Here is a 51,034-nt window from a genome sequence, read left to right as displayed (position 1 = left end):
TGAGCACGTAGATCACTTCGTATCCGGCCGGTACATTCGGTGCGGTATCTTCTGACGCAATCAGTTCGGCTTCTCCGTCGAGGCAGTTGTCAGAATCTGCTATGAGGGTGCCTGCATTGGCCAGGCAGGCATCGCATCCCCCGAAGTTAAACTGTGTGCCTTCCACATTCAAAGAAGCACAAATGCTGCCATTACCTTGCAGCAGAAGGCTATTGACATCAAAACCGGTGGTTACGCCGATCTCCACAACACTCAAATCCAAAGTGGAAGGGTCATAAACCAAGGGGTGAATGCGGTAGTTTTTATCGGTGCTGACAATGAATTCAGGTGTCTCATTGACACCTTCGATAAGCAGGTCGTTCCCTGAGGTCAGGACATAGATGATCTCGAAGCCAGCAGGGATGACCGCATCGCCACTCGGAGCCGACTTAATTTCCGCCAGGTTGTTGTCAAAACAAACGCCAGCAGCATTTAGAGTTCCTGCTTCTGCATCGCATGGGCAGGCACCAATGTGAAAACCAGCGCCCTGAGTATCCAATGCGCCACAGAGTACGCCTCCACCTTGTTCAAAGAACAGCGCAAGTTCGGCCACCCGGAGATCGCCCAAACTGATATTGTTGGGATTGAAGGAAGAGGGGCGGTACACCAACGAATGAATGCTGTATTCTCCTGCTTCATTGATGGTAAATTGGGGTTGGTCATTGAGCGCAACAATGGTTCGATTGGCGCCACTGGCCAGCAGAAAGATTTGTTCAAAATGGTGCGGGATCACCGGTTCTGCAATTACCGTTGCCTCCAGGTCCAGTGACCCGGCAAAGCAACCAGTTTCTACGGCTTCCACCTGTGCCGCTTCGGCTGTGCAGTTGTTGGCGCTGTTTACGGATGGGGTAAGCTCCGAACCCAGCAAAGGGGTGGACAGCACACCCCAAAAAGCGAATAGCCAGAGCAGTAAGCTCCGGCTTAAGGCTTTGTTTGGGTTGAGAAAATGTAATGGGTTGTTCATAATGGATTGATTTGGTAAAAAATGGTTACAGCTCAGCAAGCTGAGTAGATACCGAATCAACTTTGGGGTGAGCAACTTGTTGGCGGATTGCCATTTATAATGAAAAAGTGACAAGGATTGGTCAAATCCGGGACCGGGTACCGGGTGCGGTTGGGTCGGATCATTTGAAAGCATTTTCAAACTTGAGCGCATGTTGTAGAAAGGTCTTCTATTGCCAATTTCCTGGGGCGCTCTACGGGGCTTTGGTATTCAATTTCCAGATCATTCTTATGCCCAGGCTACTATAGATTCACCCGCCCTCAAAACGCAGGAAACCCGCGCATCGGCTCCAGGCTCTCCGCACGGAACAGAAAAGGTGCCACATCCCGCGCCAGCTGCTCAAAATCAAGCAACCAAGCTGTCTACCTCACGCCAACTCATCAAAAAATGATCTCCAACCGGCTGAGTATCTTCACCCCCGTAAATAACAGTAGGCTTAAATAGGGGGACATCTGCGACCTTGCTAAACCAATCTAGCTGTTTAAAGTATTCATTACGAAAAGTCGTTCCGCTTTTTATTTCAATGGGCCGCAACTGCCCTCCAACATTCAACAACAGGTCAATTTCGTGCTGGGAGTTGTCTCTCCAGAAAAAAACAGGAGGGGTCAATCCATCATTGTAAAACGATTTGGACACTTCGTTGAAGATGAAGTTCTCGAAAATAGCCCCTCTTTGGTAGTAGGTAAGCAATTGCTCTGAGGTGTTGATGCCCAATAATGCACAAGCAAGGCCGGTGTCGCGGAAATAGAGTTTAGAAGATTTTACAAGGCGTTTTTTAAAATTGCGGAAATAGGGCTGTACGGTATACACTATGTGAGAGGTTCGGAGCACGGACAGCCAGGCATCCGCTGTTTGCCGGTCTATGCCTGCAGCAGAAGCTAAGGTGGACTTGTTGATGGTCTGCCCAATAAAGCCGGCACAAATACGAACAAAGCGAGTGAAAGCATCCAAATTGCTGAAATTGCTGGTTCAATATGCCGCTTTATCATACTCAAAAATAAGCATTTATCACATTTCTTACAAATTGATGAATACACTCATCAATTTGTAAGAAATATTTGTCTGAGCGTTATTTGGCCAAAGTATTGTTTACAACATCACCCGACCCCAAAACGCAGGAAACCCACGCACCATCTCCAGGCTCTCCCCCCGGAACAGAAAAGGTGCCACATCCCGCGCCAGCTGCTCAAAATCAAACCCGGCAATATGCTCCGCTACCCGGGACCGCAGCTCAGCTGGGCCGGTAATACCGAAACGGATGTCGAGATAGCCATAATCGGGCGTATGCCCCTGCGTGAGCAGCCAGGTCAGGTCGTAAAAGTCGCGGCCTTTGGGGCGTTTGCGGCCCAGCACGGCGGCGATTTTTTGGCTGACCAGCAGATCCGGTGGGGTTACGAAGATATCTGTATCCACGCCGAATTTTTGGATGCGCACCAGCTCCCGCTGATAGTTGTAGTCCTGTTTTTCCGTATCCAGCTTTATGAAAATCCGTGCTTCCTTGTGGCCGCTCAGCCCGTAATCGTAGAGAATGCCCGGAAAGGTCACTTTGCAGTGGAAGGCATCCTTGTGGCTGAATTTTATGGTGGTTTTGTAGCCCAGCAATTCCAGCCCTTTTTGTACAGCGCGGCCAGTTTCCTCGAAGTCGGCTGCTGACAGCCCTACGTTGTCGAAGTCGAGGTCTTCGGAGAAGCGTTCGGTGCCGTAAACCAAATGCAGGCAGGTGCCGCCCAAAAAGGTGTAGGCTGAGGCATGTTCGGACTCAAAAATGATTTTCAGGATTTCAAACTGAAGATATTCCCGAAGCATATCTTGCTTGAACCCCTGTTCCCTGATGTAGTCGGGAAAACATTTAACGATCTCACTCATCTCCATCATAAGCCATAGCATTTTTGTAAAGCAGCTATTTTTTTGCGCAGCGTTTTTGATTGTAAGATATCCAGGTAATGCTCCACAAGATCCCAGCGGTATTCTTCTTTTAGCACATCCTCGTCAAACCGCATTTCGTATAGCCAATCCTGATCAGAGAATAAGGGCTCGAAATAAGCTAAATCAATCATAGCTTTTTCACGATTTGCCACTTTATAGGGCTCTCCTGTCCACGTTACCCATTCATAACCGAAAAAGTAGGTGGGTTTGATTTGCTGATAGGTCATGCGCACCTTGTACTCAAAAGCAGCTGTCTTCTTTGTAGTTACAGAAGTGACTATCCTTACCACTTCAGGTATGACGTCCCAATATCGAAGTGCAGTGTAAGTAGATACGTAAGATGGATCATAAATGTGGTTTGCAATTACAAAGTAATCGACCAGACTACTTGGACTGACATCAGTTTTGCAGTACACCCCATTCCGCACCTTCTCCACCTTCCCCTGATCCACCCAGCGCCGGAAAATATTCGGGTCATACGAGCCATACTTCTTGCGCATGTAATCCGTGGTGATGAGCATCCGGTCTTTGGGCAGCTCGTATTTGGCCATTTCGTTTCTTTTTTTCAGGTAACGCCTGAAAAAAGGAAATGGTTCCGGAAGGAATGGAGGGCGGATGGATCAACGCGCGAGAGAAAGTAACCATCACTTATTTTCCATAGGTTTATAGCACTAGCCTTTTCGCCGCCATTTCAAATCCTGCCAATTGCGCAGCATCGTTTTACCTGCCAGCCGTTCCTCTTCGCCTTGATAAATCAGAGTAGTCTTGGTTGGCCGATCCCAATAGCTGGCTACCTTTTCCAGGGGTTTAGTCATTTCCGGACGGAAGCGTGCAGCTGCCTTAATTTCGTATAAACGAGCTTCGTCGCTCCGCTCGTAGAGCAAATCCACTTCACGCTGATCATTGTCACGGTAGTAGTAAAAATTGGGCGTGTGGCCCTGGTGCAGAAATGATTTGTGTGCATCGGCAATGACGAAGTTCTCAAAGATGGCCCCACGGTTTTGATTCAGGAGGTATTCCTCTGTATCAAATATTTCCAACAGGTAGCAAAGTAAGCCTGTATCGTAGAAGTAGATTTTAGGGCTTTTGATCAGGCGCTTACCAAAGTTTCTAAAAAAAGCAGGCAACCGGAAGATGATATAGCTTTGCTCCAAAATACCCAGCCAAGCCTGAATGGTCTTAAGGTTGACCCCGGTGGCATTAGCCATTTTACTGTAATTAGCAGTCTGCCCGGCGCAGGTCGCTACGATGCGCAAAAAACGCTGGAAGGTGTCCAGGTTGGACCAATTGATTAGTTCAGCTACATCACGCTCCACATAGCTTGCTAAATAACTGCTGTAAAAAGGTTCCGTATCTAATCCGCGATTCACTAAGTCAGGATATCCACCCCGTAAAATCGCTTCACTCACCTCTTCAGTTGACAATCCAGCCTCCTGGAGTTCTTCATTGTCGAGTGGCAATAACCGTACAATGCCCACTCTGCCCGCTAAAGACTGAGATATATTCTTTCGCAGCAAAAAATTTTGCGAGCCGGAAAGGATAAACCGGCCGGGGCGCCGGTCTTGGTCTATTATCGTTTGCAAGTAGGCAAACAAGTCTGGCCAGCGTTGCGCTTCGTCGAAAATGACCAAGTCATCGTATTCCGCTAAAAAATCATTCGGGCTACGTTTGGCAGATTGCCTGATATCAGGGTTCTCCAACGAGACGTAGCGATACTTAGGGTATAAATCCTTCAGCAAGGTAGTTTTGCCAGCCTGCCGGGGCCCTGTGAGGCTGACCACAGGGAACATCTTACTTATTGCAGTCAAATGCGACGTCAGCCGTCTGGGAATCAGTGTGTCCAAACTCCAAATTTGCAGAAAAATTCACAAAAACGTAGTACGCTACAAATATAGCGAAAAGTATGCAAATTTGGAGTATTGAGTAAAATTGCTATTTACTAAGCCGAAACTCGCAAGAGAACCTGGCCATCGGATATTTTCCACATGCCATAACCTGCTAAATTTAAAAGCAAATTTTAAATTTAGTAGGTTGCAGCATCCGTGATCTACCGGAGTATATCTCAAAAAGTATTGGAGGGTCTGACTTGGTCACCTGCAGTAGGCAGGGTTGCTGCACCACTTGCTCCGAATATACGACTATGAGCAGTTACTGGGCCACCCTGCTGTCGGAAACTCATGGGAGGTTTTCGTTATCGAACAAATCATTCGGGAAAGCACGGAGTTTTCTGACTTTTTCTTTTATCGAACGCGCTCCGGGGCAGAGATCGACTTACTGATACTCCGCCCTGACGGTAAGCGGTGGGGTGTTGAAATCAAATTTTCAAACGCTCCTAGGGTAAGCAAAGGCTTCTACTATAGTTTAAAGGACATTCAGGCGGATCGTGGCTTCATTATTACCCCTGGCAGTGAAACCTATCCACATAAAGGAGCGGAAGTCGGTAGTTTAGACTGGTTTTTACGTGAAGTACTGAAATGAACACTGTTTTCTGTTTGTTTCACACTACCACCCCAAATCCACCATCATCCGCACAAACACATTCCGGCCCGGGCTCACCGGCGCGCTGCCGGTGCCCCCGCTGTGCGCCCCGCCGCTCGCCGCGCCCTGTATGTTGGCCCGCCGCACGTCTAGCAGGTTGCGGGCACCCAGCGTCAGGTCGATGCGCTCTTTCCAGAAGGATTTGGTGAGGGTAAAGTCTGCCATCGTGAAGCCATCCTGTATGCGCTGACCGGCGATGGTGTTGCCCTCCGCATCTGTAGTAGGAAAGAAATTGACCTGCCGGTCATTGACACGCACGAAAAGAGAAGCACTCAGGCCCGCCTTCAGCCAGCGGTAGGTGGCGCTGCCGCTGTACTCCATAGCGTAGGTGAATTCATCCAGCTGCGGCAAGTCCTCGCTCGCCGGATTGTAGTAGCCGATGGTGGAGGCATTGGCAGACAGTTCCAGCCGGGGCGTGCTGTAGCTGAGCGAGAAGTTGATGCCTTGTGTCTTATACACCGCCTGATTAAAGTAAGCGAAGCGCAGGGTGGAGGTGTCAATTGCCGGAGCGATGCCTTCGTCGGTCTCGATGTACTCAAACAGCTCAATCTTGTCGCGGATGTCGTTGTAGAAGCCTTTGATTTTGCCCTTAAGGCGCCATTCGTCCCCGCGCTGCTCGTAGAACAGCCCCAACTGCAGGTTGTCCGAGCGCTCCGCCCGCAGATTGGGGTTGCCGAGGATGAAGTGGTTGATATCGATAAATTCGAAAAACAACTCCTTCAAGTCCGGGCTGCGGAAGCCTTGGCTGTAGGAGCCGCGAACTGCCCATTCCTGATTTAATCGGTATTTTAGGTGTAAGGAAGGCACGAGCGGGGCTTCGTAGCGGGTATTGTAAGCGTAGCGCAGCCCGGCTTCTGCGGTCAGCGCTTCCCAAGGCTCATAGCGCAGGCTGCCGAATGCTGCGTAGTCGCCAATTTGCGAAAAGCCCTCCCGGTTGCTCAGGCTGTCTTGTATGCGTTGGCCCGTGGCATCGTCGTAGCGCAGGTCTACGCCTACCTGAAAATTCAGGGGGCTGTCGGCGTACTGACTGGCGAAGGTGGCGCGCAGCATGGCGCCAGAGAAGCGGGCGGTGTCCTGCATGCCGGGTACTTCAAGCTGCTCGTTTTCCTCAAAATTAGTGCGCAGGGTACGCTTGTAGCGGCGGAATTGGTTGTAGCCGGTGGTGGCTTGCAGGTAGTAGTTTTTCCCGACTTGCCCTTCGTACGCCAGGCTGTGGTTGATGCGCCGGGTCAGGTAAAAGTCGTCAAAGGCGTAGGGTTTGAACTGCGGACGGCGGATGTTGCCGAGATTCTGCACTTCCTCATCGAAGAAACTGCCGGTGTAGAACAACTTGCGCTTATCGTCCAGCCGATAGCCAAGGTAAGCATCCGCAAACCACTGTTCCTTGGGGTTCCAAAGCACGGAGCGCAGGCTGTCGTTTTCACTAAAGCCGCCAAACACATCGTAGCCGCCATTGATGCGCAGGGTGAGATCATCGGTCAGGCGGGCACCGAAGGCGGCAGCGTATCGGTTCTCGCCCAGGGCTTCCACCTGACTCGTGAGGTTCAGGTCGTAGCGGTCAAGCTGCGATTTTTTGGTGATCAGGTTGATGACGCCACCCAGCGCATCTGTGCCGTAGCTGACCGACATCGGGCCTTCCACAATCTCCACCCGCTCGATGTTGTTGAGGTTGAGCTGACTGAGGTCGATATTGCCATCCTGCCGGCCGATCACCGGCACGCCGTCCACCATAATTTTGACGTTCTGCCCGTCGATGCCCAGCAGGCTCATGCTGCTGCCCAACACCATATCCTGACGGATGCGGATGTTGGCTTCCTGCAGCAGCAGCTGTTCCAAATTGGTAGCGCCCCGCTGCTCAATCACTTCCTCCCGTATGGTGATCACATCGTGCACGGCGTTGCGGCTGTCGGTGGGCGCGTACTGCGCCGTCACGATTACATCATGCAACTGCAGCGCCCAAAGCGATGAATCTGGCGGCAGCGAAGCTTGGCTATGCAGCGGGGTGCAAGTACCAATCGTAATGAAGAAACAACAAACAAAAAATATCGTCCTCATGTGCTCTTGTAGGTTACTTCGCGATTGCTTGACCATCGAATATTATCCATTTGCTCTTCTTTTCTTCAGGTAAGTGTGACACCTACGGCGTCAATTAAAAGATGAAAGCTGTTTTTACGAATAGTCGACCCATTGGGGTCGTGCATTAGTAACTCAAACTTAAATAGTGGCTTCGACTCCAGCGGAGTCGCACGTTTCATCAATAATCTCCCGCCAGCTTTCCAGCTCCGGAATGCCGGGCTTGCGCTTGCCAAAGAGGTACACGATGAGCTCACCCTGCGCATCGTACACTTCCAGGCCGGTAACGATGCCGTCCTTGGTCGGCTTTTTCACCACCCAGCTCTCCGCGATGCCCTCCAGGTTGAGGTGCAGATTGAAATCCGGGTCCATCACATTAAACCACTGCTCCATCGGGATCAGCTTTTTCACCGGCCCGGTGTGGATTTGGATGCAGCCGGGACTGTTGACGAAGACCATAATCGGCACTTCATTTTCTGCCGCCGCTTCCAGCACTTTAACCACCGCTTCGTTGGGCACCTTTTGGGTAAAGCCTTCCGGCGCCAGGCGCAGGGCCTGTGTCCGTTGCAGCTCGTGCTTTTTCAGCAGGGGGAAGAAATCATGCGTGTCCTGCAGATTGCGCCATTCCTCCTGAAAAGCGGCTACGTCGACCGCTTCATCCGGAACCACAGTTGGCGAAGCTTTCGGGCTGTGGTCTACGGTTGCAGGCGTACTTTGGTCTTCCGCCCGGTACTTGTTTACTAATGCATCGTAGGCGGCTTTGTCCGACTTGTTGGTCAGGTATATTTTGTGGACTGCCGCTCCGCGTTGATTGAAAAATTGCAGGCTGTGCAGCACTTTGCCCCGGCTCGGCACTTCCACCGCATAGCCGTATTCCCATTCCCACATGAACAGCCGCAGGTCGATGTCGGGATTTACCGCCACGCCCATTTTGCCGTCGTGCATAAAGGAGACGTTGTGGTATACGCCTTTACGTTCATGCACGACGTATTCATTGCGCGTAAGCGCCATCACATGGCCGAGACTTTCCACCTCCTGTAGCAGGCTCTGCCAGCCCCCGCTGAGGCGCGTAGCGGTGCTGCCCAGTTGTAGCTCGAGCAATTCCATTTCGCTTACGCCCAGCGCCTCTGCTGCATTGCGGATGCGCAGTTTGGGCCGTTCTGACTTCAGCGCTTCGTACCGCGCCTGTAATTCCGGATTAATGCTTGTTGTCTTCATGGTATAGCTGTTTCTTCATTTTGAAAAAGCCCGACTGCCGTTGGGCAGGTCAGGATGTGCGGATGCGCCTCGCCGGGCGGGTGCACCACCCGGGCTTTGACGCCAAACCCCTGTGCAATCCCCTCGGGGGTGAGCACCGTTTCGGGTGGGCCGCTTTTCAGCAAATGCCCGCCGCGCAGCAGCACGACCCGGTCGGCGTACTGCATCGCCAGGTTGAGGTCGTGGAGGATCGTGAGTATGCCAAGGCCTGCCTCATCCGCCAGCTTTCGCAAAAGGCTGAGCAGTTGCTGTTTCTGGGCGATGTCCTGGCTGGCGGTGGGCTCATCTAGCAGCAGGAACCGCTCCTGTGAAGGTTGATCCCGGTGCACTTGCGCCAGTACCCGTGCCAGCTGCGCCCGCTGTTGCTCCCCGCCGGAGAGTGTGCGGACGTCTCTTTCTTCGTAGCCCTGCAAGCCTACCTGTTGAAGGCAGTTCCGGGCGATGGCCTTCGTATGGGCAGCCGCCTCCTGCCCCTGATAGGGATAGCGGCCCATTTCCACCAAATCCAGCACCGGCATGGAGAAGGGCAGCTCGACGGATTGGCTCAGTACACCCCGCACCTGCGCTAAATCAGTGCCTGGCCACGCTGCCAGTGCCCGCCCGTTAATAGCTACGGCCCCTTCATCTGGCGTGATTTCTCCCGCCACAGCTTTCAGCAGGGTCGATTTGCCGGCCCCGTTGGCACCGATGAGCGCTATGAGTTCTCCGGCACGTACCTGTACCCCTGCTTTCCGCAAAATCCAGCGGCCGGACTTCCGAACGCCAATGTGGTTCGCTTCGATCATAAGCTGCGTTTGGTTTTGAGCAATAGCCAGATGAAAAATGGCGCACCGAGCAGAGCAGTCAGGATGCCAATTGGCAATTCAGCGGGTGCAATCAGCGTGCGGGCGGCGGTATCCGCCCAGACCATCAACAAACCGCCGAGCAGGGCCGAACCCAAGAGTAAGCTGTGATGGCGCGGCCCCTGTATCAACCGTACCAGGTGAGGGACAACCAGCGCCACAAAGGCAATCACCCCGCTCACCGCCACGCAGGCCCCTACAATCAGGGCAGCGCAGCCGATGACGATCCATTTGGTACGCTGCGTATTCACGCCGGTGTAGGCCGCCTCCCGTTCGCCCAGCAGCAGCAGGTCGAGTTGGCTCGACTGCCGCCAGAGGATAATAGCGGGCAGAAGCACCAGCGGCACCAGCAGCGCGAGCATCTGCCAGTTGGCACCGCCCAGGCTGCCCAGTGTCCAGAAGGTGATATCGCGCAGCTCGTCCTCGTCAGAGAAGTAGGTCATCAGCCCGGTAAGGGCACCGCCCAGGGCTGTGATGGCCACGCCCGCTAGCAGCATCGTCACTACGGAAGTATAGCCCTTGCTGCTCGCCAGCCAGTACACCAGGAAGGTGGTCAGCAGGCTGCCGGTGAACGCCATTACTGTTACCGTAGCGTAACCCAGCCAGCTGCCAATCACGCCCAAAACGGAGGCAGAAAACAGAATGCCTGCTACCGCAAACACCATCGCCCCGCTCGTCACGCCAATCAGCGCCGGGTCGGCCAGCGGATTGCGGAAGAGCCCCTGCACCGCTGCCCCGGCAATGGCGAGACCGCCGCCTACGAATACACTCAGCAGGATGCGAGGCAGGCGGATGTCCCAGACCAGATAGCTCAGGGTCTGTGGCAAGCCGGCTTCCAGACCCAGTAACTGTTCGCCCATCACCAGCCCGACCTGCTGTACCGGCAGGCTGTACGCCCCGATCAGCAGGGCGCAGAGCGCAGAAATGGCCAGCAACAGCGTCAGCATGGGAGGCGACAGCAAACGGGACAGCGAATGGTATTTAGGCCAGCTTTGTATCATGATTTCTTAATTCAGCGTGTAGGCATCCGGCAATGCTTGCAGGCGCCCGGATAAGTCCGCCGCTGCACGGGCAGCCCGTGGGGTGAAGCCCAGCAGGTACAAGCCATCCATACCAATGATGTGCCCCTGCTGCCCCGCCGGCGTCTGTGCCAGACCGGGGATTTGCAACAGGCCTTCCACGCCGCCCAGGCTCTGCAGCCCGCTGTCGAACAGCAGCAATACCTCGGGCTGTGCCTCTATCAGGCCTTCTGCGGAGAGTGCGCGGAAGCCCTCAAAGGACTGCACGGCATTCTGCCCGCCTGCCAGTTCAATCATGGCGGAGGCGGCGGTGTTTTTCCCAGCCACCATCAGGCTACCCTTGCCGCGGGCGTAGATGAAAAGCACTTTGGGGGTCTCTTCCATCGCCTGCCGGGCTTGCTGCAGCTTGGCTTTGTCGGCTTTGTAGGTTTTGCGCAGGCTTTCGAGTTCTTCGTTCAGCCCCAGCTTTTCACTGATCTGTTCGGCTTGCGCCAGGGGTTTGTCCAGCGTAAAGGAACCGTCGAGCCAGAGCACTTCCACCCCGGCGGCTTCCAGTTGTTGTAGGGCAGCGGAGGCTTCATCCGTCCGTTCCGCCAGTACCAGGTCGGGCTGCAGGCTGAGCAGCGCCTCCACGTTGAGCTGACGCACATGCCCCAGTTTGGGCAGTTCGGTTAACTGCTCTACGGGGTAAGTACTCGTCACGTCAACGCCTACGATTTTATCGCCCTGCTCCAGCTCGTACAGCAGTTCTGTGACGCTGCCGGAAAGAGAGACGAGGCGCTCATAGGCAGCTTCCTGTGTGGCTTGTTCGGCGGCGGACGGGGTGTTTTGACAAGCAATTAGGCTTAGCCCCAGGGCAAGCACGCCCAGAAAATGGATTGGAAACCGGTTCATGGGGCCACAATTAGAGGTTGGGAGATCGGCGCTGTGCCGGGCGTTTGTACCTGCAGCCAATAGGTGCCGGCGGGCAGGTGGCTGACCGGGAGGCTGACCGTTTGAAAACCGGCAGGCTCCTCACTCACTGCTGACCAAACGGACTGTCCGGTAGCATTGAACACATTCAGCTGTACCGGGGCGGCTTGTTTTAGCGTCAGTGCAATGGTAGCCCTCTCCCGGGCAGGGTTAGGGAAAACACTCAGGTCTTCAAACAGGGTATGGTCAACGGTATTAACGATGCCCATATTGGTTTCCTGAAAGACGATATTGCCGGTGCTCGACCCTTCAAAGTCGATGAATACAAGTTTCCAGACTTCACCGTTGACCGCTTTGACAAAGTAGACACGGTCGGCAGGCAGTGCCCAGGAAAAGGTGCCGAGGTCAAAGTTCTTCCAGTCATGGCCGATGATGTCGAGATCGGTGCTCAGGGAATCTTCGTACCCTTCGAAGGTAATGGTGGCAGGGTCAATGCCATCGACCTGAGCGACCTCCACGCCTGGCCCGGAAAGAGTGCCGGTGAGGAGATAGTTGAGGGTACTCCCTTCATTATCATCCAATGGGGTGGAGTAGCGGGTGAAAAGCAAGTCCCATTCGCCAGCCTTAGGGATAAAGTCCACCACAGCATTACTGCTGAATGACCAGTATATTAAATCGTTATCCGGAAAGTCTGCTTTGTTAAGGGTATGCGACTGTTCATCGCTGCCGTTCAGATTCGCATAGCGGAATTGGTAAGTGGTGCCGTCCAGACTGCTGATTTCCAGTTTTTTGAAAGTCTCATTGCGCAGTTTGAGCACAAAAAGGGCTTGTCCCTGCACAGACTGTGTGGCCGGATTGTATTGCCCCCAGCCATAGTCCAGCGGATTGCCGGGGTCGCGCATTTGGTTGAAAGCCCCCCCGCTGGTCCAGTTGGTTTCGTCATTGAGGAGCCGTTCGCCCAGCTGCGTGAGGTCGATATTGTCGGCGAATTCAGCACCGGGGATCAGGAATAGTTCCAGCTCCGTGCCATCCAGGCCGGCCGCTTCATTGAGGAAGATGCCCGCATCCTGCAGGCCCTGTGCGGTAAAGGCAATGTCCCAGGCATTGTGCTCAAGGCTGATGCTCTCTTCATTCCCAAATTTAAAATAAGTGGATAACGTATAATTCGGTCCACAGGTGACTTCCCGAAACTGCTGCGCATTAAGGCTTGATGCAACGGCGATCAGACCGAAGAGAAGTAAAGGTGTTCGCATGGCTTTTATTTAGACTAGATTTAAATAAATTGACTTTTGCAAAGTAAGTACATGGCCGGGAAGGGGGCAATACCGTTTGTTAGGCAAAATGTGGCATTTGTAAATTTAGGTATGGCTACCTAAAATCGGGTAATACACCGCTGCGCCTACTGAATTCCGGGTAGCAGGTATCCTACCTTGCAGCATGTGCGACCTCATTGCTGACGCAAATGGCATATACATAAACCAATAAAACCAAAGCTCTGAAGGTCAGCTCCAAGAAGAGCTGCGTTTCAAGAGTACTATTATTGATTCGAACGGACGATAAAAAATTGAAAATTTATGATCACTTTCTGAACCAAGCGAAAAGATGAATAGCCTATTTGATAGTTTTACTTTTACTAAAAAAAGCTAAACTAATTATTTATTATGAAGGACATGTTTTTCACTTTCGCTATGCTGCTCTGCAGCCTGTTTGTTGTTCAGGCACAAGACAACGCTCCCAAGACGCTCTTTGGTAGTGGAAGCGGTGAGACTGAAATCGGGTTTTACGTAGCGCCAGGCTATCAGCTCACGCAGGCTGCCGGTCAAACGGTGCACAGTTTTCAGGGCAGTGCCGGAGTGATTTTCAACAAGCGTTTTGCGCTGGGCGCAGCTTTCTATTCCACCCTCAATGAGTTTACCCCTGAGATGGAAATAGACGATCGCCTTTACCTCGACCTGCGCTACGGTGGCGTGCGCGCGGAGTACATTCTCAACCCTGACAACCTGGTACACTTTAGCTTTCCGCTGACGATTGGCGGTGGAGAAGCCTCTATGGACTACAAAGGAGACCTGAGTTCAGTAGGGGACCCCTTTGGCGAGGACTATTTTTTCTTTGTAGAGCCTGGCGTACAGGCTGAAGTTAATCTGATTAAAAATGCCCGCCTGTTTGCAGGTGCCTCCTACCGCTTCGTATCTGGGCTGGACTATGACTATGACAGTACGGTTAGCGAGCTGGTCAATATTCAAAGCAGCGACATTAACGGGTTGGCCCTGAACCTGGGCATCCGCTTCGGGCTGTTCTAAGATAGTGTATTTAGTGAATGACATAACCGCCGGGTGGCCTGATTTAGGCGCCCGGTTTTTTGATAGTAATACTATTTTATTTCTTTACTTTCTTACTAATCTGTCTTAGCATCCAGGGTTTTTCCCGGAAGTTTTTGGTAGTTTCCACCTCAGCAGCGAGCTCAAATATCTTGCTTAGGTCGCCGGGTATAAGGCCAAGCAACCGGCGGGTAAACTGAAGCAGCAGCAGATAGTGCTCCCTGTGATAGCCCACATCTTTATGCCGTTGCAGGTACACCCGCATACTTTCCAGCAGGCTGTCTACGGCATCCCACTCTTCCTGTTCGCAAAGTACCTTAAGTTGCAGGGTTTTGGTGCCCAGGTAAAGGAAAGGCTGGCGGGCCTCGATTTTTGCGCAGAGCTGCAGCACGCGGTCGGTATCCCCGAGTTCGTAAGCGAGTTTTGCAGAAGTATACCAGGGTAAAGACTCCCGGAAAGCCGGTTTTAGTTTGTCCGAATGATGACGGATAAACGCCTCTACCCATTCATAATACTCAAGTTTAAGGGCCAGGGATACCATATTGCTGAAGGTGGATTCGGGAAGGTAACCATCTTCGAGCAGGTAACCTTCCTTCAGGCTTTCCTTATAGAGCTGCAAGGCTTCCTGTGCAAAGGCGGTATCCCCAAAATTAAGGGCCCGGATGCAGTAGTTGATCGCCAGTAAATACAAATCCCGGATTTCCTGTCTGGGAAAGCCTTTTTTATATATCCTGATGTATTGCCGCAGCAACTGGAAACTACGCTGTGCGCCCGTTACCACTACGGCCTGGTAGCAGGCATGGTAGAGCAGTACTGCCGGATGCTCCAATAGGCTGGGCCGTTTTTCAATTTCTGCTTCAATAGCAGGGATCATGCTGATTTGGTAAGTCTCCTGGTTGATGACCGAGCGGGCATGTGCCAGGCAAGCTTGTCTCAGCTTCTCCGCAAAGTAGTAGGCATCGAGCAAATCAGTGGCCTGTTGCAAGTTGGTCGGCTTGCTACGGTCGTGGCTGTCGATAAAGTCGTACTGCTCCCGCTCCAGGTGGTAGGCGAAGTGCAGGCTGTCGGCAGCGTGGTTGTCCTGAGGTTTTTTCAGGCGGTGCGCCTTTTTCATACTGCGCTGGAAAAGTGGCTGCTGCTGTCGCTGCCGGAGCGCTTGCAGCAGGTGGGTGTACTGCGCTTGCTCATTTTGCTGAAAAGCCTGCCAGGCCAGGAACTGTTCGGCCAGTTTGTGAAAACGGCTAAGCAGCAGGTAGTAATCTTGCTTCCGAAAGGGCTGTCCGGGGCATGCTGCTTTGAAAATGGCCTGGGCGTCCGGTGGTTCGGCCTTGTTTTGCCGCCAGTAATCCAGCAGCAGGGGCATCTCCTGCCTGCGGTTGAAGGCAGGGCTTTCCAGAAAAACATGGAACAACTGAATCTCTGAAGAACGGAAACTTTGCAAAAGCTGGAAGGCAATCGGGCGTTTCAATTTGTAGTTTTTATGGTTTAAAGAATTGAAAATCAATTATAAAGATAATTTAAAGATTGTATAAATAGTATAAATTGTTCTTGCAGCACCCTCTCAATACCTGCATTTTAGCAGCATGAAAAAGAATATCAATATGGTACGCTACACAAAAAGAGCCTTGCTGAGCCTGCTGGCCGGGATGATCTGCTGGAATTTACACGCCCAACTGGAGCGGGAGAATGTGCAGGTCATAATGGACCGCTTCGACCTGTTGGTGGTGAAAACCGGGGATATGGACGGTGACGGAGATGAGGATGTGGTAGCGACCTGCAAGGGCTGGGACGGGCACATTGCAATATTCGAGAATCTGGACGGGCAAAGTCATTTAGCCTGGCCACGTTTGTACGGGGATTCGGCCTGGGCCAGCAGCCACAACTTTCAGGGCGAGTTTGAGCTGGCAGATATGGATCAGGATGGCGATCTGGATGTCGTGGATGCCTACCGCGCACGGGAAACGGTACCGTATTGGGCCAACGATGGCTCGGGGCATCTGCAGCCGGGCAGTCATGAGCCTTACCATCACGGTCCTGTAAAGCCTTACGAGCGGTTAAAGGTCGGGGATATAGATGGCGATGGCTGGCTGGATGTAGTGATCGGGCTGGATGCTGATTTGGTATGGGTAAACCTTAGCGCTGGCAATGGTCAGGCTTTCGTACCCCAACTCGTCTACAGCGATGTCGTGCATCATCCTTCCCTGGTGGACATGGAGCTGGCAGATGTAGATCAGGACGGTGACCTCGATATTTTAATGCTGGAAAATTACCACACCTCAGAAAGTACGGAGTTGACCCTGCATGTTTTGGAATGGACAGGGGAGGCGTATAGCGCCCTGTATCGGAGCTTTTTGGAGTCTGAACCCGACAAACATGCCTGGTTTGACTGTGATATGTCAGTCGTGGACGTCACAGGTAATGGCTTCCCTGATGCGGTCTATTCCCACACTGGCAACGGCGCTTACGACCGCGCGTATACAACTTACCTACAGTTGGCACCCTGGGGGGAAGCTCAGATTTTCTGGCAAAGTGGCGAAACTTCAGGCATGACTGCCCACACCGTGGCTGACGCAGACCAAGATGGGGACACAGACCTTATTGCCTTTCAGCAAAACCTGGGCTATGTCTGGATGGAGCGCATGCCGAACGGTCAGCTTGGCTTTACCAATAATCTGATTGACGGCACGCCAACCGGGGTCAAACTGGTTTCGGCTGACCTCAACGGAGATGGCATAGCTGATCTGATTACTTACGGCGACGATAATGACCTGCTGTCTGGTTCAGTCCCTATCTTTTGGAGAGGAGGCCCCTTAATCAGTCCGGCTTCACCCGCGTCGCTCAACCGTACTACGTCGTTCCTGCGGGACATCCTACCCTGGGATTGGGATTCAGATGGGCAAACCGATCTAATATTTTGCGATGATACAGGCATCGCCTGGTTGCGCAATGAAGGCGCAGGTCAAAATTTTGAAACGCCGGTTTCCCTGTGGGATGCTCCGGGCGGGCTTGGTTTTTTTGAGTTTGCTGCCTTCGATGGAGACGGTTTGCCAGATGGTGTTGGAACGTTCTCCTCCGGTGCTGTGAATTGGTTGCCGGTGATTTGGAACAGCAGCACGGGGGATACGCTGTCTTTTCCACAGTTTGAGCTTCGACAGGGGCATCATTTTGATGTCGCTGATGCCGATGGGGATGGCGATCAGGATATAGTGCTGCTCACGCGCGAGAGCGGGGTGGTGGTGCTATGGAATGAATGGAGCAACGGAGGCAGCCTGTTCCCTCAGGTGGCCATTCCGGACCAATTCGGAGCCGCTTATGTGTATTCCGGCATTCTGATGGATGATCTTGATCAGGATGAGGATGCAGACCTTGTACTCCGTCTAAATGATGGGACATTTTTTGCCCTCCAAGAGGGGGCGAGTGGTCAGTTTAGCGATTTGCAGGAAATCGGAGGCATGTTTGGCGTAGACCATTTGTTTGCCGGGGACTATGACATGGATGGGCGGCAGGATTTGCGTGGGCGGTACGTTATTCAAGGCATTCAGGGGGTGCTGGGAATGGTGTCTTATGATACGGTTCAGCAGGCATTTACGCCCGCATTGGAGCGTGGTTATGCTGGAAACACTTACATAATCACTGAGGAAAGGCTCAACACAGACAGCTTGCCGGATTATGTGACCGGGGAAGGCTTCTCCTTTAATGTGGGGGCAACGGGTTTTATATCCACCCCTTTCCTGCCATCGCCCTTTGATCATTACCTGCCCCCGGCTTTATATCAGAATGCCTGCCGGGCAGACCTAAATGGCGATGGCACCCCTGAATTGATCACCGGTAGTCAGGAGATTATGGCCTACCAGCCCAACTTCTCAAGTCAGCAACTGGTACAGGGGCAAATGGTCTGGGATACAGCCCTCACCTGTACTTTCAGTACGGATTGGCCAGGGCTCCCCGATGGGCAACTGCTGCTGGAAGGACAGGACGGGCCTCAACAGGTGTTCACACCCACCGCCACGGGCTACTATGCCGGCTATCTCCCCAATGACACCACTGCCTATACGCTCGCTCCGGTACTACCCAATGACTACTGGCAGGCTTGTCCGACCGATACTATGCTGCAAGGCACCGGGCCTCTCGAGATAAATTTCGCCGTGTCACCAACCGTTTCCTGCCCCCTCATGGAACTGGATATGGCGCTGAGCCCGGTCCGGCAGTGCTTCAACTCTAATGTAGTGCTGCATTACAATAACGCTGGTACCGTTTCTGCGGACTCCGTGGTCATTCAGTTATTTTTTAATCACCGGATGACGCCTGTATCTGCCTCTGTGCCCTGGAGTATGCAAACCGATACGTCCCTGACTTTTGAGCTGGGCGCTGTTGAGGTGGAGGCAGAAGGTGAGGTAGTGGTTCAAATGGAGCCGGACTGCGAACAACTGATCCTGGGCGAGGTGCTCTGTTATCAGGCGCGCATCAGCCCGGATACTTTATGTGCGCCTGGCTTGACCGATTGGGAAGGGGGCAATCTCCGGGCGACTTACCGCTGTGAGCAGGACAGCCTGAAATGGGAAATCGAAAACACTGGCTTTGGCCCGGTGAGTATCCCTGTACCCTATGAGCTCAATATTGTTAATGATGATATTGTGCTTTTGCAGAGTGGAGGGCTTGAGGTTTTGCCAGGGGAGTCCGTTTTGCTCGCTGCGCCTGCCGATTCCACCGCCTATCTGTTGGAAGCTGCGCAGCCGGAAGGGCACCCCTCACCCGAACCAATCCGACTTTTAGCACAGGGCTGCCTGGCGCCTCTGGATACCGGTCTGTTGACTGCCTTTCCCAACGACAACGGGAGTGTCTTTGAAGTAGAGCAGTGCCGCCCGGTTATAGGGGCTTATGACCCCAATATAAAGGAAGCCTATCCCCGAGGGTTTAGCCCAGACCACCTCATCCCTGCAGAACAAGAACTGCAGTACACCATTCACTTTCAGAATGTAGGCACTGATATGGCCCGGAACGTGACCATACGGGATACTCTGTCGCCTGAGCTTGATCTGAGCACATTCCGGGCGGAGGGTGGTTCGCATGAGCATCAGTGGTACTTATTGCCGGATCGGATATTGGTGATCGAATACCCGGAGATTTTGCTGCCTGACAGCACCAGTAATGAGCCAGAAAGCCATGGCTTCTTTGCCTTTTCCATTCGGCCCCATGCTGGTATTTTTCCAGCAACCCTTATCGAAAACCGGGCGGGCATTTATTTCGATTTCAACCCACCGGTCATTACCAATACGGTAACCCATCAAATTGAAAAGCCGGTAGTGGCTGGGGTGGTATATGCCAGTCTTTGTCCGGGAGCGGTATACCTGGGTCAGGCGCTTTATGCAGATACCATCTTGGTAGAGCGCTTTGTAGACCCCTTGCGGGATAGCGTCGTTTGGCACCATATCGATGTGTTGACCCTACAGGATACCACCGTAGAGGAAGTCAGTCTCGCAGAGGCAGGCTGGTGGGAAGGAGTGTTTATACAAGGCGATACGGCTATAACGGAGGCCTATCTTAGCCATGCCGGTTGCGATAGCCTGGTCCGCTACGAAATCAGTATCCTCACGCAGCTGTCGGAGACCGTAGAGAGCGGTGGGTGGTCTCTGGCGCCCAATCCTGCCCGGGGTTTTTGCACTTTGTCCGGTCAAGGCCCAGCGAGAGTCCGTATCCTTACGGCTCAGGGACAGTGCCTGCAAACGCTGTCTGCAGTGCGTTCTGACCGGGAGCGCCAATTGCCTCTGCAGGGGCTGCCACAGGGTTTTTACTGGGTAGAGGTGCGGCATAAAGAGGAAGTTGTCCGGTTGCCTATGGTGTTGCTCAGGGAGTAGTAGGGCGCATAGTTCATGAATCTTCCTATTTTTGGCAGCACAACAGGCGATCTTGCAAGTTGGGGTTGTACGAAAAGGAACACTGATGGATTGGAAAAATAAAGTCGTCCTCATTACCGGGTCGAGTATCGGTATTGGGCGGGAGCTGGCTGCGCAACTTCTGAAAAAAGGCGCCTGTGTGGCGCTCAACGCCCGCAATGCCGCCCGCCTTTCTCAAACGCTGCAGGCTTTTCAGGAGCAGGGTTATGAGGAGCTTGCAGGTATTCCCGGTGATGTTTCCAAGCCTGAAGATTGTGCCCGTCTGGTGGCCGAAACGCTTAACCACTTTGGGCAACTTGATGTAGTGGTCAACAACGCCGGTATTTCAGCAGAAGGAGATGTAAGCGAACTTTCGTCTGACGTTTTTCGCAAAGTGACAGAAGTGAATTATCTGGGCAGTGTGTATGTGACACAGCAGTCTTTGCCTCACCTTCGTGAAAGCCGGGGTACAGTTTTCTTTGTATCCAGCATTGCAGCCTTCCGGGGTGTTCCAGGGCATGCGGTGTACAGCGCCTCCAAAGTTGCGCTCAAAACACTATCCGAAGCCCTCAGGATGGAAGAGGAGCGGCACGGTGTTCATGTAGGTATTGCCTTCGTCGGGTTCACCGAAAACGATCCTCAAAAAGCCATTTATGATAAAGCTGGGGCGCTTATACCGCAACCATCCCGCGATTTTGTCAAGCAGGAACCCGTTGGGGTAGTTGCTGCCCGCATTATCCGGATGATTGAAAGGCGCGAGGCCAGGCGTATTTTTACCCTGCTGGGAAAGCTGAATGGTTTTGCCAATCGTTTTATGCCTGCTGTGGCGGGGCAGATTTTGCGCCGTTCTTACCATCAGCGAAAGGGGGCGGGATGAATTTCGAGACCTGTATTTAATGCCATAGCGTTAAATGAAGTATGGTTACTCCCGAAAATCGTACTTTTAAATCATGGTTGCAAAAAAAGAGAGCAAGGCATTTCTGTCAGGCTCATTTCGTATGAAAGTTGTGGCCGTCCTTGTCGCCTGTGTAGCCCTCAGCCATGGGCTGGCAGGGCAGGATATCCCTCTTTTTCAGATGGAAAGAGCTGTAGAAGCAGAGGTGGAGTTGAAAGACACCCTGTATAGCTTCCCCGATGCTTTGGAAGCGCTGACTTTGCTGCAACCTTTTTTGAACAGCGGGCAGGAAGTTACGGCTGACGGCTCATGGTCTGCTATCCGGCTGTTGAATGCCACCGATCATACCCTACGTGCGGCTTTGAGTTTTTGCATGTATGCAGATGCTGTTCGTCTTTTTGTGGTACAGGATAGCACCCTTATTGATGAGCAGTTCAACAGCCGTTTTATGACCGACAGGAGTGCCCGCCTGAGTTCCCCCTATCAGTATTTGTGGCTCAATATCGATCCCGGGCAAACTCAAACCCTCTTTTTTCAAGTTTACTTTCAGGATGAGACGCCGGAGGAGCATTACCGCCACCTCTTCATTTATCCGGTATTGCCAACCGTTAATAGAATGATTGACCGGCTCTCCTGGCAGGCTTTCTACTCTGGTTTACTGGTGTTACTTGCGGTTCTGGGCGGGCTGATGGCCTGGATATTCCGGGAACGGGTCTTTTTGTTTTATGCTGGTATGATGCTGAGTGCAGCGCTTTATTTTGCTGACCGGTACGGGCTGTCAGGTTTGTTGGGCCAATTTCCAAAGCCTACTGACCCTTTGCCCATATTCGTCTTCGCGCTTTCCGGAATCGTGGTTTTCGCCAGCTTGTTTGTGGTAGACTTCGTCCAGTTGCGGCGGCAGATGCCTCGGTATTATCAAGTGTACACCTGGTTTTCTGGATGGACAGCATTGGCGCCTTACCTGCTTATTGGGGTACTTAATGATTTGCAGTTTGCCCGGGTGGTCACCGATATGTGTCTCGGGCTTTGGGCGCTGCTGAGCATTATTCCAGTCGCCTACCTGGCCAGGAAAGGTCAAAGCACGGCCCGTACACTGGTGTGGCCCTTTTTTATTTTGTTTGCAGGAGGTATTCTGTTCCTGATGAGTAATTCGAAAGTACTGCCCGGTAGTTTTGGGCTGCGGTATAGTTTTCAGGTCGGGCTGTTGTTTTTCTCCGGATTCCTGTTTTTCATTTTATTTGAACGGGTTACGACTTTGCGCAAGAAGAAAGAACAGTTTGAGGAGCTCAACGCCCTGAAGACCCGGTTTTTCACCAATTTGTCCCACGAGTTCCGTACACCGCTTACATTGATGTTGGGACCTTTGCAACAGCTATTGGAGCGTCAGCCGGAGCCAAAGGAGCGGCAGTTGCTTGAGATCGCTTTCCGCAATGCCAACAATCAGCTCCATCTGGTGAACGAGCTTCTGGAATTATCAAGGCTGGAAGCTGGAAAAATGGCGTTAAGAGCCAGCAAACAGGACGTAGTTTCTCTGGTGCGTAGCCTTGTTTTTGCTTTTGAATCCCTGGCGCATGACCGCCAAATCCACCTTTCCGTCAAGAGTAAACAACCTTCTGTTGAATTGTACTACGAAGCTGGCAAGCTGGAAAAAGTGGTCAATAATCTGCTCTCCAATGCCCTGAAATTCACTCCTTCCGGGGGTAGTGTAGTGGTAAGTCTGGCTCAGGCAGGTCAGGAATTTTGTATCAATGTGGCGGATACAGGGCCCGGCATACCACAATCGCAGCAGGATAAAGTCTTCGACCGGTTTTTTCAGGTGTCAGCTTCTCCTGAGGTGGGGACCGGTGTAGGGCTGGCACTTAGCCGGGAACTTGTCCGGCTGCATCACGGCCGTATTGAGCTGGAAAGCCGGGAAGGGGAGGGAGCTACTTTCCGGGTTTTTCTGCCGTTGGGGAGCGGGCACTTACGGGCTGAAGAGCGCGTAGAGGTACCTGTGCAGTCAGGCACTGTTTTTGCTGCTCAGGTACAAGCCATTAAAAAAGCGCCCGATCAGCGCGTTGCCACCTCCAATCAGCCGAAGGCTACCGTACTGCTGATCGAGGACAATGATGAAGTCCGGGCGTTTATCCGGCAGCGCCTTGAAATGGCGTTTAAGATCATTGAAGCTGGGGACGGGCAATCGGGCATCGAAAAAGCCCGGAAGCATATGCCTGACCTGATCGTGAGCGATGTGATGATGCCCCGTAAAAATGGTTATGAAGTGTGCGCTGCCTTAAAGGGGGATGTACGCACGAGCCATATCCCTGTTATCTTGCTGACCGCTAAAGCCGAGCAGGAGGAAAAACTACAGGGCTTGCGCACCGGTGCGGACGACTACCTGGCCAAACCTTTCGACGCTGAAGAGCTTCGGGTGCGTATACACAACCTCATCCAACTTCGGGCACTGCTTCGGCAGCGCTTTGCGGCAGCGGTAGAACTCAAACCGGAGGAAGTCACGGTCAACTCCATTGATCAGGAGTTTTTGGAAAAAGCACTGGCCGTTGTGGAGAGCCACCTTGATGATGAGCAGTTCAGCGTGGATGTCCTCGCCCGGGAAATTGGTATGAGCAGGCCTCAGCTTAACCGAAAGCTTCGCGCCCTGGTCAATCAGTCTACCAATCAATTCATTCAGTCCATCCGATTGCAACGCGCCGCCGATTTGCTAAGGCAGCAGAGCGGCACCGTGGCTGAAATTGCTTTCCAAACGGGCTTTAGCAGCACCGCTTATTTCATCAAATGCTTCAAGGATAAATACGGGGAAACGCCTGGCAGTTTTTCGAAAAATCCACCGAAAAGCTAGTATACCAAAGGGTTTGATCGGTTTTTGATAGGATATGATCGTTTTTTGATACTCTTCCTCCTGCACTTTGCCTCACCTTTGCCTCATCAGTTTTTTGATTTTGGTAGCTACCTTGTTTTACCCCAGTCGTTTGTCTGGGACTGCACAAAATGACCCATTTGTTTACTCAAAGTGGGAGCAGGACAAGTTGCAAAAGCAACTGTTTTCTCACTAAAAAACATTACCGATGAGACTAATTATTATAACATTTGCACTATTCTTTTTCGGTGCTTTGGCACACGCACAGGTCACCATTGAGCGTCAGGATTATACTCTTGAGGTTGGTGCTCAGAATAAATCCTGGACCGTTGATTTTTCCAATGCGACCGTGCCACAGGATGGCGAAGGGGTGATTTGGGATTTTAGCAGCGTAGCTCTGGAGGAAAGCTTTCTGGTAAACTACGAAGCTTCTTCGAGCCCCCTGTTCCCGGAGTCAAATATAACAGAGCCCTCATTCGGAAGCTTCCTGGGCGGGCTCGCCATACAAGAAAGCACATCCTATAATTTGCTGAGTGATACGGCCTACGGAAACTGGGGGCTTATTGGCGAGAGTGTCGATATTCCTCTGGCTGGACTTACTGGCGGTGCTGCCGACACCCTAAAAGCTTTAGAAATGGTTGTACAGAATGTACAGCCGAGGAATGTAATAAAATTCCCCCTCAATTACGGCGACTCCTGGAGTCATAACAGCTCCTATAGCATAGACTACTTGGTGACGGTGGCTGCTTTTAACCTTCAGGGGGTGCCTGCGCAGCAAATTATCCAGGACAGCGCTTTTTACGAGGTATCTGGATACGGTGAAGTCATACTGCCCAATCCACTAGGTGCCGATCTGGAGCCAGTGCGAACAGAGGGGCTGCTGGTCAAGCGGAATCGGATCGTTACCGACAACTACACCTTGGGCGGCCAGCCTGCTCCTCAACTGATGCTTGACGCATTTGGGCTGGAACAGGGGGAAACCGAAATTACGACCCGTTACTTTATTTATGCTAAAGGGCTGCCCCGCAGTGCTGCCAATATTTTGGTAGATAGCAATGGCGAGGTCATTTCCTTCAATGTTTCCGACGATATCAAACAATTTGTCAGCTCCACATCACAGGCAGTGGCTAAGCCGGTTGCGGTTAAAGCCTTCCCTAATCCAGTGGTTGCAGGTGCCCTGCTATCTGTGGAAATGCCAGCAACCATCAATAATGGAATGTTGGAGCTGGTAGACGCCCACGGACGTCAGGTCGCGGTCTGGCCCGTAAGCGGGCTACAGGGACAAATTGTACCCCTCAGCCTTCCTGCAGACCTGCAGGCCGGGCTGTACTTGTACCGTGTCATAGAAAATAACCAAGAAGTAAGGGGAATCGGGAAGCTGAACGTCGTACGATAAGTAAGCTTCCGGAAATATTAAGGCTGCCTCATCCCGTTTGGGGTGGGGCAGTGCTTTTTTGCTGTTGTCTCTTCCTTTTTCGCGTATGCTTGGCCCCACAAAATGCTAATACGCTTCGTGCTTTAAGAGCGCCACTCTGCTACGCTTAAAAATGAAATACCCTCTGTTTTTGCTTCTTAACATAGGTCAAGGAGATTCCTGTGTTACGGTCTTATCTTGATTGGGAATAAACAAACAAAAACATGAAAGATCTGGCCATTAAGCAATTCATTTTCGCTTCTTTTTTGCTGCTTTTTAGTTCAATTGTAAATGGGCAATATTCGCAAACGATCAAAGGGCAGGTATTGGACTTCTATACCGATGTGCCCTTGCCGGGGGCGACAGTGATGCTGCTGGACAGCGTCCGGGCCATTGGCACAACCACTGACATAGATGGCTACTTCAGTCTGCCGGATATCCCGGTGGGCAGGCAGGGGGTCAGCATCAGCTATCTGGGGTACCACACTGCCGTGCTGTCTGATCTCTACTTACAGTCTGGCAAAGAACTTATTCTAGAGGTCAAACTGGAGGAAAAAGCGGTACAGCTGGAAGGCGTCACGGTCAGTGCTCATATCAAAGATAAAACCCTCAACGAAATGGCGCAGGTGAGCGCCCGGATGTTCACAGTCGAAGAAACGGAAAGGTATGCCGGCAGTTTTGGAGACCCTTCCCGGATGGCTGCAGGCTACGCAGGGGTATTGACGATGGGGACGCAGAGCAACGACATCGTCATCCGGGGCAACTCGCCTAATGGTATGCTTTGGCGAATGGAGGGACTTCAGATCCCTAACCCCAATCATTTTGGTGGCCTTACGGCTTCGGGTGGAACGATGAGCATGCTCAATAATAATGTCTTGAGCAATTCCGATTTTCTTACCGGTGCCTTTCCGGCAGAGTTTGGCAATGCCCTGTCCGGCGTCTTTGACCTGCGCCTTCGTAAAGGTAATGCTGACCGGCAGGAGTTCCTAGCTCAGGTTGGCTTCAACGGATTTGAAGTAGGTGTAGAAGGGCCACTGGCTGAGGGTAAAGATGGGTCTTACCTGGCCAATTACCGATATTCAACGCTGGGCGTATTTGACTTGTTGGGCATTAATTTTGGCGTCTTTGCCATTCCTAAATATCAAGACCTTTCCTTCAATATTGATCTGCCGAAAAGCAAACTGGGAAACATATCCATCTTTGGCTTGGGCGGTCTCAATAGTATAACTGACGAGACGGCGGACCTGCCGCCCGGTGAACGGGAGTTTTTCGACAATAGTGCCAAAGTGGGGTTCGTCGGGATAAAGCATCAGTATTTTCTCAGCGATAATGCCAGTTTGGTCACCAGCGTAGGTCTTTCCCATAGTGTTAACCATAGCCTTTCTGAGCAGTATGTCTCTGATGCGCTGGAAGAGTACACCTGGATGGAACAAAGCGAGTCAACTGTAGAGCTGAACATGGTATACAAGAACCGACTCAATACCCGGAATATACTGCAATTTGGCTTCGACCTTTTCAATACTTCCTTCAACTTCCAGGATACGGTCTATTTGCAGGATCACCGTATGTTTTCGCAAACGGTCAACACCAGTGGGCGAGTACCGTTGGTCCAGGCCCATGCACAGTGGAAACACCGTTTCAGCGATGCTCTATCCATGGTGACTGGCCTGCATTATCAGTACGCAGCGTTGGGCAATGACCACTCCCCGGAGCCCCGATTCAGCCTGAACTGGAACTTTTTGCCAGGTCAGTCGCTTAGCTTTGGGGCAGGCATCCACTCCCGTTTGCACCCCAAGTACGTTTACTTCTATGAAGAGCTGGCAGACACCATGCAGCAGGTTTACACCAGGCCCAATCAGGACCTCAAAATGACCCGCAGCCGTCACCTCGTCCTTGGTTACAATTATGCCTTTAGCAATGACCACCGGATGAAAATCGAAGCGTACTACCAGCATCTGAACCAGGTGCCGGTAGAGCGCCAGGCTTCTTTCCGTTCGTTGGTCAACTACGGGACCAGCTTCTCCAATTACGAGTACCATGGGTTGGTTAATGAAGGAACGGCCTATAATCTGGGCGCTGAGGTCACGCTGGAAAAATTCTTCTCGAATAATTTCTACTATCTGTTCACTATGTCCGTATTTGATTCCAGGTACAAGGGCAGCGACGGTGTTTTGCGCAGCACCCGTTTCAACACCAATATGATTGCTAACTTCCTGGGTGGCTATGAGTGGACCTTGAAAGAACGGAATGCCCTAAGTGTCGATACCCGTCTGATGTGGTCGGGAGGCGAGCGCAAAGTGCCATTGGACTACGCCGCTTCACAAGAGAAAGGCGAGGCTGTTTATGATGTTGAGCGGGCTTACACGGAGCGGTTCATGAATTACTTTCGCATGGACTTTCGGTTGTCTTACAAGATCAACCGAAAAACCAACCATACTCTTGCCATCGACATCATGAACGTCACTAACCGGATCAATCACTACCTGGCGCTGTACGATGAAGACTTGAATGATTATGAGGAAGTATCTGCCTTAGGCATGTTACCGACCTTTCTTTGGCGTTGGAATTTTTAGGTTTTTGTTTTAATGTTATACTCGGAACGGAGAGGTTTGGGCGTAAGGCACAAACCCGACGCACGAGTATATGCCGACACGAAGTCAAGGTTGGTCCCAAACTACTTCGTCGTCGGTATAGATTGATTGTATATTTGTTTGTTTAAATCCGTTGGCGGCTCCAAAGCCGCCAACGACTTGAAATATAACCCTTACTCCACATAAAGCTCCCCCAAACCAATCGTACCATACGGCAATTCAATCCGGTCGCTCTTATCCGTATAGATACCCTCCACCCACAGGCCATCTTCCCGACGGTGAAAATGGAATACCTTAACGTTGTCCGTTTCCAGGTACAGGATGTGCTGCAGGCTGGGGATTTGCTTGTAGCAAGGCAGCTTCTCGCCAAAGTCCCTGATACGGGTGCTGGGCGAGAGGACTTTGAAGAGGAGCAGCGGAGTGCGCTCCGCATCCATGCCCGGCTGGAATTCGTAAGGGTCGAGGGGCAGCTGCAGCACCGATCCGTCGGGGATGAAGATGGCGTTGCCGCAGGTTTCTATACAGATGGGGCGGTTGCTGGTTCCAAAGCGATAGGGCTTATTGCGAAACATACTTTTCAGTTGAAACATCATCTCGCTTACTAATTCAGAGTGGAGCGCATTTTCATATCCCATGGTAGCAACGATTTCCCCGTTTGCATACTCTACCTTGTAGGCGGCTTGTTGGAGCAACGCCCAGTACTCCGCTTCGGAGGCTTCGAAGCGCACGGGTGCTTCACGGGCACCCAGCTCTAGGAGTTCTTGGTCGGTGGTAGGCCGCTTTGCGATATCGGGCATAAGGGTACAGACTGTTGAATTTACTCTGAAATATAGGGCTTTGAAGGGGGAAAAAGCAATTCCCTTCAAGTCAGGTGGCGACTTTTGCCCCGATAGCTATACGGGGCGACCTGACAGGCGGGCTTAGAGCATCACTCCCTAATCGGCACCGTCCCATACATCTTCCCCTTTTTCGTGTTTTTTATAAGCCAGTTCAGCCGCTTCTGCGCCTCCTCCCGCCGCCGCTCCCCGCACTCATTGATCCAGCCGATTTTCAGGCGCTGGTAGAGGTGGGGGAAGGACTGGAAGTTGGCCCAGACCTCCTCGTCTTCGCGCAGTTGGGCTTCCACCCAATCGGGGATGTCCCAGGGATCATCCGGGTGGCCGATTTGGTCTTCGATGGGGGCAATGCCGGCGGGTGTCATCAAGCCTTCCCGCTGCAGTTTCCATACCCGCTGCCGGTTGAGCTCTGAGAGAAACGTTTTCTTTTTACGGCGGGGGGTGATGCGTTGGACGTTGCTCTCCTCATCCAGCTTTTTCACCACTCCGTCTATCCAGCCAAAGCAGAGGCATTCTTCCACCAGCTCATCGTAGGTGATGCAGGGCTTGCCGGTGGCTTTTTTGAAGCGGCGCAACCAGATTTCGGTTTTGGAGGTGTGGTGAGCTTCCAGCCACTGCCGCCACTCCGGGCGGTCTTTGGGGTAGAAGATATCGGTGATTTCTACGGGCATGATGGCGTTGTTTATACGCTTAACAAATTGGTCTGCGACATCAGCCACTGACGAAGCATAGCTTGTCAGGGCAAGCGCAGGCTACTTTCCAGCGTTTATGCCGACCTGTCTGCCGAAGTGTCTTGACACGCAGGCAGGCATCAAGTCGGTTTGCTGCTCCGATCTTTATCGGAGACTACTTTATCGTCGGTAGAGCTTTAATTTACAAAAGCCCGTTAAGAAATCTTAAAAAAATCCTAAGGGTTTCAATCCGGTACGGCACCACCTTCCGTAAGTACTACTGAAATCACGATAAAAAGACAGCTGCAGACCCACTTGGGTTGACCGGAGTGCCTCTATAATGACAACTTCCGGCTAGCCACTGTATTGTTTGTCCGGTTCGTGATGCTTTAATTTTCTCACCTAAATCAGACAGTATGAATGTATTTAGACTTGCGGTTTGCGCTTTGCTGTGCCTGCTGCTCGGTAGCGACCTGCTGGCATCGAGCCACCGCGAAGCTCCGCTGATTGCAAACGATCCGCTGGCAGATAATACGGACGTTTATGCTTTCAGAAGCCCCGACAACCCTAACACGATTACCATCATTGCCAACTACATTCCGGCAGAACTGCCCCACGGTGGCCCCAACTACTATACCTTTGGGGAGAATATCCGGTATGAAATCCACATCGATAACGATGCGGGCATGCCTGGCGATGAGATTATCTACCGTTTTACTTTCCAAAAGGTCAACGAAGACCCGACAACGTTCTTCAATATCCGGCTGGGGCAGCAAAACCTCAAGACCACTTATACCATGGAGCGGAGTATGGACGGGGGCGCCACCTTTCAGGCCATCGTGACTGGAGGCGTAGTGCCGCCGAATGACATTGGGCCGCGTTCCATTGAAAGCGGTGTTGGCCTGGGGGCTACCTATGCCAGCCTGATGAGCGAAGCGATCACTCAAACACCGGACGGAGAACAGGTGTTCTGCGGACCGGTAGACGACCCTTTCTTCGTCGACCTGGGCGGTATTTTCGATCTGGGCAATGCCCCTCGCCAGAACGGCCCGTCCAGAGATGGGCTGGGGGAGTTTAATGTGCATACCATTGCCATTCAGGTGCCAATCGAAATGCTTCTGAAGGATGGTGCACCGGATACCCCTGCCAATATCCTGGACCCGAATTATGTGATCGGTGTATGGGCCTCTGCGAGCCGCCCCGCCGTACGTACTTTAGGTATGATGGGCGAAGCGCCCGAGGACAGCGGTGACTGGATTCAGGTATCCCGACTGGGCATGCCCCTCACTAACGAGGTGGTCATTCCCATTGGTATGAAGGATTACTGGAATTCTCTGACGCCTTACGAAGAGATTACCGATACTATTTTGGACCAGTTTTTCTACAATCCGGAACTGGCATTGTATATGGATGATGACCAGTTTGGCCCTGCCGTACCAGCCTTCGCACCCCTGCGTATTCAGCGTAACTCCCTCCAACGATTTGACTTTGGAAACGGACAGGATGGGCTCTTTTCCATTAAAGGTACGGCAGCGGTAGCCGGTACTGCATTGGATGATCAGGTCTTTGGTGAGCTGCTGCTCCCTGGTCCGGGCCTGCCCCGGTCGGTCGATCTTTGGCCTATCTTTCATACGGGAGTGCCCAACGTGGTGCCTTACCAGCTGGCAACAGGCAAGGAAGGCAACCCATTGGCGGAAGGCAAGCCTTTTATCAACAACTTCCTGCCCAATGGTGGCGATATGCTCCGCCTGAATATGGCGGTTCCGGTGACGGACCGGGCGAGTGCCGACTTTAGCCCTATGGGAATCGTAGCGGCTGCTGTGGCTGGTTTGACCGACCCCACTTATAATGGCAGTGCTGACCTGGAGTTCATCCCCAATATGGATGGCTTCCCTAACGGGCGCCGCCTGGAGGATGATGTGACCCGCATTGAGCTGCAAGCTGTTGCTGGTGTTGCGCTGGCGGCCATTGGCCTTTGGTATGATGACTACACTGCCGGTGATCCTAATCCCGTGACTGATGACTTGCTGGGCGTGCTTACCTACTCGACTGGGGTGGAGGAAAATGATAAGCCATTTACCAATTCCTTCCCTTATCTGGCAGCGCCCTGGCGCGGTACGGAAACGGACCAGTAAAAGCCCATTCACTCATTCAAAAAAACTTTTATGTTACACCATAGATTTAAATTTATATTCACAGCAGTGCTCTTGCTCCTGTTTTGCGGAAGCGAAGCATTGCAGGCTTCCAGCCACCGGGAAGCTCCTCTCATCTCCAATGACCCACTAGCGGATAATGTGGATGTGTACGCTTTCCGAAGCCCCGACAATCCGCGCAATATTGTGCTGATTGCGACCTATGTACCCATGCAATTGCCGCACGGCGGGCCGAATTACTATCAATTCGGGGAGAACATCCGGTACGAAATCCATATCGACAATGACGCCAGCCGTCCAGGTGATGAAATTGTCTATCGCTTCACTTTTGAGAAAAAGAATGAAGACCCGAGCACTTTTTTCAATATCCGGCTGGGGCAGGAAAACCTCATGACCCGTTATACCGTAGAGAAGAGTATTAACGGAGGAGGCTTCATTCCTATCCTCGTGAATGGCAAGGTGCCGCCCAATAACGTCGGTGAGCGGTCCATCTCTTCTCCGGTAGGCTTAAATGCCGACTACGCCGAGCTTTTTGAAGATGCAGTGCGTTCTGCCCACACCGGGGAGAAAATTTTCGCCGGACCAGTGGATGACCCTTTCTTTGTAGACCTTGGCGGTATCTTCGACCTCGGTGACGCGCCCCGGCAGATGGGCGATCCACGCGATGGGCTGGCTTGTTTGAATACCAGTGCGATTGCGCTGGAGATTCCGATCCAGTTTTTGCTTAAGAAAGGTGCGCCCAGCAGCCCGGAGAATATCCTGGACCCCAACTATGTGATTGGTGTGTGGGCTTCCGCAAGCCGCCCGCAAATCCGTACTCTGGAACCCGGCAGCGAATCTTACGATGGCGACTGGGTACAAGTTTCCCGCCTGGGTATGCCGCTGACGAATGAAGCGGTGATTCCAATAGGTATGAAAGATTACTGGAATGCACTGACTCCTTATCAGGAGTTGGAAGATACACTGCTGGACAACTATTTCTATAATCCGGAACTGGCGCTGTATATGGATGACAGCCTGTTCGGAGGTGCTGTACCTGCCTTTGGCCCACTGCGCATTCAGCGCAATGCCCTGCAGTCTTTTGACTTCGGTAATGGTCAGGACGGTCTGTTCCCATTGAAGGGGACCGCTGCGGTAGAAGGGACTGCACTGGATGATGATATCTTTGGTACTTTGCTGTTGCCCGGCCCTGGTATGCCCCGCTCGGTCGACTTATGGCCGGCCTTTCACACAGGAGTACCCAACTTCCCACCCTATCAGTTAGCTACTGGCAAAGAGGGGAATCCGCTGGCAGCAGGCAAGCCTTTTGTCAACAACTTCCTGCCTAATGGGGGAGATATGCTCCGGTTGAATATGGCGGTGCCGGCTACCCCGCGTGATAATCCGGCATTCAGTTCACTGGGGCTCATTCAGGCTGCCGTACTTGGGCTGACCGACCCCACCTACAACGGTACAGCTGATCTGGAATTCATCCCCAATATGGATGGCTTCCCCAACGGACGGCGACTGGAGGATGATGTGACGCGCATCGAACTGCAGGCGGTATCCGGTGTCGTGCTGGCCGCTATTGGCCTTTGGTACGATGACTACACGGCCGGTGACCCTAACCCGGTAACGGATGACCTGCTGGGCGTACTGACCTACACTACAGGCGTGGAAGCCAACGACAAGCCCTTCCGTCCGGAATTCCCTTATCTCGCCATGCCTTTTGCAGGCGATGGAGAATGTAGCGGTACGATAGCCGGACTGACCAGCCCGGGGCCTCAGGCATCTGCCCTGAACCTTACAACAAATACGACCGGCCAGGTGCAAATGATGGCGGCAGCGCCTAATCCTTTCCAGGGGCAAACTACCCTTCAGTACCGCCTGGAAGCTCCGCAGCAAATCAACATCAGCCTGTATGATGTCAATGGCAGGCAGCTGTCTACTTTAGTTGATCAGCCACAGGAAGCAGGTACCTATACGGTGGACTGGCAGGCCGGACAGTATCCTGAGGGCGTCTACTTCGCCAGAGCTGTTTCCGGTAGTGGTGAAACGCTACAGATTATCAAACTGGTGAAGACGAATTAGTAGCTGGGGGATCTTTGAATTTTTTCAAAGACCACTCTGATTTTGAGATTGTGTGTGGGGTGGACAGCCCCGCACACCTCTTTTCCAAAAAAAATACAATGACATGAAATCTATCAACTCCTTATTCATTTTAGCCCTGCTGGTCCTCCTAATCTCCAATTGCCAGCAAGCGCCCCAACCTAAAGAAGATCAAAAAACCGCTGCTGCTGTAGAGGTGCCCAACCTCTTAGACCGCAATGAAGCCCTGCGCAATGGCAAGGAATGGGAAACCGTCCAGAATCAATATGTCAGCCTGCGCAATGCCATCCAAAAAGAAAATGAAGCCGAAGCCCGGATCAAAATGGCACACCTCTTCATCAATGAAGCGCGGGTGACTGGCGAGCACGGGCATTACTATCCGGCGGCTCTGGCAACCCTGTCTGAAATTCCGGCAGACCATCCCGATAAGGATATCCGTTTCCGGAAACTCGCGACCCGGGCAAGCGTGGAGCTGTCGCTGCACGATTTTCAGCAGGCGCTGGAAACAGCCGAGGCCGCTGTAAAGCTTAACCCTTACAATGCTCAGATTTACGGAGCACTCGTAGATGCCAATGTGGAGCTGGGGCGATACAAAGCCGCAGTGGCCATGGCAGACAAAATGGTCAGCATCCGGCCGGATATGCGTTCCTACGCCCGGGTGGCTTACCTGCGGGAAATCCATGGTCAGGTAGAGGGCGCATTCGAAGCCATGCAGCTGGCGGTAGAAGCAGGCTACCCTGGTTACGAAGCCACCGCCTGGGCAAGGCTGACTTTGGGCGAAATGTACGAGCGCTACGGCAAAACCGATGCCGCCCGGCAGACCTATCAGCAAATACTGGCGGAGCGCCCGGATTATCCTTTTGCCATCGCCGCGCTGGCTAACCTGGAAGCCGAAGCAGGCCATTATGAAAAAGCCGAACAGCTGCTGAAAGAAGCCTGTACCGCAATCCCCGAGTTCGGCTTCTACGAACAGCTGGCGGAAATTTACAAGTCCACTGGCCGTGAAGCAGACTATCAGCAAACGATGGACGAGCTATGGGTGATGCTGCAGGAAGATACGGATAGTGGCCATGATATGAGCCTGGAGTACGCCAACCTGTATTCTGATCTGGCAGAGGACCACCAAAAAGCCCTGACCTATGCGCTGGGCGAATATGAGAAGCGCCCCGCCAATATTGATGTCAACCGGGTGCTGGCTAAAATTTACACCCGTATGGGCAACGCTCAAAAAGCTGGTCTGCACCTTGAAAAAGCCAAAGCCACACAGGCGCAGTACCCTGAGCTGAAAGCACTCACTCAGCAACTGGCCAGCCGGTAAGGAAAAGTGATAAGGTTGGATGGAATTTGCCCTGAATGGTGTCTACCACTGTTTGGGGCATTTTTGGTGGATTACGGGAAGAGGGCTTATCTTACTGTCTCTGACCAACCGCTACCTGAAATGTCAATCTTCAATTGCCGGACGCTTTGGAATATTTTGCCCGTTGCTGCCCTATGGATCGGGCTTTCTTTTTTGCTGGTTCCTGTGCAGGCGCAGCCCACAGCCCTTACCCGGGGCGACACCACCAAGCCTCAAATGGCACTGATCTTTACCGGGCATGAATATGCCGATGGTGGCGACCACATACGGCAGGTACTACGCGAGCAGGAGGTGCCCGGCAGTTTCTTCTGTACAGGAGTCTTTTACGAGCGTTTTACGTCATTGGTACAGCAGCTCAAAACCGAAGGGCATTACCTTGGCGCTCATTCCGATCAGCATTTGCTCTACGCGCCCTGGTCGAAACGGGATAGCCTCCTCGTGACCCGCGATAGCTTTCTCCATGATCTGAATGCCAACTACGCCAAAATGGAAAAGCTGGGCATCGCCCGCCCGGAGGCGCCCTGGTTTCTGCCCCCCTACGAGTGGTACAACGATAGCATCGTGCAGTGGACGGCGGATGCCGGGCTGCAACTCATCAATATCACCTATGGCACCCTCTCGCATGCTGATTACACCACGCCGGAAATGCCTAACTACCGGAGCAGTGCGCAGATTTTCCAAAGTATCCTGGACTATGAGGAAGTGCAGTCGAATGGATTGAATGGCTTTTTATTGCTCCTCCACATTGGCACTGATCCGGCCCGGACTGACAAATTTTACCTACATTTAGAGGCGCTGATCGGTGAGCTGCGGGAGCTTGGCTACCGGTTCGTGACTTTGCAGGAACTCTTTCAAAACGACTGACCCATGTACCGACTTTTCCTCCTTTTGGCCGGGTGGTGCCTGTGCCTGGCTGCTTCTGCTCAGGATTACCATATTCGGATCAACCAAACGGGGTATCTGCCCTCAGAAACCAAGCAGGCGATTGTGTTCAGCCATAGTGCGAAGGCGCCCGTGTTACAGCTTATCGCACAGCAGACCGGAGCGGTTACAGCAGAGCTGACTGCCAACTCTGTTGAAGCGGACGGCTGGGGCACCTTCCCTCATCACTGGCAAGCCGATTTTACGAAGGTAGAACACCCCGGCTGGTACTATTTGGCTACAGCGGACGGCAAGGCACGGTCCGTACCTTTTCAAATCAGTGCGTCAGCTTACAGAAGCTATGCCGATACCCTGCTGATTTTTATGCGGCAGCAGCGGTGCGGTTACAACCCCCATCTGGATATGGTCTGCCATCAGCGTGACGGGCGGGCGATGTTTGGGCCCATGCCGGATTCCACTTTCGTGGATGTCTCCGGCGGTTGGCACGATGCCGGCGATCAGCTGAAGTACCTCATTACCGGGAGCTACGCCACCGCGCACATGCTCAAAGCTTGGGAATTGTACCCGGAGGCTTTCGCCGATAAGGTAAATGCCCTTGGGCAGCCCGGCCCGAACAACATCCCCGATGTGCTGGACGAAGCCCGCTGGGGCCTGGACTGGATACACAAGCTCCACCCTGCACCCGATCAGCTGTTCCATCAGGTGGCGGACGACCGCGACCACCGGGGCTGGAAGATGCCCGATCAGGATAATTCCGACTATGGCTGGGGCGCCAATAGCTACCGGGTTGCCTACTTTGCCACAGGCGAGCCACAGGGGCTGCGGGAGTATAAAAGTCGGGCCACTGGCGTTGCCAACCTGGCGGGGCGGAGCGCGGGGGCCATGGCGATGGCGGCAAGGCTTTGGCCCAAGGTGTCAGCAGACAGTGCCTATGCCGACAAATGTGCACAGGCTGCCCGGTCGCTCTATGCACTCGGGCGGGCAAAGGAAGGCTTTCAGCAGGGCAATTCCTACGGAGCCCCTTACCGCTACAGCGAAGATACCTGGGCCGATGACATGGAGTGGGGGGCTGCTGAACTCTATCGCCTAACTGGCGAGAAAACCTATTTGGAGCAAGCCAAAGCCTACGCCCGGCAGGCTGGTACCGTTTCGTGGATGCCTTTGGATACCGCTGAGCATTACCGGTATTACCCTTTCGTCAATATGGGGCACTATGCGCTTTACGATCTGGTGGATGCAGGTTTTCAGGATACGCTGGCGGGCTACTACCGCAGCGGCATTGAGCATACGCTGGAGCGGGCACAGTCCAATGCCTATGGGGTAGGGGTGCCCTTCATCTGGTGCTCCAACAACCTGGTGACTGCCCTCATCACCCAAATCATCCTGTACGAAGACATGACAGGCGACTACCGCTACCACGACCTGCTCGTGCAGCAGCGCGACTGGCTGATGGGGCGCAATCCCTGGGGCACCTCTATGTTTACCAGCCTGCCTGTTCATGGAGAGTATCCCTTAGATGTGCACACAAGCGTCTGGGCGCTCACCCGGGAGGAAGTGCCCGGCGGGCTGCTGGACGGTCCAGTCTATGCAACCATTTTTGAATCGCTGCGTGGGCTTAAGCTCAACGAGCCGGATGAGTTTGCGGCTTTTCAAAACCCCCATGTCGTTTACCACGATGACATCGGTGATTATTCCACTAATGAGCCTACGATGGATGGCACGGCCGGGGCGATTTTGATGATGGCATATTGGGGGCGGTAACCCTGGTCAGTACCAGGTCGCTTCCTGCAGCTGATCAGGGTTGAAAATGTCATCGGTCAGCTCCGGTTCCGTATCGATATTCCGGTAAATTGCTGTTTGGACGAGCTGACCGTCAATGTGTTTGAAAGGCAACAGCCTACTTAGTCGCCTTCCAGCGGCTTTTGCTAATCTCAAAGGTATTCAACATGGGAGAATAGATCGGCAGCTGTCATGTTCAGATTTTTTCTGTATTTGATAAATGGATGATCTGAAAGTACGGTTGTAACGCCATTGTAGTGTCCTGTGCTTTCCGGTAAGAATGGCACAGAGTGAGTTCGCACAATTCCTGTTGTCCCTGCGTCTAATCTACGAGGAAAGCTTTAACAGACAAAGGATGGAACAGCTTAGTACAATTGGTTGGGATGTGGACCTGCTGCGGCAGTTACAAGGGCTGCTGATCGCCCTTGGGATAGGGCTGCTCCTGGGCCTAGAGCGCGAACAGGCTTATCAGGAGCGGTCGGGCAAAGCGCTCTTCGCCGGCATTCGCACCTTTCCTATTGTAGCCTTGCTGGGGTTTTTGTCGGCCTTTCTAGGCGAAACATTCACCCCCTGGGTCTTCATCGGAGTGTTGCTGGGCGTTTTTGGGCTTATTGCAGTGGTTTGGTCGCGGGCAGATGGGAAAGGAACGACCACAGAATTCACCCTGCTGGCAGTCTTTTTGCTGGGTGGAGCGGTAGAATTAGGGCACTATCAGCTGAGTATTGGCATTGCTCTGAGCATCGCTGCGCTCTTGGCCTTCAAACTGCCCCTGCACAATCTGGCGGATACCCTGACCAAGAAAGAGCTGTTGTCTATCCTTCAGTTTTTGCTGATTGCCGCTTTAGTGTTACCCTTACTGCCGGATCAGAATATTGGACCCTACGACTTTTTTAACCTGTACAAGACAGGCTTTATTCTGACCATTTTTCTGACGCTTAATTTTGGCGGGTATTTTCTGTCTCGTTTCCTGAAGCGGCGGTCCACCCTGCTGACGGGCCTTTTGGGCGGGCTGGCATCAAGCACCGCCACCGCCTGGTACTTCGCGCGTCGTTCGCGAACGCAAAAGGAAGGGGGCAGGCAAGCTGCTGCGGCCATTGTCCTTGCTTCTTCCATTATGTTCCCCAGGGTGCTGGTCTGGCTGGCGCTGCTCAATTGGGCTTTATTCAGGGCCCTGCTTCTGCCAATGCTGGTATTTGGAGCCGTAGGTTTTGTGGCTAGCCTGTTTCTTTTCCGGGGCACTTCCAAAGAGGGAAACTTGGGCAGCCCGGAGCGGGGCAATCCCATCAATTTTCGAGAAGCGGCTATGTTCGCGCTCATCTATACCGTCATCCAGTTTGGAGTGAGCTATGCGTCTGAACAACTGGGCGATACGGGGCTTTTTTGGGCGGCTGGGCTCTCAGGATTTGCCAATATGGACGCCATTACGGTATCCATGTCGGAGTACGCCAGCGGTGGAAATTCCCTTCAGGTCGCCGGCGTGGCTATCGTCCTGGCAACCCTTACAAACACATTGGTCAAATACGGATTCTGCCTGGTATTCGGGAATGGTCGTTTGCGCCAACAGTCCTCTATCGGTTTTGCCTTGATTTTGCTGGTAGAAGGAGGGTATATTTGGTGGCAGATTTGACATTTATTTCCAAAACAGAATTTTACTCATCTAAAAATTTCTTTATTGTTAAAATAACGGGTTCGCTCCGCTAATTTTTGGTCAATCGCCTGCCAGGTGCTTTGGTATCCGATCCAAAAGGGAGGAGGTTTTTTTTCGATGTTTAATATCTTCGTAGTTTTAGGCGGCAGCCTCAAAAGCGGGTGCCAAAATTCAAAGATCATCGAACCGAACAAAACATAAACCATGAACCAGCGGATTTTAATCAAAGGGTCAACCCTCGTAAACGAAGGAAAAACTGTTGTTGCGGATGTACTCCTGTCAGAGGGGCGCATTGCTAAAATAGGGAAGATAGAAGCAGAGCCGGACGATAAAGTCATCGACGGCACCGGCAAGCACCTCTTCCCGGGCATTATCGACGGGCAGGTGCATTTCCGGGACCCGGGCGCCACCCATAAAGCCGACCTGCATACCGAAAGCAAGGCGGCGGTGGCCGGCGGGGTCACTTCCTTTATCGACATGCCCAACACTATCCCCAATACCCTGACGATGGAGCGGCTGAATGAGAAGTACGAGATCGCTTCCAAAAAATCCCTGGCCAATTACTCCTTCTTCCTCGGCGTCAACGGCGACAACCTGGATGAAGTGATCAAAACCGATACCACCAAGCTGATGGGCGTTTCCGATGACGGGCTGTACTTCACCAAAAAGGGCAACCTGCTGGCGGACAACCCGGAAACGATGGAGAAGCTTTTCGCCAATTGCAAGTCCATCATTGCTATCCACTCGGAAAAGGAGCAGATCGTAGAGCAAAACGAGGAAAAGTACCGCGAAATCTACGGCGATGACGTACCGGTGAAGTTCCACCCCATCATCCGCAGTACACAAGCCTGTTATGAAGCCACCGAGCGCGCCATCGGCCTGGCGGAGAAGCACGGTGCCCGCCTGCACATCCTGCACCTGACCACCGAGGCAGAAACTCACCTGTTTCGCAACGATATCCCGCTGGAAGAAAAGAAAATCACCACCGAAGTCTCGGTACACCACCTCTGGTTTTCCGATGAGGATTATGAGCGCCTGGGCGTCCTCATCAAATGGAACCCGGCCATCAAGACCAAAAAGGATAAAGAAGGCCTGCTACAAGCCCTGCTCGACGACCGCATTGACCTCGTGACTACCGACCACGCACCTCACACCCTGGAAGAAAAGCAGAAGCCCTACTTCCAGTCTATGTCGGGAGCGCCCATGGTACAGCACACCCTCAACTGCATGTTGGAGTTCCACCATCAGGGCAAGATTTCGCTGGAGAAAATCGCCGAAAAGATGTGCCACAGCCCGGCCCGCCTCTACCGCATGTCCAAGCGGGGCTACATACGTGAAGGCTACTACGCCGACCTGACGCTAGTGGACCTGAACCAATCCTGGACGGTCTCGAAAGACAACGTGCTGTATAAATGCGGCTGGTCGCCTCTGGAGGGCACCACTTTCCACAACAAAGTCCTCAAGACTTTCGTCAATGGCAACCTGGTGTACGACGAGGGCACCTTTGCGGAGGATAAGTTTGGGATGGCGATTGAGGTGGGGGAATAAGGGCGGAGAACAAAAGCCAAAGCGCTTACCCCGCCTCCGCATTCCGGAATTGGAATCAACCCCTATTCCCCAACCGCCCACCGATCCACCTCCTCCATCCCAAATCGCACACTCAAAATATAAGGCGCTTCCCCTTCCGCCCAGTGCCCGTAGGTAGTAGCTACGATGGTCCCGTCCGGCAGGCATTCCAGGGCAGGATAGGCACAGTCACTGCCTTTGGTATTGTCCTTCAGCCGGATGCGGTACTGCCCCTGCCGGGCTTCCACCAGGTCATCGTAAGTGCCCACCCAGGCGACCCAGTCACCGGTTGTAGGGCTGGCAGGCCCGGCCTGAGCTTTCAGCTGAGCCGTATCGCAATCCTGGCACTCGGCTTTCAGTGCCTGATAGCGCCAGTAGGCTGGTGCCATATCGCGGAAGGAAATCAGCAGCCGCCCGTCAGGAGTGTAGATGGCCTGATGCCGGTCGCCGTTGAGGCTGTTGGGCAGGGCGCGGGGACGGGTCCAGGTTTGGCCTTCGTCATCGGAGAACATAATCTGACTGTTCATCCGGCGGCTGTTTTCCCGCAGCAGCATAGCAATTTGCCGGCCATCCGGCGAGCGGATAAGCCCGGGCTCGCATAAGTGGAGGAAACGGGACTTCAAAATGGCTTCTGGCTCCGTCCAGGTCAGCCCGCCATCGTAGGAAAAGGTTTTGTAGAGGGTGAATTCAGCCTGATTGTTGGCTCTTTCCGCCGCAGGCTCGTCGGCTCTGCCCCGGTGGCTGAAGTAGCGCCCGTCGTCGTGGAAGACGGCCATATAGTGACCCTTGCCAGAACGCAGAGGAACCAGGTCGCCCATGACGACGATGCCGCCCCAGTTGCCCAGCGGTTGCAATTCGGTCCAGGTGCTGCCCTGATCTTCGGAGTAAGCCATTCGGGCGGGGTAGAGGCCGGAAAAGAGCAGCAGCCGTTGGGTGCCATCGGGCCCTTCGACAGGGTAGAGGGTGGGCACTTCCAGCGAACTTTCCCAGCTAGTTGGCACGGGCAGGCGCTCGCTCCAGGTTTGGCCACCGTCATCGCTGCGCTTTAGTACGATAGGCCCGCGGCCATGCCCTTTGGGGTAAGTGCAGTAGAGCGTTTGCCCGCCTTCAAGGCGTACCGTGGTTGGATGCCCGAGGTATACACCGGGCTCCCGGTCTACAGTTACCTGCCGGCTGCTCATTGTATCCAGGTCGATAAAAGGCAGGCTGTGGTAATCGGTGGAGAAACCGCTGAGGTCGATGCCTTTGTTGGGAACCTGTGCCGTGGCAAGCAGCGGAAGCACACACAGACAGAAAAGTGCAGTACGTAACATTGGTTTTTTACCGAAAGGTACAAAAAGCAGTTTATTGCCTGACTAAAACCAGCGTTTCCGGTGTGCCCGCCCGGTTCATCTGCATGCGGAGGGTGTCTGTGCCCGAAAGGGCAACCTCGACCATCTTTTCAGCCTGTTCCTCAGCGTGGGTGTACAGCTTATTGCCTTCCACGCGGTAGGTCCCCGCTTCTTCCTGTGTGCCAAAAGCGCCGGAATAAGTGCCGGTGGGCTCAAATGAAAAGGTGACCTGACTGGCATCACGATCAGAAGTTTCCCCGTTCACGATCCAGCTGACACCCTGCCATTCTCCGGTGATTTGGGCATCGCTGCCACTATCTGTGCAGGCAAAGAGGAAGAATAGCGGCAAAAGCAAGGGCAGGTATTTCATAAAGGATGGATGTAGGGTTGAATGAATGATTTAAGATGCAGTAAGTTAACAAAAAACCGCGAGATCCAATCGTCTTCTCAATAGCTCCGAAGCTGGCAGCTGGCTTCAACTTAAAGCCTCGGCAGGCTGGCGTAAACCCTGGCAGACTGAACATACGGGCTATTCGGTACGCCGCCTCCCTACCATTAGGTATTTTTTGGCTAATCTTGCTATCTGGATGTAGTCTAAATAAAACTTTTCTCACATTTGTATTGTCAATACGCACAAAGCACACCGCAGTTAGTATATCTGACAAGCGGTGCTCACTAATAAATGGCTATGGATAAAGGAATCGGATACAGCTCATTGATCACCAATTTTATAGAAGCGCAGTACGAAGAAGAGCGGGCTGCCGAGGTCTCCCACCTTCCGGAGCAACTCATGCCCGAATTCGCCACCACCCAAACCGAGGTGGTAGAGCGCAACGGTAAGTTTGTGGTCAATTTGGTCTACGTTAGCATTGAAGACCCTGCGGTCCTGTTGCGGGTGCCGGTACGAGTGTGCCGCAACCGAAAAATTGCAGAGATCATCGCCTCCTACAAGTGCCGGTTGTGTGCCTGTGATCAGTGCATTCCCTTAGAAGTATCGATGGAGGACTTTGGCTTTGCACAGAATTAAGCTACAAAATGACCAGAAAGGGAGAGGAAATACCTAGTTTTAGGTAAAGAAAACACCCCGATTAGGTATTTTTAGCCTTCAAGTGACAATAATCACTTCCTGTGCTGATCTCGCCCTTTAATTTGGTGTTACTTTTGTGTTTAATTATTTGGATTAAATAAAAAGAAAGGGCGTGGTAGCAACAGTAGGGCAGCAGAATGAACTCAACCAAGCCAAGCCAGGCTTGAAAGGCAAGGTTTCTCACTTCTCCAACGAACGAGTTGGCAGTAAGCTCATGTCCATGGGGGTATTGCCGGGCAGCCAGATTGAGTATATCCGCAAAGCGCCTTTCGGCGGTGGCTGCTACGTTAAGGTTGATAACGTTTTGCTGGGACTACGTAAGGCAGAGGCAGCGAGTATTGTGTTGAAGTAATCAGGTATCCCTTTCCAATGACAAAGACTTTCACTATCGCCCTGTTGGGAAATCCCAACTGCGGCAAATCATCACTCTTTAATCAGCTTACCGGACTGCGGCAAAAGGTTGGCAACTTTCCAGGTGTTACTGTCGATAAGAAAGTTGGCAAACTGGGGCTGGAGAACGGTCAGGAAGTCAGTATTATAGACTTTCCGGGGACCTACAGCTTTTATCCTACTTCCATTGATGAGCGCATCGTGGTCCAGTCCCTTTCCAATCCTAACGACGAGAACTACCCGGATGCTGTAGTATACGTGGCCGACGTGACCAAGCTGGAGAAGCACTTGTTGCTGCTCACTCAGCTAAGGGATCTTGGTCTCCCGCTTGTTTTGGCACTCAATATGGCCGATGTAGCCGAGCAACAGGGGCTGGAAGTATCTACAGAACTGCTGCGCAAACGCCTCGGGGTTCCTGTGGTGATGCTTAGTGGGCGTACCGGTGCCGGCGTGAACGATTTAAAGCGCCTGCTGGAAGAAATGATTGCTCAGCCTGGGGCTTATGCAGCCTCCTCTCCCTTTTTTAACATGACCAGACAGGAGAAAGCACTGGCTGATGCTGCCAAAACGATCGTACCTGGCGCCAATACTTATCAGGGGCTTTTGATTGCGCACCATTATGAGTGGTTGCCTTTTTTATCAGAAGCCCAACGGGCCCTGCTAAAGGATACAAGCGAAGAACATGGGTTTGTATCCCTCAGCTCACAGGTCGGGGAGACGATGCAGCGCTTCGACCGGTTTACTCCGGCAGTCAAAGCAGCCCTCAAGGCTAAAGAAAGTGGGGAAAAGGGCATCACCGAGCGTCTGGATACCATCCTGACGCATCGTTTTTTTGGACCGCTCATCTTTTTTGGGCTGATGCTGCTGGTTTTTCAGGCGATTTTTGCCTGGGCAGGCACACCAATGGAGTGGATCGAGACCTTCTTTACCTTTGTGGGCGATCAGGTGCGGGAAACTTTGCCTGCGGGCTGGTATACCGATCTGCTTACGGACGGCATCATTGCCGGACTGGGCGGAGTGCTGGTTTTTATCCCACAGATTACCATACTGTTTTTGCTCATTGCCATACTGGAAGAAGTAGGCTATATGGCCCGGGCTGCTTTCATGTTTGATCAGGTCATGCAATCCTTTGGGCTTAACGGCCGGAGCATCGTCGCACTGGTATCAGGTGGCGCCTGTGCCATTCCTGCCATCATGAGTACCCGTACGATTGGCAACTGGAAGGAGCGGCTGATTACGATTCTGGTGACGCCTTTCATTAGCTGCTCTGCCCGAATTCCGGTCTACACGGTGCTGGTGGGATTTGTCGTGCCTCCGAAAACTGTGCTCGGTATTTTCAATATGCAGGGGCTGGCATTCATGGGTTTGTACCTGCTAGGTATTGTGAGCGCTTTGGGGGCGGCTTACATTTTTAAGCTTATCCTCAAGACCCGCGAACAGAGCTTTCTCATGCTCGAACTGCCTGAATACCGGGTGCCTGTAGCCCGCAATGTAGGACTGACCGTTTGGGAAAAAGTGCAGTCTTTCGTAGTAGAGGCTGGTAAGATTATTCTGGGCGTTTCCATCGTCCTCTGGTTTCTGGCCAGCTATGGCCCTCCAGGCGAAATGGTTGCAGCTGAGACGGAAGCCCTGTCTGCTGCCGAACAGCTTCAGCTCGATGAGACCGAAACCGACAATCTGGTTGCTTCCCGAAAAATCGAAGCCTCCTTTGCCGGGCATATCGGCAAAGCCGTGGAACCGGTCATCAGGCCATTGGGCTATGACTGGAAAATCGGTATTGCACTCATCACTTCTTTTGCAGCCCGTGAAGTTTTTGTGGGCACTATGGCCACCATCTACAGCATTGGGTCGGCCGATGATGAGTTTACGGTCCGGGAGCGGATGGCGCAGGAACGAAACCCGCTGACAGGCGAGCCAGTCTACAACATGGCCACAGCACTATCCCTACTACTTTTTTACGTATTCGCCATGCAGTGTATGAGCACGGTGGCAGTCGTGAAACGGGAAACCAAAAGCTGGAAGTGGCCGGCGATTCAGTTTGCCTTTATGACCGGGCTGGCCTACCTGAGCGGCCTGCTGGCCTATCAGCTGTTAAGCTAGAGCGAAATTACCGGGAGTAGTGTGCTGCCGAAGTTGCTCCATCGGGTGGTTATCCTTAACTTACCGCCCTAAATCCACTTCCTATGAAATACTTATTGACCCTTGCTTTAATCTGTAGCGCTATTTTTGTATTTGCGCAAGACACCACTACCCAATCCGTGGAAATTTACTCCACCAACGGGGGGGAATTTATTTTCTCCTTTGCTGATGTAGATGTGAATGACGCCGACGCTTCAGGCATCCTACGCTTTTCTGCTTTTTTTCATGTGGGCCAAAAATGGCACTTCGATTTTGGGAATAACTTTGGCTTGTTTACCGGTTACGGTATCCGGAACATTGGGTTCATTACCGAAAATGACGGCATCAGCATTGAAGAATTTGCAGATGAGATACAACCCGGCGACGATGTGAAAATCAAGCGGCGGGCCTATTCGCTGGGCATACCTGTAGCCTTCAAAATTGGCAACTTCGACCGGAATACTTTCGTGTACGGCGGTGCCGAAGTTGACTTCCTGTTCAACTACAAGGAGAAGCTTTTCATTGATGACGATAAGGAGGAAAAATTCAATGAGTGGTTCAGTGACCGCACCAACCTGCTCATGCCGTCCGTTTTTGGCGGCATGCAGTTTCCCGGTGGAGTCAATTTGCAGTTCAAATATTACCTGACCAATTTCCTGAACCAGGATTACACGGAGCGTGTAAATGGAGTAAATGTAATGCCGTATCAGGATGTGGACAGCCGCCTGTTTTACCTGTCCTTATCCTTCAATATTGGGCGCAACAGTAACTTGTTTTCTAAAGAAGATCCGGTGCAGCGGCGGACTTCGTTTTAGTGCCTGAATTGTTGATGCAAAAATAGGAAGCCTTGCCCTTTCCAGGCTTCAACTCAGGAAAAATATAAGCCCGGTAAGCATATGGCCTACCGGGCTTAATTTGTTTCAGCGCAATCTGAATTTACGGCCGGTTAGCTTTCACAAACCGAATCACCTGCCGTTGCCCGTTTTCCAGTCGGGCTTCCATGAGATAAGTGCCGGGCTTTAGCTGGCTGATATCCCAACGGGCGGTGATTTGGGAGGATTCCTGCTCCTGGGTCTGCAGGACCTGGCCCAACGCATTGTAGAGCTGATAGGTTACCGGGAGGTCCTCTTGGGTTTCCAGTTCAATGAACAACTCTTCGCTGGCTGGGTTAGGAAAAGCCTGCATGTTGAGCTGCCCTTCAGGATGTTCCATAGTGATGCCTTGTGGCGCATCGCCACCATTCAGGAATATAGGATTGCTGACGGTTGAGACATGGCTGACTACGGCTTCTGCCGTTCCATTCGGATCCGTTGTGTAAACGGCTACGCCCACGCCAATGCAATTATTCATCGGCAGATAAACCTGATGCATCAGCTGCCAGTTGGTACCATATTGGCTGAAGTAGCCTCTGATCCAGTTGCCTTGCCGGACCAGCCGCAGCCAGTATGGGAAGGGCTTGTACAGGAGAATACTGTTGGCATTGCCGCCGGTTTGATAGCGGGTATGCCAACGCAGCAGGCTCGTAAGATTAGAGAAAACACCGGTCATCTTTGAACCCGGATTACCAGATTCCCGCATCATTAGCCCCACATAACCATTGTCCACATCCTCTACCTTGAACTGCATCCCGCTATTTCCGCAGAGTGGCTGGTACATATAGCCCATATTGTCAAAATTGTTGTCCGGGGTGGTCCGTCCTGTACTCGTTATAGTGTAGTCTCCATCTTCAGGAGCAGGTTTGGAGCACGGGTCGAAAGCATAGGTATTGCTTGAGTTGCCAATACTACCGGTCGACCACTGTGGGGGCAGGTCATTGCTCACATCTACATACACGGAAGCCGTGCAGTCGTCGGTATTGCCTGCCTGGTCTGTAATAGATACAAAGATGTCAAAAGACATAAACTTATCCTCACAGTCAAAAACGGTGGCTGGGAAATCCACATCAACGATGAAGCAGTTATCAGAGCTGTTAATGGCATCGTATACATCAGACTCCTGCAGGGTGTAGAAACCGTCCCACTGTATTTCTACTGTGGAGTTCAGGCAGACCGCATTTGGGTCCTCTGTATCATTCACCGTAACGGAGAAGGAGCAGTCACTTTTCAGGTTGGAATTGTCGGTAGCGGTAGCCGTAACGGTTGTGGTGCCCACCGGGAAAAAGGTGCCGCTGTTTTGGCTGTAAGTGACAGAGGCGATGCCGCAGAAATCGGAGGCAGTGGCAGCCGGGTAATTGACGATGGCACCGCAGTCTCCTGTATCATTGCTAAGTGCAAGATTGAAAGGGCAGGAGATCGACGGAGGGGTGATATCATCCTCACAGGTAACGGTAAGCAAAAAGTAACCTTCCTCACCGCCAAAACCATCAACATAGATCCAGTAATCGGTACCGGCTGCAGTACAAAAGGTGGCCTCAGAAGTAAACCCGGGCCCTCCGTCATCATCACCTGCTTCACAAACTAACGCCCCGCAACTCCCGCTGTAAATATTAATTTGAGTATCGAAAGCAGACCCCACCGTACTGAGTGTAACGATCTGCCCATTCCCGCTGAAGCGATACCATACCCCTTCATTAGGTAGCCCGCCTCCTGTACATTCCATAGGGGCATCATTTGCAGTGGCATTAATCGTATTACCAGAGTAGTTTCGGCCGCACTCTACCGGTAAGGCGTTGGCGCAAAGGTCATTGTCCGGGACCACGCAGTCAGACAGGCAACCACGGGAGTCAATGTGAGATTGAATGTTACTGATATTGTCTGCAGTAAACTCAGTGGCCGCACAAACAATGAATGCGGACATGATGGTGACGTTTTCAGTAGCAAGTCCATGTAAGCCATTCCAAAGGTGCCCGATCTCATGAGCACTTAGCGAGGAGAGGCAACTTAGGGCCGGATCAAAATCCTCACATACGTTGTACCTGTCCCCTGTGCAAACCACACCAAGCCCGTCTGCCCGGCCAATAAGACCGAATTCCGGTTCGGCTTCAGATCCCCTGAAGACATTTCGGGCTACCCACAACTGGCCGATATCATGCGTTGCGAAGTTGCCGGCGGCATTCCCCCATGTTGCAAAATCAGGCAGCAGGATATCCATAAACGCGCTCGCAGACCAGGGGTCAGCACCGGAAGAAGCAGGAATGACCATATCTACAATAACATAGTCGATGTTAAATGGTGTGTAAAGCCCTTCCATGATATTCGTAATATCGAGTATATGGTTTTGGACAGCATTGACAGAGCCAAACTTGGTGACCATATCAAACGCGCCTGCCAGAGCCAGCTCCACTTCTTTTACACAGGGGTCCATCATTCTGGAAGGAGGGTTGGCAGGTGTTTCCTTTTTGGGCGCATGCTCACGGGCCTCTGACATCCCACAATGCAGCTCCGGGTCCTTAAGCACATCACTGGCTTGGTAAACGACATAGTGGGCTGGGTTAGCGCCCTTCAAAAAAACAGACAAAGGTTCAATGTAGTATTCGGCCTCCCTGGATTTTAATACGCCCCGGATGTAGTCTTCGTGGATGCTCATCCTGACCATGCCAGCCTCCTCTGCCGTGAAACGCCCTTTGAAAATGGCATTTTGGAGAGGTGCCTGGTACATTATCCCCCGCTCTGTCAGTACCTTGTATTTAAATCCAGGCTTGAACAAAGGTGCAGGATGGAGTTGTACTTTCCAGTGGTGCGCATTTCCGAGTTGTAATGCTAAATGCATGCCGCCTTTCGTTTCCCGGTTTGCAACCATTGTTGAAATGTCCACTTGGAAAACCTCATAGTTTGAAAAGGTACGGTCAAGTGCACCAGTTTCCAGCAAAACCGGAGTCCCCTTAACCTGAAGGGGGCTTCCTTTGTCCTGCGCATAAAGATTTGGCAGGATTAGCAACAGCAAAAAAGTGAATTGAATTCTCATGTTTTCGGGTTTGTAGGTGAATAGAATTATACCCCTGCCCGTGGTGGGCAGGAAAAAATATCAGGATGCTGCGGGGGGATAAGCAAATAAACAGACATCAACGGGTCGGTACAGACCGGTTAAAACTTAAGAATGATGAACCTGGAAACGGTTTGAAGAAAGGGTAGGCCTGGGTAGAAAAGAAGGACTGTCCTTATAGCTGAAGATAAAAGTACATTTATTTTGAGACCTTTTCAAATTTTTTCGGGGCTGTAGTGGCGGTAGTAAAAAAGCCCCTGTCCGCACCGTGCGGGCAGGGGCCTGCCATTAGTTCCGTAGACAACTAAAAGGCTAGGATTTAATAACTTTCAATATTTGCCTGTCATTTGAGGCAGTCCTTACTTCCAGGAAGTATACACCAGCAGGGATATCCAGCAGCTCCCAGTCGAACCTGGTTTCCCCAGCGGGTAGCGCTTTTCGTTGTACTGCCTGGCCAAAGTTGTTGCGCAGTATGGCCTGCCCGTCTTGTTTCAGAGGCTGCTCCAGGCTGATCGTAAACGTTTCCGAAGCTGGGTTCGGGAAAGCTTTTACCCTGAGGGTTTCCTTCGAGGAGGTGGTACCTGCATTAGGTACAGCCAGGCTGCTGCCAGTACTGCCTATGCTGGATAAGTTGCTCAAGACAGCATAGACCTGCCCGTTTGGATCATAAGTAAAGGTGGCAAGCCCAATCTCCACACATTGATCCATCGGTAGGTAAACCTGATGAATAAGTTGCCAGTTCGAGCCGGTCTGGCTGTAATACCCTTTAATCCAGTTACCCTGCCGTACGAGCCTTAGCCAAATCGGGAAAGGTTTGAAGAAATTAGTGGAAGACCGATTGTTACCATTGTTGTAGCGGGTTTCCCACCGTAGTAAGTTAGTAAGGTTAGAATAGACCGCGGCCATTTTGGCGTCCGATGCATTGGATTCCCGGATCATTAATCCGGCATAACCATTTTCTACTGCTTCAATTTTCACTTGTATGCCGCCGTTCCCGCAAAGCGGGCGAACCATAGTCGCCAGGTTATCATTTGCTGGATCAGACAAGTTATTGGCATCTGATTCGATTACATATTGCCCTTTAGAATCAGCCGGGCAGGGGTCATAGTTGTAAGTACTCGACTGACTGTCATTTCCAAGATCAATTGTTGTCCAGAATGCGGGAATGTTATTGTCTTCACTGTCGATCAAACCGTCACAATTGTCGTCTATGCCATTGCAAACTTCTATCGCATCGGGGTTAATGCTTGCATCTGAATCATCACAGTCCAAGTCGTTCATTACAAAACCTGAAGGCTGTGTGCAAGCGAGCCTTGTGTTGTTGGGATCACCATAGCCATCGCTATCCAGGTCTGCATAGAAATCTTCGGTCAACCCTTCGTCAATCTGTGTGTCGCAGTTGTTGTCGACGCCATCGCAGGCTTCAGTCGCATTGGGGTTGATGTCGGAGTCGTTGTCATTGCAGTCGCCGGAAGTAGAGGTCAATTCAGTAGCGAGGTAATAATCTAATGGCCGCTCGCAATCAGTAGTGGAAGTGCCATCAGAGTAGCCGTCACCGTCCGCATCGAGGTACCAGTTTTGCCCTGGGAACTCGTCCGCATCGTTGTCGTCGCAATCGGTATTGTCGGTGACGAAGCCGGAGGGTTGTGC

Annotated in this window: 36 protein-coding genes and 1 pseudogene; 18 read left to right on the top strand and 19 right to left on the bottom strand. The window is 52.4% G+C overall.

Translation table 11 applies throughout. The features are described 5' to 3' along the window. The 5 genes and pseudogenes from MRY86_RS00985 to MRY86_RS00965 form a co-directional block, all read right to left on the bottom strand. A pseudogene (locus MRY86_RS00985) lies at positions 1-1,003 on the bottom strand (hypothetical protein); the annotation flags it as partial. A 384-nt stretch (positions 1,004-1,387) separates the two neighbouring features. Next, on the bottom strand, positions 1,388-1,993 hold the full coding sequence (locus MRY86_RS00980; protein ID WP_293562953.1) for a DUF4143 domain-containing protein: 606 nt from the start codon (positions 1,991-1,993) through the stop codon (positions 1,388-1,390). 138 nt (positions 1,994-2,131) lie between these two features. Next, complete coding sequence (locus MRY86_RS00975; RefSeq protein WP_293562952.1) at positions 2,132-2,917, bottom strand: nucleotidyl transferase AbiEii/AbiGii toxin family protein; 786 nt, start codon at positions 2,915-2,917, stop codon at positions 2,132-2,134. Then, entirely contained in the window at positions 2,914-3,519 is a 606-nt protein-coding gene (locus tag MRY86_RS00970; protein ID WP_293562951.1) for a hypothetical protein, read from the bottom strand. Before MRY86_RS00970 ends, MRY86_RS00975 begins: the two co-directional genes overlap by 4 nt. A 120-nt stretch (positions 3,520-3,639) precedes the next feature. Beyond that, a complete protein-coding gene (locus MRY86_RS00965) occupies positions 3,640-4,758 on the bottom strand; it encodes an ATP-binding protein (RefSeq protein WP_293562954.1) in 1,119 nt (372 codons plus the stop codon). A gap of 319 nt (positions 4,759-5,077) precedes the next feature. On the opposite strand from MRY86_RS00965, the gene MRY86_RS27120 reads away from it, so the two are divergent. Next, a complete protein-coding gene (locus tag MRY86_RS27120; protein WP_363325355.1) occupies positions 5,078-5,446 on the top strand; it encodes a DUF4143 domain-containing protein in 369 nt (122 codons plus the stop codon). A 24-nt stretch (positions 5,447-5,470) separates the two neighbouring features. Here MRY86_RS27120 and MRY86_RS00960 read toward each other — a convergent pair whose 3' ends face one another. The 6 genes from MRY86_RS00960 to MRY86_RS00935 form a co-directional block, all read right to left on the bottom strand. After that, positions 5,471-7,561, bottom strand: coding sequence for a TonB-dependent receptor (locus MRY86_RS00960; RefSeq protein WP_293562950.1), 2,091 nt, complete (start codon positions 7,559-7,561; stop codon positions 5,471-5,473). 159 nt (positions 7,562-7,720) lie between these two features. Further along, positions 7,721-8,797 carry a ChuX/HutX family heme-like substrate-binding protein gene (locus MRY86_RS00955; RefSeq protein WP_293562949.1) on the bottom strand — a complete coding sequence of 359 codons (1,077 nt, stop codon included), beginning with the start codon at positions 8,795-8,797 and terminating at the stop codon, positions 7,721-7,723. Beyond that, complete coding sequence (locus tag MRY86_RS00950; protein WP_293562948.1) at positions 8,794-9,621, bottom strand: heme ABC transporter ATP-binding protein; 828 nt, start codon at positions 9,619-9,621, stop codon at positions 8,794-8,796. Before MRY86_RS00950 ends, MRY86_RS00955 begins: the two co-directional genes overlap by 4 nt. Then, positions 9,618-10,679, bottom strand: a complete 1,062-nt coding sequence (locus MRY86_RS00945) for an iron ABC transporter permease (protein ID WP_293562947.1) — start codon at positions 10,677-10,679, stop codon at positions 9,618-9,620. Before MRY86_RS00945 ends, MRY86_RS00950 begins: the two co-directional genes overlap by 4 nt. Before the next feature lie 6 nt (positions 10,680-10,685). Further along, the gene (locus tag MRY86_RS00940; RefSeq protein ID WP_293562946.1) at positions 10,686-11,591 is read right to left on the bottom strand and encodes a helical backbone metal receptor; all 906 of its coding nucleotides are present in this window, start codon (positions 11,589-11,591) and stop codon (positions 10,686-10,688) included. Then, the gene (locus MRY86_RS00935) at positions 11,588-12,862 is read right to left on the bottom strand and encodes a T9SS type A sorting domain-containing protein (protein ID WP_293562945.1); all 1,275 of its coding nucleotides are present in this window, start codon (positions 12,860-12,862) and stop codon (positions 11,588-11,590) included. The genes MRY86_RS00940 and MRY86_RS00935 overlap by 4 nt, the downstream gene beginning before the upstream one ends. 408 nt (positions 12,863-13,270) lie before the next feature. Between MRY86_RS00935 and MRY86_RS00930 the strand changes: the two genes are divergently transcribed. After that, the gene (locus MRY86_RS00930) at positions 13,271-13,909 is read left to right on the top strand and encodes a hypothetical protein (protein WP_293562944.1); all 639 of its coding nucleotides are present in this window, start codon (positions 13,271-13,273) and stop codon (positions 13,907-13,909) included. 76 nt (positions 13,910-13,985) lie between these two features. Here MRY86_RS00930 and MRY86_RS00925 read toward each other — a convergent pair whose 3' ends face one another. Next, a complete protein-coding gene (locus MRY86_RS00925) occupies positions 13,986-15,395 on the bottom strand; it encodes a hypothetical protein (RefSeq protein WP_293562943.1) in 1,410 nt (469 codons plus the stop codon). Between the two features lie 115 nt (positions 15,396-15,510). Between MRY86_RS00925 and MRY86_RS00920 the strand changes: the two genes are divergently transcribed. The 5 genes from MRY86_RS00920 (at position 15,511) to MRY86_RS00900 (ending at position 27,539) form a co-directional block, all read left to right on the top strand. Beyond that, complete coding sequence (locus MRY86_RS00920; RefSeq protein WP_293562942.1) at positions 15,511-19,782, top strand: VCBS repeat-containing protein; 4,272 nt, start codon at positions 15,511-15,513, stop codon at positions 19,780-19,782. A gap of 85 nt (positions 19,783-19,867) precedes the next feature. Beyond that, positions 19,868-20,677 (top strand): SDR family oxidoreductase, encoded by an 810-nt coding sequence (locus MRY86_RS00915; RefSeq protein ID WP_293562941.1) that lies wholly within the window; start codon positions 19,868-19,870, stop codon positions 20,675-20,677. 73 nt (positions 20,678-20,750) lie between these two features. Then, positions 20,751-23,534, top strand: a complete 2,784-nt coding sequence (locus MRY86_RS00910; protein WP_293562940.1) for an ATP-binding protein — start codon at positions 20,751-20,753, stop codon at positions 23,532-23,534. Between the two features lie 226 nt (positions 23,535-23,760). Beyond that, the gene (locus MRY86_RS00905; protein WP_293562939.1) at positions 23,761-24,948 is read left to right on the top strand and encodes a T9SS type A sorting domain-containing protein; all 1,188 of its coding nucleotides are present in this window, start codon (positions 23,761-23,763) and stop codon (positions 24,946-24,948) included. A 242-nt stretch (positions 24,949-25,190) separates the two neighbouring features. Next, a complete protein-coding gene (locus MRY86_RS00900; protein ID WP_293562938.1) occupies positions 25,191-27,539 on the top strand; it encodes a TonB-dependent receptor in 2,349 nt (782 codons plus the stop codon). 191 nt (positions 27,540-27,730) lie between these two features. Here MRY86_RS00900 and MRY86_RS00895 read toward each other — a convergent pair whose 3' ends face one another. Together MRY86_RS00895 and MRY86_RS00890 are read right to left on the bottom strand one after the other, a co-directional pair. Further along, positions 27,731-28,354: a Uma2 family endonuclease gene (locus MRY86_RS00895; protein ID WP_293562937.1), complete on the bottom strand. Its 624-nt coding sequence runs from the start codon at positions 28,352-28,354 to the stop codon at positions 27,731-27,733. A gap of 131 nt (positions 28,355-28,485) precedes the next feature. Beyond that, positions 28,486-29,064 (bottom strand): YdeI/OmpD-associated family protein, encoded by a 579-nt coding sequence (locus MRY86_RS00890; RefSeq protein WP_293562936.1) that lies wholly within the window; start codon positions 29,062-29,064, stop codon positions 28,486-28,488. A gap of 416 nt (positions 29,065-29,480) precedes the next feature. Here MRY86_RS00890 and MRY86_RS00885 point away from each other — a divergent pair, with 416 nt between their 5' ends. The 5 genes from MRY86_RS00885 to MRY86_RS00865 all read left to right on the top strand — a co-directional run bounded on the left by MRY86_RS00885 (position 29,481) and on the right by MRY86_RS00865 (position 37,305). Beyond that, positions 29,481-31,199, top strand: coding sequence for a DUF4331 domain-containing protein (locus MRY86_RS00885; protein ID WP_293562935.1), 1,719 nt, complete (start codon positions 29,481-29,483; stop codon positions 31,197-31,199). 30 nt (positions 31,200-31,229) lie between these two features. After that, entirely contained in the window at positions 31,230-33,287 is a 2,058-nt protein-coding gene (locus MRY86_RS00880) for a DUF4331 family protein (protein WP_293562934.1), read from the top strand. A 103-nt stretch (positions 33,288-33,390) separates the two neighbouring features. Continuing rightward, positions 33,391-34,623 carry a tetratricopeptide repeat protein gene (locus MRY86_RS00875; protein WP_293562933.1) on the top strand — a complete coding sequence of 411 codons (1,233 nt, stop codon included), beginning with the start codon at positions 33,391-33,393 and terminating at the stop codon, positions 34,621-34,623. 120 nt (positions 34,624-34,743) lie between these two features. Next, entirely contained in the window at positions 34,744-35,526 is a 783-nt protein-coding gene (locus tag MRY86_RS00870; protein ID WP_293562932.1) for a polysaccharide deacetylase family protein, read from the top strand. A gap of 3 nt (positions 35,527-35,529) precedes the next feature. Continuing rightward, complete coding sequence (locus MRY86_RS00865; protein ID WP_293562931.1) at positions 35,530-37,305, top strand: glycoside hydrolase family 9 protein; 1,776 nt, start codon at positions 35,530-35,532, stop codon at positions 37,303-37,305. Positions 37,306-37,311: 6 nt separating this feature from the next. Here MRY86_RS00865 and MRY86_RS00860 read toward each other — a convergent pair whose 3' ends face one another. Beyond that, complete coding sequence (locus MRY86_RS00860; RefSeq protein WP_293562930.1) at positions 37,312-37,437, bottom strand: hypothetical protein; 126 nt, start codon at positions 37,435-37,437, stop codon at positions 37,312-37,314. Between the two features lie 241 nt (positions 37,438-37,678). On the opposite strand from MRY86_RS00860, the gene MRY86_RS00855 reads away from it, so the two are divergent. Beyond that, on the top strand, positions 37,679-38,950 hold the full coding sequence (locus MRY86_RS00855; protein WP_293562929.1) for a DUF4010 domain-containing protein: 1,272 nt from the start codon (positions 37,679-37,681) through the stop codon (positions 38,948-38,950). 225 nt (positions 38,951-39,175) lie between these two features. Next, a complete protein-coding gene (locus MRY86_RS00850; protein ID WP_293562928.1) occupies positions 39,176-40,519 on the top strand; it encodes a dihydroorotase in 1,344 nt (447 codons plus the stop codon). Positions 40,520-40,581: 62 nt separating this feature from the next. On the opposite strand, the gene MRY86_RS00845 is transcribed toward MRY86_RS00850, so the two are convergent. Together MRY86_RS00845 and MRY86_RS00840 are read right to left on the bottom strand one after the other, a co-directional pair. Further along, positions 40,582-41,850, bottom strand: a complete 1,269-nt coding sequence (locus MRY86_RS00845) for a sialidase family protein (protein ID WP_293562927.1) — start codon at positions 41,848-41,850, stop codon at positions 40,582-40,584. 31 nt (positions 41,851-41,881) lie between these two features. Next, complete coding sequence (locus tag MRY86_RS00840) at positions 41,882-42,238, bottom strand: lipocalin family protein (protein ID WP_293562926.1); 357 nt, start codon at positions 42,236-42,238, stop codon at positions 41,882-41,884. A gap of 318 nt (positions 42,239-42,556) precedes the next feature. Here MRY86_RS00840 and MRY86_RS00835 point away from each other — a divergent pair, with 318 nt between their 5' ends. The 4 genes from MRY86_RS00835 (at position 42,557) to MRY86_RS00820 (ending at position 46,278) form a co-directional block, all read left to right on the top strand. Continuing rightward, the gene (locus MRY86_RS00835) at positions 42,557-42,895 is read left to right on the top strand and encodes a hypothetical protein (RefSeq protein ID WP_293562925.1); all 339 of its coding nucleotides are present in this window, start codon (positions 42,557-42,559) and stop codon (positions 42,893-42,895) included. Positions 42,896-43,067: 172 nt separating this feature from the next. Beyond that, positions 43,068-43,307 (top strand): FeoA family protein, encoded by a 240-nt coding sequence (locus MRY86_RS00830; RefSeq protein WP_293562924.1) that lies wholly within the window; start codon positions 43,068-43,070, stop codon positions 43,305-43,307. 17 nt (positions 43,308-43,324) lie between these two features. Then, on the top strand, positions 43,325-45,445 hold the full coding sequence (gene feoB / locus MRY86_RS00825; RefSeq protein ID WP_293562923.1) for a ferrous iron transport protein B: 2,121 nt from the start codon (positions 43,325-43,327) through the stop codon (positions 45,443-45,445). An 83-nt stretch (positions 45,446-45,528) separates the two neighbouring features. Further along, positions 45,529-46,278, top strand: coding sequence for a hypothetical protein (locus MRY86_RS00820; protein ID WP_293562922.1), 750 nt, complete (start codon positions 45,529-45,531; stop codon positions 46,276-46,278). A 121-nt stretch (positions 46,279-46,399) separates the two neighbouring features. Here the strand turns inward: MRY86_RS00820 and MRY86_RS00815 are convergent, their stop codons facing one another. Together MRY86_RS00815 and MRY86_RS00810 are read right to left on the bottom strand one after the other, a co-directional pair. Next, positions 46,400-49,366 carry an HYR domain-containing protein gene (locus tag MRY86_RS00815; RefSeq protein ID WP_293562921.1) on the bottom strand — a complete coding sequence of 989 codons (2,967 nt, stop codon included), beginning with the start codon at positions 49,364-49,366 and terminating at the stop codon, positions 46,400-46,402. Positions 49,367-49,696: 330 nt separating this feature from the next. Next, a partial coding sequence (locus MRY86_RS00810) for a MopE-related protein (RefSeq protein WP_293570946.1) occupies positions 49,697-51,034 on the bottom strand: 1,338 nt, incomplete at its 5' end.

The organism is Phaeodactylibacter sp. (assembly GCF_022763345.1).
Classification (GTDB): Bacteria; Bacteroidota; Bacteroidia; order Chitinophagales; family Saprospiraceae; genus Phaeodactylibacter.
Note: the sequence above shows the minus strand (reverse complement) of the source record. Positions and strands in the feature narration are given on the sequence as shown.

Bases quoted from the DNA above. Each gene is read 5' to 3' on its own strand.
- MRY86_RS00975 (WP_293562952.1), bottom strand. From the start codon at position 2,917: ATGATGGAGATGAGTGAGATCGTTAAATGTTTTCCCGACTACATCAGG.
- MRY86_RS00970 (WP_293562951.1), bottom strand. From the start codon at position 3,519: ATGGCCAAATACGAGCTGCCCAAAGACCGGATGCTCATCACCACGGAT.
- MRY86_RS00965 (WP_293562954.1), bottom strand. From the start codon at position 4,758: ATGTTCCCTGTGGTCAGCCTCACAGGGCCCCGGCAGGCTGGCAAAACT.
- MRY86_RS00960 (WP_293562950.1), bottom strand. From the start codon at position 7,561: ATGAGGACGATATTTTTTGTTTGTTGTTTCTTCATTACGATTGGTACT.
- MRY86_RS00955 (WP_293562949.1), bottom strand. From the start codon at position 8,797: ATGAAGACAACAAGCATTAATCCGGAATTACAGGCGCGGTACGAAGCG.
- MRY86_RS00950 (WP_293562948.1), bottom strand. From the start codon at position 9,621: ATGATCGAAGCGAACCACATTGGCGTTCGGAAGTCCGGCCGCTGGATT.
- MRY86_RS00945 (WP_293562947.1), bottom strand. From the start codon at position 10,679: ATGATACAAAGCTGGCCTAAATACCATTCGCTGTCCCGTTTGCTGTCG.
- MRY86_RS00940 (WP_293562946.1), bottom strand. From the start codon at position 11,591: ATGAACCGGTTTCCAATCCATTTTCTGGGCGTGCTTGCCCTGGGGCTA.
- MRY86_RS00935 (WP_293562945.1), bottom strand. From the start codon at position 12,862: ATGCGAACACCTTTACTTCTCTTCGGTCTGATCGCCGTTGCATCAAGC.
- MRY86_RS00930 (WP_293562944.1), top strand. From the start codon at position 13,271: ATGAAGGACATGTTTTTCACTTTCGCTATGCTGCTCTGCAGCCTGTTT.
- MRY86_RS00920 (WP_293562942.1), top strand. From the start codon at position 15,511: ATGAAAAAGAATATCAATATGGTACGCTACACAAAAAGAGCCTTGCTG.
- MRY86_RS00915 (WP_293562941.1), top strand. From the start codon at position 19,868: ATGGATTGGAAAAATAAAGTCGTCCTCATTACCGGGTCGAGTATCGGT.
- MRY86_RS00910 (WP_293562940.1), top strand. From the start codon at position 20,751: ATGGTTGCAAAAAAAGAGAGCAAGGCATTTCTGTCAGGCTCATTTCGT.
- MRY86_RS00905 (WP_293562939.1), top strand. From the start codon at position 23,761: ATGAGACTAATTATTATAACATTTGCACTATTCTTTTTCGGTGCTTTG.
- MRY86_RS00900 (WP_293562938.1), top strand. From the start codon at position 25,191: ATGAAAGATCTGGCCATTAAGCAATTCATTTTCGCTTCTTTTTTGCTG.
- MRY86_RS00895 (WP_293562937.1), bottom strand. From the start codon at position 28,354: ATGCCCGATATCGCAAAGCGGCCTACCACCGACCAAGAACTCCTAGAG.
- MRY86_RS00890 (WP_293562936.1), bottom strand. From the start codon at position 29,064: ATGCCCGTAGAAATCACCGATATCTTCTACCCCAAAGACCGCCCGGAG.
- MRY86_RS00885 (WP_293562935.1), top strand. From the start codon at position 29,481: ATGAATGTATTTAGACTTGCGGTTTGCGCTTTGCTGTGCCTGCTGCTC.
- MRY86_RS00880 (WP_293562934.1), top strand. From the start codon at position 31,230: ATGTTACACCATAGATTTAAATTTATATTCACAGCAGTGCTCTTGCTC.
- MRY86_RS00875 (WP_293562933.1), top strand. From the start codon at position 33,391: ATGAAATCTATCAACTCCTTATTCATTTTAGCCCTGCTGGTCCTCCTA.
- MRY86_RS00870 (WP_293562932.1), top strand. From the start codon at position 34,744: ATGTCAATCTTCAATTGCCGGACGCTTTGGAATATTTTGCCCGTTGCT.
- MRY86_RS00865 (WP_293562931.1), top strand. From the start codon at position 35,530: ATGTACCGACTTTTCCTCCTTTTGGCCGGGTGGTGCCTGTGCCTGGCT.
- MRY86_RS00855 (WP_293562929.1), top strand. From the start codon at position 37,679: ATGGAACAGCTTAGTACAATTGGTTGGGATGTGGACCTGCTGCGGCAG.
- MRY86_RS00850 (WP_293562928.1), top strand. From the start codon at position 39,176: ATGAACCAGCGGATTTTAATCAAAGGGTCAACCCTCGTAAACGAAGGA.
- MRY86_RS00845 (WP_293562927.1), bottom strand. From the start codon at position 41,850: ATGTTACGTACTGCACTTTTCTGTCTGTGTGTGCTTCCGCTGCTTGCC.
- MRY86_RS00840 (WP_293562926.1), bottom strand. From the start codon at position 42,238: ATGAAATACCTGCCCTTGCTTTTGCCGCTATTCTTCCTCTTTGCCTGC.
- MRY86_RS00835 (WP_293562925.1), top strand. From the start codon at position 42,557: ATGGATAAAGGAATCGGATACAGCTCATTGATCACCAATTTTATAGAA.
- feoB (WP_293562923.1), top strand. From the start codon at position 43,325: ATGACAAAGACTTTCACTATCGCCCTGTTGGGAAATCCCAACTGCGGC.
- MRY86_RS00820 (WP_293562922.1), top strand. From the start codon at position 45,529: ATGAAATACTTATTGACCCTTGCTTTAATCTGTAGCGCTATTTTTGTA.
- MRY86_RS00815 (WP_293562921.1), bottom strand. From the start codon at position 49,366: ATGAGAATTCAATTCACTTTTTTGCTGTTGCTAATCCTGCCAAATCTT.